This window comes from Oribacterium asaccharolyticum ACB7, assembly GCF_000238075.1.
In the GTDB taxonomy this organism is placed as follows: Bacteria; Bacillota; Clostridia; order Lachnospirales; family Lachnospiraceae; genus Oribacterium; species Oribacterium asaccharolyticum.
Genome location: NZ_JH414507.1, coordinates 1 through 57,671, shown reverse-complemented (window position 1 = coordinate 57,671; position 57,671 = coordinate 1). Strand labels below are relative to the sequence as shown.

54 protein-coding genes, 1 tRNA gene and 1 rRNA gene (1 of these 56 running past the window's edge) are annotated in these 57,671 nt (G+C 43.4%); 43 read left to right on the top strand and 13 right to left on the bottom strand.

The genetic code is table 11. The annotated features are described in order from the left end of the window. Together HMPREF9624_RS11165 and HMPREF9624_RS11160 are read left to right on the top strand one after the other, a co-directional pair. Positions 1–170, top strand: partial view of a GGDEF domain-containing protein gene (locus HMPREF9624_RS11165; RefSeq protein WP_009537839.1) — the end only. 1,567 nt of this gene lie to the left of the window's left edge; only the last 170 of its 1,737 coding nucleotides appear in the window; the start codon falls outside the window, past its left edge; the stop codon is at positions 168–170. 97 nt (positions 171–267) lie between these two features. Next, the gene (locus HMPREF9624_RS11160) at positions 268–2,019 is read left to right on the top strand and encodes a GGDEF domain-containing protein (protein ID WP_009537838.1); all 1,752 of its coding nucleotides are present in this window, start codon (positions 268–270) and stop codon (positions 2,017–2,019) included. Positions 2,020–2,028: 9 nt separating this feature from the next. Here the strand turns inward: HMPREF9624_RS11160 and HMPREF9624_RS11155 are convergent, their stop codons facing one another. After that, complete coding sequence (locus HMPREF9624_RS11155; RefSeq protein ID WP_009537837.1) at positions 2,029–3,630, bottom strand: sulfatase-like hydrolase/transferase; 1,602 nt, start codon at positions 3,628–3,630, stop codon at positions 2,029–2,031. Between the two features lie 215 nt (positions 3,631–3,845). On the opposite strand from HMPREF9624_RS11155, the gene HMPREF9624_RS11150 reads away from it, so the two are divergent. Continuing rightward, positions 3,846–4,391, top strand: coding sequence for an HD domain-containing protein (locus HMPREF9624_RS11150; RefSeq protein ID WP_009537836.1), 546 nt, complete (start codon positions 3,846–3,848; stop codon positions 4,389–4,391). Here HMPREF9624_RS11150 and HMPREF9624_RS11145 read toward each other — a convergent pair. The 4 genes from HMPREF9624_RS11145 to HMPREF9624_RS11130 all read right to left on the bottom strand — a co-directional run bounded on the left by HMPREF9624_RS11145 (position 4,388) and on the right by HMPREF9624_RS11130 (position 7,499). Further along, positions 4,388–5,092 carry a YggS family pyridoxal phosphate-dependent enzyme gene (locus HMPREF9624_RS11145; RefSeq protein ID WP_009537835.1) on the bottom strand — a complete coding sequence of 235 codons (705 nt, stop codon included), beginning with the start codon at positions 5,090–5,092 and terminating at the stop codon, positions 4,388–4,390. The genes HMPREF9624_RS11150 and HMPREF9624_RS11145 overlap by 4 nt on opposite strands. 88 nt (positions 5,093–5,180) lie before the next feature. After that, positions 5,181–6,101 carry an HAD hydrolase family protein gene (locus HMPREF9624_RS11140; RefSeq protein ID WP_009537834.1) on the bottom strand — a complete coding sequence of 307 codons (921 nt, stop codon included), beginning with the start codon at positions 6,099–6,101 and terminating at the stop codon, positions 5,181–5,183. Next, a complete protein-coding gene (locus tag HMPREF9624_RS11135; RefSeq protein ID WP_009427659.1) occupies positions 6,098–7,051 on the bottom strand; it encodes an SPFH domain-containing protein in 954 nt (317 codons plus the stop codon). Before HMPREF9624_RS11135 ends, HMPREF9624_RS11140 begins: the two co-directional genes overlap by 4 nt. 76 nt (positions 7,052–7,127) lie before the next feature. Then, on the bottom strand, positions 7,128–7,499 hold the full coding sequence (locus HMPREF9624_RS11130; protein WP_009537833.1) for a hypothetical protein: 372 nt from the start codon (positions 7,497–7,499) through the stop codon (positions 7,128–7,130). Positions 7,500–7,799: 300 nt separating this feature from the next. Between HMPREF9624_RS11130 and HMPREF9624_RS11125 the strand changes: the two genes are divergently transcribed. The 16 genes from HMPREF9624_RS11125 (at position 7,800) to HMPREF9624_RS11045 (ending at position 26,016) form a co-directional block, all read left to right on the top strand. Then, positions 7,800–8,717 (top strand): alpha/beta fold hydrolase, encoded by a 918-nt coding sequence (locus HMPREF9624_RS11125; protein ID WP_009537832.1) that lies wholly within the window; start codon positions 7,800–7,802, stop codon positions 8,715–8,717. Positions 8,718–8,720: 3 nt separating this feature from the next. Next, positions 8,721–9,062 carry a DUF3783 domain-containing protein gene (locus tag HMPREF9624_RS11120; RefSeq protein WP_009429241.1) on the top strand — a complete coding sequence of 114 codons (342 nt, stop codon included), beginning with the start codon at positions 8,721–8,723 and terminating at the stop codon, positions 9,060–9,062. Between the two features lie 12 nt (positions 9,063–9,074). Beyond that, positions 9,075–9,803 (top strand): signal peptidase I, encoded by a 729-nt coding sequence (gene lepB / locus HMPREF9624_RS11115; protein WP_009428708.1) that lies wholly within the window; start codon positions 9,075–9,077, stop codon positions 9,801–9,803. Positions 9,804–9,989: 186 nt separating this feature from the next. Next, on the top strand, positions 9,990–11,381 hold the full coding sequence (locus HMPREF9624_RS11110; protein WP_009537831.1) for an aminopeptidase: 1,392 nt from the start codon (positions 9,990–9,992) through the stop codon (positions 11,379–11,381). A 96-nt stretch (positions 11,382–11,477) separates the two neighbouring features. Further along, on the top strand, positions 11,478–12,743 hold the full coding sequence (gene tig / locus HMPREF9624_RS11105) for a trigger factor (RefSeq protein WP_009537830.1): 1,266 nt from the start codon (positions 11,478–11,480) through the stop codon (positions 12,741–12,743). 230 nt (positions 12,744–12,973) lie between these two features. Then, entirely contained in the window at positions 12,974–14,524 is a 1,551-nt protein-coding gene (locus HMPREF9624_RS11100; protein ID WP_009537829.1) for a hypothetical protein, read from the top strand. A 185-nt stretch (positions 14,525–14,709) separates the two neighbouring features. After that, positions 14,710–15,474 (top strand): NPCBM/NEW2 domain-containing protein, encoded by a 765-nt coding sequence (locus HMPREF9624_RS11095; protein WP_009537828.1) that lies wholly within the window; start codon positions 14,710–14,712, stop codon positions 15,472–15,474. Positions 15,475–15,553: 79 nt separating this feature from the next. Beyond that, on the top strand, positions 15,554–15,946 hold the full coding sequence (locus tag HMPREF9624_RS12125) for a cell wall-binding protein (RefSeq protein ID WP_009537827.1): 393 nt from the start codon (positions 15,554–15,556) through the stop codon (positions 15,944–15,946). 17 nt (positions 15,947–15,963) lie between these two features. Further along, complete coding sequence (locus HMPREF9624_RS11085) at positions 15,964–16,860, top strand: transglutaminase domain-containing protein (RefSeq protein ID WP_009537826.1); 897 nt, start codon at positions 15,964–15,966, stop codon at positions 16,858–16,860. 33 nt (positions 16,861–16,893) lie between these two features. Continuing rightward, a complete protein-coding gene (locus HMPREF9624_RS11080) occupies positions 16,894–18,228 on the top strand; it encodes a WG repeat-containing protein (RefSeq protein ID WP_009537825.1) in 1,335 nt (444 codons plus the stop codon). A 90-nt stretch (positions 18,229–18,318) separates the two neighbouring features. Continuing rightward, positions 18,319–18,732, top strand: coding sequence for a zinc-ribbon domain-containing protein (locus HMPREF9624_RS11075; protein WP_009537824.1), 414 nt, complete (start codon positions 18,319–18,321; stop codon positions 18,730–18,732). 32 nt (positions 18,733–18,764) lie between these two features. Further along, complete coding sequence (locus tag HMPREF9624_RS11070) at positions 18,765–21,587, top strand: hypothetical protein (RefSeq protein WP_009537823.1); 2,823 nt, start codon at positions 18,765–18,767, stop codon at positions 21,585–21,587. A gap of 48 nt (positions 21,588–21,635) precedes the next feature. Next, positions 21,636–23,006 carry a YARHG domain-containing protein gene (locus HMPREF9624_RS11065; RefSeq protein ID WP_009537822.1) on the top strand — a complete coding sequence of 457 codons (1,371 nt, stop codon included), beginning with the start codon at positions 21,636–21,638 and terminating at the stop codon, positions 23,004–23,006. A gap of 242 nt (positions 23,007–23,248) precedes the next feature. Next, a complete protein-coding gene (locus HMPREF9624_RS11055; protein ID WP_009537821.1) occupies positions 23,249–25,411 on the top strand; it encodes a methyl-accepting chemotaxis protein in 2,163 nt (720 codons plus the stop codon). Positions 25,412–25,463: 52 nt separating this feature from the next. Then, positions 25,464–25,826: an arsenate reductase family protein gene (locus HMPREF9624_RS11050; protein ID WP_009429577.1), complete on the top strand. Its 363-nt coding sequence runs from the start codon at positions 25,464–25,466 to the stop codon at positions 25,824–25,826. 119 nt (positions 25,827–25,945) lie between these two features. Further along, positions 25,946–26,016: transfer RNA gene (locus tag HMPREF9624_RS11045), tRNA-Gly, on the top strand. A gap of 151 nt (positions 26,017–26,167) precedes the next feature. Here the strand turns inward: HMPREF9624_RS11045 and HMPREF9624_RS11040 are convergent. Further along, the gene (locus HMPREF9624_RS11040) at positions 26,168–27,850 is read right to left on the bottom strand and encodes a methyl-accepting chemotaxis protein (RefSeq protein ID WP_009537820.1); all 1,683 of its coding nucleotides are present in this window, start codon (positions 27,848–27,850) and stop codon (positions 26,168–26,170) included. Positions 27,851–28,093: 243 nt separating this feature from the next. Here HMPREF9624_RS11040 and HMPREF9624_RS11035 point away from each other — a divergent pair, with 243 nt between their 5' ends. Then, positions 28,094–29,608, top strand: coding sequence for a C69 family dipeptidase (locus HMPREF9624_RS11035; protein WP_009537819.1), 1,515 nt, complete (start codon positions 28,094–28,096; stop codon positions 29,606–29,608). A gap of 78 nt (positions 29,609–29,686) precedes the next feature. Here HMPREF9624_RS11035 and HMPREF9624_RS11030 read toward each other — a convergent pair whose 3' ends face one another. Further along, positions 29,687–29,983, bottom strand: coding sequence for a YerC/YecD family TrpR-related protein (locus HMPREF9624_RS11030; protein WP_009537818.1), 297 nt, complete (start codon positions 29,981–29,983; stop codon positions 29,687–29,689). A 211-nt stretch (positions 29,984–30,194) separates the two neighbouring features. Between HMPREF9624_RS11030 and HMPREF9624_RS11025 the strand changes: the two genes are divergently transcribed. Together HMPREF9624_RS11025 and HMPREF9624_RS11020 are read left to right on the top strand one after the other, a co-directional pair. Next, complete coding sequence (locus HMPREF9624_RS11025; RefSeq protein WP_009537817.1) at positions 30,195–30,698, top strand: hypothetical protein; 504 nt, start codon at positions 30,195–30,197, stop codon at positions 30,696–30,698. 26 nt (positions 30,699–30,724) lie between these two features. Beyond that, positions 30,725–31,321, top strand: coding sequence for a hypothetical protein (locus HMPREF9624_RS11020; protein WP_009537816.1), 597 nt, complete (start codon positions 30,725–30,727; stop codon positions 31,319–31,321). 150 nt (positions 31,322–31,471) lie between these two features. On the opposite strand, the gene HMPREF9624_RS11015 is transcribed toward HMPREF9624_RS11020, so the two are convergent. Beyond that, positions 31,472–32,467 (bottom strand): helix-turn-helix domain-containing protein, encoded by a 996-nt coding sequence (locus HMPREF9624_RS11015; protein ID WP_009537815.1) that lies wholly within the window; start codon positions 32,465–32,467, stop codon positions 31,472–31,474. Between the two features lie 428 nt (positions 32,468–32,895). Here HMPREF9624_RS11015 and HMPREF9624_RS11010 point away from each other — a divergent pair, with 428 nt between their 5' ends. Both HMPREF9624_RS11010 and HMPREF9624_RS11005 read left to right on the top strand, forming a co-directional pair. Beyond that, a complete protein-coding gene (locus HMPREF9624_RS11010; RefSeq protein WP_009537814.1) occupies positions 32,896–33,189 on the top strand; it encodes a type II toxin-antitoxin system RelB/DinJ family antitoxin in 294 nt (97 codons plus the stop codon). Between the two features lie 3 nt (positions 33,190–33,192). After that, positions 33,193–33,378, top strand: coding sequence for a PIN domain-containing protein (locus HMPREF9624_RS11005; protein WP_009537813.1), 186 nt, complete (start codon positions 33,193–33,195; stop codon positions 33,376–33,378). Positions 33,379–33,525: 147 nt separating this feature from the next. Here HMPREF9624_RS11005 and HMPREF9624_RS11000 read toward each other — a convergent pair whose 3' ends face one another. Further along, the gene (locus tag HMPREF9624_RS11000; RefSeq protein ID WP_009537812.1) at positions 33,526–34,416 is read right to left on the bottom strand and encodes a hypothetical protein; all 891 of its coding nucleotides are present in this window, start codon (positions 34,414–34,416) and stop codon (positions 33,526–33,528) included. A gap of 214 nt (positions 34,417–34,630) precedes the next feature. Between HMPREF9624_RS11000 and HMPREF9624_RS10995 the strand changes: the two genes are divergently transcribed. The 17 genes from HMPREF9624_RS10995 (at position 34,631) to HMPREF9624_RS10920 (ending at position 51,304) form a co-directional block, all read left to right on the top strand. Further along, positions 34,631–35,557 (top strand): helix-turn-helix domain-containing protein, encoded by a 927-nt coding sequence (locus tag HMPREF9624_RS10995; protein WP_009537811.1) that lies wholly within the window; start codon positions 34,631–34,633, stop codon positions 35,555–35,557. Positions 35,558–35,725: 168 nt separating this feature from the next. Next, positions 35,726–36,022 carry a type II toxin-antitoxin system RelE/ParE family toxin gene (locus HMPREF9624_RS10990; RefSeq protein WP_009537810.1) on the top strand — a complete coding sequence of 99 codons (297 nt, stop codon included), beginning with the start codon at positions 35,726–35,728 and terminating at the stop codon, positions 36,020–36,022. A gap of 29 nt (positions 36,023–36,051) precedes the next feature. Beyond that, positions 36,052–37,104: a HigA family addiction module antitoxin gene (locus tag HMPREF9624_RS10985; RefSeq protein WP_009537809.1), complete on the top strand. Its 1,053-nt coding sequence runs from the start codon at positions 36,052–36,054 to the stop codon at positions 37,102–37,104. Positions 37,105–37,197: 93 nt separating this feature from the next. After that, a complete protein-coding gene (locus HMPREF9624_RS10980) occupies positions 37,198–38,442 on the top strand; it encodes an MFS transporter (protein ID WP_009537808.1) in 1,245 nt (414 codons plus the stop codon). A gap of 218 nt (positions 38,443–38,660) precedes the next feature. After that, entirely contained in the window at positions 38,661–39,794 is a 1,134-nt protein-coding gene (locus tag HMPREF9624_RS10975) for a transglutaminase-like domain-containing protein (RefSeq protein ID WP_009537807.1), read from the top strand. A 327-nt stretch (positions 39,795–40,121) separates the two neighbouring features. Next, a complete protein-coding gene (locus HMPREF9624_RS10970; protein ID WP_009537806.1) occupies positions 40,122–41,480 on the top strand; it encodes an ATP-binding protein in 1,359 nt (452 codons plus the stop codon). 268 nt (positions 41,481–41,748) lie between these two features. Continuing rightward, positions 41,749–42,216, top strand: a complete 468-nt coding sequence (locus tag HMPREF9624_RS10965) for a low molecular weight protein-tyrosine-phosphatase (protein WP_009537805.1) — start codon at positions 41,749–41,751, stop codon at positions 42,214–42,216. A 98-nt stretch (positions 42,217–42,314) separates the two neighbouring features. Continuing rightward, positions 42,315–42,887 (top strand): cysteine hydrolase family protein, encoded by a 573-nt coding sequence (locus HMPREF9624_RS10960; protein WP_009537804.1) that lies wholly within the window; start codon positions 42,315–42,317, stop codon positions 42,885–42,887. Between the two features lie 178 nt (positions 42,888–43,065). Then, a complete protein-coding gene (locus HMPREF9624_RS10955) occupies positions 43,066–44,190 on the top strand; it encodes an acyl-CoA dehydrogenase family protein (RefSeq protein ID WP_009537803.1) in 1,125 nt (374 codons plus the stop codon). 199 nt (positions 44,191–44,389) lie between these two features. Further along, entirely contained in the window at positions 44,390–45,211 is an 822-nt protein-coding gene (locus HMPREF9624_RS10950) for a phosphate/phosphite/phosphonate ABC transporter substrate-binding protein (RefSeq protein WP_009537802.1), read from the top strand. Beyond that, positions 45,208–45,618, top strand: a complete 411-nt coding sequence (locus HMPREF9624_RS12120) for a uroporphyrinogen decarboxylase/cobalamine-independent methonine synthase family protein (protein ID WP_009537801.1) — start codon at positions 45,208–45,210, stop codon at positions 45,616–45,618. The genes HMPREF9624_RS10950 and HMPREF9624_RS12120 overlap by 4 nt, the downstream gene beginning before the upstream one ends. Further along, positions 45,557–46,387: a hypothetical protein gene (locus HMPREF9624_RS10945; RefSeq protein ID WP_009537800.1), complete on the top strand. Its 831-nt coding sequence runs from the start codon at positions 45,557–45,559 to the stop codon at positions 46,385–46,387. Before HMPREF9624_RS12120 ends, HMPREF9624_RS10945 begins: the two co-directional genes overlap by 62 nt. 10 nt (positions 46,388–46,397) lie before the next feature. Continuing rightward, positions 46,398–46,868 carry a hypothetical protein gene (locus tag HMPREF9624_RS10940; protein WP_009537799.1) on the top strand — a complete coding sequence of 157 codons (471 nt, stop codon included), beginning with the start codon at positions 46,398–46,400 and terminating at the stop codon, positions 46,866–46,868. Positions 46,869–47,090: 222 nt separating this feature from the next. Then, on the top strand, positions 47,091–47,921 hold the full coding sequence (locus tag HMPREF9624_RS10935) for an amino acid ABC transporter substrate-binding protein (protein WP_009537798.1): 831 nt from the start codon (positions 47,091–47,093) through the stop codon (positions 47,919–47,921). A 154-nt stretch (positions 47,922–48,075) separates the two neighbouring features. Continuing rightward, positions 48,076–48,726, top strand: a complete 651-nt coding sequence (locus HMPREF9624_RS10930; protein ID WP_009537797.1) for an amino acid ABC transporter permease — start codon at positions 48,076–48,078, stop codon at positions 48,724–48,726. 95 nt (positions 48,727–48,821) lie between these two features. Beyond that, complete coding sequence (locus tag HMPREF9624_RS10925) at positions 48,822–49,604, top strand: amino acid ABC transporter ATP-binding protein (protein WP_009537796.1); 783 nt, start codon at positions 48,822–48,824, stop codon at positions 49,602–49,604. A 509-nt stretch (positions 49,605–50,113) separates the two neighbouring features. After that, positions 50,114–51,304: an AI-2E family transporter gene (locus HMPREF9624_RS10920; RefSeq protein WP_009537795.1), complete on the top strand. Its 1,191-nt coding sequence runs from the start codon at positions 50,114–50,116 to the stop codon at positions 51,302–51,304. Here the strand turns inward: HMPREF9624_RS10920 and HMPREF9624_RS10915 are convergent. From HMPREF9624_RS10915 to HMPREF9624_RS10900, 4 genes are all read right to left on the bottom strand, one after another. Further along, complete coding sequence (locus tag HMPREF9624_RS10915; protein ID WP_009537794.1) at positions 51,270–51,836, bottom strand: DJ-1 family glyoxalase III; 567 nt, start codon at positions 51,834–51,836, stop codon at positions 51,270–51,272. The two genes, HMPREF9624_RS10920 and HMPREF9624_RS10915, sit on opposite strands and share 35 nt — an antisense overlap. A gap of 140 nt (positions 51,837–51,976) precedes the next feature. Beyond that, positions 51,977–53,296, bottom strand: coding sequence for a Gfo/Idh/MocA family oxidoreductase (locus tag HMPREF9624_RS10910; protein ID WP_009537793.1), 1,320 nt, complete (start codon positions 53,294–53,296; stop codon positions 51,977–51,979). A gap of 31 nt (positions 53,297–53,327) precedes the next feature. Next, a complete protein-coding gene (locus HMPREF9624_RS10905) occupies positions 53,328–54,395 on the bottom strand; it encodes a pyridoxal phosphate-dependent aminotransferase (protein ID WP_009537792.1) in 1,068 nt (355 codons plus the stop codon). Further along, positions 54,383–56,050, bottom strand: coding sequence for a LicD family protein (locus HMPREF9624_RS10900; RefSeq protein WP_009537791.1), 1,668 nt, complete (start codon positions 56,048–56,050; stop codon positions 54,383–54,385). Before HMPREF9624_RS10900 ends, HMPREF9624_RS10905 begins: the two co-directional genes overlap by 13 nt. Positions 56,051–56,402: 352 nt before the next feature. Between HMPREF9624_RS10900 and HMPREF9624_RS10895 the strand changes: the two genes are divergently transcribed. Next, a complete protein-coding gene (locus HMPREF9624_RS10895) occupies positions 56,403–56,954 on the top strand; it encodes an Ada metal-binding domain-containing protein (protein ID WP_009537790.1) in 552 nt (183 codons plus the stop codon). A gap of 408 nt (positions 56,955–57,362) precedes the next feature. Continuing rightward, positions 57,363–57,671 (top strand): 16S ribosomal RNA (locus HMPREF9624_RS10885); the annotation flags it as partial.

The following is a 57,671-nucleotide window of genomic DNA, read 5'->3' as shown; positions in this document are numbered from 1 at the left end:
TATTCCCGGTTAGCCTTTCTCTTGGTATAGCAAATTATAGGGAAGTAGAGGAAGAACGTCGCTTTTCCGGTTTGGAGATGATTAGTAGCAGTGATGTCATTCGGAAGGCGGATGCTCGTATGTATGAAGATAAGTGTGTTCATAAAAAGAAACATCCGCTTGTTTCTTAAGAATAGAGATTATATTACAAAAATATTAGGCGATATTAAGAGTGGTAAAAGCGAAAGGGGAGGTTTTAAAAAAAATCTGAAAAAGCAAGGAGTAGCAATGAGGGGGATACGTTCGCTATATAATGAAAATAAAACATTTTTCCTCTTATTTTTCTCTGTTTTGGCAGGGATACTTATCTTGCGCCTCTTTTTAAGTGTATGGGGAAAAATTCCCGCGGACGAGTACAGGATTCTCAATAAGATGTGCGTGGAGGTCCAGCATGAGGACGGCACAGTGGACCGCTTTGACAGCCACTTCTTTAACTTTTCTTCCGAAAAGGACCGGATAACGATACGGATTCCTTTGGAAAAAAGCTGGAAAAAAGAACATCAGTCCATTAACTTCTTTTTCTATAATAGTGAGATAAAGGCCTATTATAAGGATCAATTACTGGCTTCTTATGGAACAAACCTGAAACGTCATATGATTGGGCATATCAGGGTTGCTATTCCGGTGCCGGAAGAAGCCTTCGGAGAGGAAATTCGGGTGGAAATCACGCCAAAAATTCGTTTTATGGAAAACAACTTTGATGAACCCGTTTTGATGAGTGAGCGGGATGCTCTGTTTTTCTCCATTATCGGACTGGAGACTTCTTATGCAATCTTTGTGATGACATTGATTGCCACCTTTATCGCCATGGTTGCTTTTGCGGTCTTTTCTCTTAGACATCACTATGCAAGAGAAGGATTTTGGCTGACGACCATGATTTTTGCCATTACCCTCTGGCATCTCGGAAATTCGGGCATGATGTATATGCTTACGGATTGTGAAGACCTGAATGCCGTATCCGAATATATCGGGATGTACTTATTACTTTCGGCGGCTCCGCTATATGCCAGTCACGAAACGGAACGTCCTCGGGTTAGACGATTCTTGAAGATTTCGGGAGGAATTCTCTTTTCCTTTTTTGTACTGACCTTATTTCTCTATTTCCTGCCTACAGGCTATACCTATGTTTGGCATTTACGGATAGCGCAGGGAGTCCAAATCGTGATGTTGCTCTCCACGGTTCTGAGCCTCATGTTCCCCGGCAGAATGGTGAAAAATAATTCCGACCGCATCTTGGGCTTCGGACTTATTTTTGTGGCCTTACTGGGAATCATGGAACAGGTTCGCCTGATTTTGTCTGCAAGAGTAAGTGAGAGATGGCCGCGTTTTATGCAGCTCTTTGTAAAAATACACTATTCGAAGGTCATGATTTTAGTGATGATTTTCGTGTTTATCACGGCCTTTTCTTTCAAGCTTATCATGGTAATGCAGAAAGCTATGGAGGATGAGCACTTAAGAGTATTGGCTTTCACGGACAATTTGAGCGGAATGGGAAATCGTCAGTTCCTGCAGAGAAAAATAGATCTTCTGGACAGTCAACGTGCTACCGGGTATGCCGTGATTTTTATGGACATCAACGATTTAAAATATACCAATGATCATTTCGGACATGACTGTGGAGACCAACTGATTAAAATGGTTTCTAATGCCATAAAGGGTGCGGTGGATAACGCGAACGGCTTCTGCGGCAGAAGCGGTGGAGATGAATTTTTGGCTGTCATTTTTCCGGAACATCTTGTTGTCAATGTGGCAAAACAGATTCGTGAAGATCTGGAAGCGATAAAGGAGAGGGAGAAAGTACCGTTCCCGGTGAGTCTTTCCATCGGCGTAGCAGGCTACAGCGAGCTTGCTGCGGAGGAACACCTGGCGGAAAAGGAATTTATCAGCGCGGATTATGTGATTCGAAAAGCGGATAAAAGGATGTACAAGGATAAGTGCAGATATAGAGAGCAGCGAGACAAGGCGGGAATGAAAGTATAAAAGTCTCGTTTAACTCTTTTTTCGTTCTTCCTTTTTTTGCTCTTTCTTCTTCTGCTCTTTTTCTTCCTTTTGCTTAAAGGCGGAGTTTTTATCTATCCCGCCGAGGCGAATCATAAAGTCGGAGCGCTTTTCGAGCTCTTTTTTTTCGGCCTTTTTTCCGAATTCCTCCGTAAGGGTGGGGAGACCGGAAAAAAGATTTGTCCCGAGGCCAAGGCGATCTCCGGGAATTTCGACGCCGAGAGCAGCCAGCGTTGTGGGGAAGTCGTCAAAGGTACTGTATTCTCTGTGTTTTTTTTCTTTTACGGAGGTAGCGGCATTTAAATAGCAGGTGTAGACTTTTCTCTGATAAGACGAATCTACGTCATTGCAAAAATCCCGGTCCATGGTAGGATGATCGCCTGAAATCACAATGCTCGTATTTTCATAAAAATCCTGTTCCTTAATCCAGCTGACAAAGTCATTGACCTGACGGGACGTACAGTTGAAAACATTTGCATACTGGTTATCAGGATAAGTATTTTTACAGAGCCTGCAAACATAGCCGTCCGGAAAATGGGTGTCTACGGTGAGCAGGGTAAGGTTGAAGGGTCTGTCGTTCTTTGCCAGATTCAGCAATTCTTCCTTTGCATAGGTAAAAAGCTTTTCATCTTCGAAGCCCCAGTTTACCCAATAATCTCTGGGAAATTTATTTTTTCGCTTCCAATAACTGAAATCTTCCACAGCTACATTTCCGTGGTCTTTCATAAAAAGCTCTCGACCGCCAAAATAGCCTACCGAACCTAAAAGAAATTTTTGGGTATAGCCTTCTTCCTCCAGAATATCGCCCAGTGCGGTGACGGAAGGAAAGAAATGCTCCTGACTGTCCATAGAGTTCTGCTCAATGGAAATCTTTAAGGGCAGCCCGGTGCTTTGTGCAAACATGGCACCCATCGTCCAGGTGGCACCCGGCATGGCAATTCCACCATTTCGAATCTCTCCCTCTGCGGAAAAATCTTCCCCTTCCTTTCCGAGCGCACAAAGCTCCGGTAGAAGATTTTCGGGAAAAGCTCCGCCATGGGCTTTGTCCATAAAGGTGAGCTCCGTGGATTCCATATAGATATAAATCAGGTTTCTCTTTTTCTCGGGAAAATGGAGAGAAAGCCCCTTAGGATCCACATAATGGTCTTCGATAAAAGAAGAAGATTGTATCTGGGAAAGGATATAGCTTCCGAGGGAAATGCTGTCCCAGGCATTGCAAATCGTGAGGACAAAAACAAAAAAGCCGATAGAAAAGTATAGGGGGAGAAACCTGCGCTTTGAAAAAAGATAGATAAAAAGCAAGAGTAGAAAGAGGGCTACGGCGGGGAGCAGGACAGACAAAAGGAAGAGCTGAACCAAATGCGGTCCGGCTCCTCCCATCGGGGATTTGATATGGTATAAAATCTCGTCTACCGTAAGCTCATTCCAGTTTCCCAGTAAAAACTGCAAAGAAAAGTACAGCGTAAAAGAAAGCAGTGCAAATAAAAAAACAAGGCCGGTCAGGAAGATTTTCCAAGTTCCGAACTTCTTTGGCTTAGCATTGCCGCCATCCTCTTTTTTTTCTATTTCTTTTTCCGGTTCTTTTTCATCCATTGTATTTTTCCAAATCTATAGTAAAGCGTGTTCCACAAAATAAAGATTAAGGCAGAAAAATGATACAGCTTTTTCAGAAGCATGTAAAGTCGGAAAGAAGTTTAAGATTCTATAAAAAATATTGCATTTTACGTTGAGATGACCTTATTATATACGAGTTAACGTCGATGTTAGATTCGTATAATTTTGTGTAGACTTATGAGGAGAAATACCCGATGCGCGTAAAAAGGGAACAGTTGGAGTTCTTAAGAAAATTCAGATATATTCTTGAAAATGAGGAATATAAAAAGCTGAAGAACGTACCCAGACACGGTAGCACCAATACCTATGCACACAGTGTAAGAGTTGCTTTAATGGCTTACAAATTGGCAAAAAAGTGGCATATGGATGCGGATAGTGCCGGAAAAATCGGATTGCTGCATGATTTTTGTATGATTGATTATCATAAGGATGACGGCACAAGTCATGACGGAAGATGGTACTGCTTCTATCACGGAGAAGATGCCGTAGAGAATTCGGAAAAGCAGAATTTTTATCTGAATCATGTGGAGAAAAGAGCGATTCTCACCCACATGTTTCCACTGTCTACCAGATTGCCGAACAGTAGAATTGCATACCTCTTAACCCTTTCGGATAAGACGGTGGCATTGCAGGAATCCCTGCAAAATATCGTGATTGCCTTTGCCCGTTTGCGGTATCGTATCACAGTGGTGCAAAAAAGAGTTGCACATTATCTGAGAACCAAGCTCAGTTTTTCTTAAAGATAGACTCTTTCCCCAAAGATAAAAGAACCTACTCGAACAATTGTCGCACCTTCTTCTACGGCGACTTCATAATCTCCGCTCATTCCCATGGATAACTCCGTTAAGGGAAGGGCGGGGAATTTTTTTTGTAAAGAAAGCAGAGCCTCACGAAGAGCCCGGAAGACAGGGCGATTTTCTTCAGCATCCTCTGTAAAGGGAGCGACGGTCATCAGACCGCAGACCAGAACGTGAGGAAGCTTTGCAAGCTCGGTAACAACAGCTTCGAGTTCTTCCAAAGAAAAGCCGGATTTGCTTTCTTCCTTTGCAACGTTAACTTCCAAAAGAATTTTCGCGGTAGTTTCCTTTTTCGCGTATTCTTTTTCAATTTCGAGAGAAAGAGGAAGAGAATCTACGGAATGAATCAGGACAACTTTTCCGGGAAGATATTTCACTTTATTTTTTTGAAGGGTACCAATCATATGAAAGCGGGGGGGACAGTCCTTCATTAGACTGTCCTCCAGCATCATTTCATATTTCTGCCGGATTTCCTGCACTTTATTCTCTCCGAAATCGTGAATACCGTAAGAGTAGGCTTCTTGTAGTGCGGAATAAGGCTTGGTCTTGGATACGCCGAGAAGTAAAACCGTCTCCGAATCTCTACCAGCCCGGTCACAGGCAAGACGAATCTTTTCCCTTACCAGTTCAACTTCTTTCTGCATAAAGCGATCCTCTCCTTAAAAGTATCCAGCTCTAATCCTTAACAAATGGGGCAGGCGGAGCCTAAGACCTCTTGTTCATAACGAGTGGCTAAGGCGAAGCCTGAGACATCTCGTTTAAATCCAAAATGTAGTCAACAGCCTTCGGAAGTCCCTCTTCCAAAATATGGTCCGTAATGTGATTCGCAACCGCCTTTGTCTCCGGCTTGGCATTCCCCATGGCAATTCCCAGGCCAACGGAATCCAGCATTTCGACATCGTTCCAGCCGTCACCGATTGCGGCAACCTCTTCCATGGAAATTCCCAAGCGTTCTATGATTTTCTGAATTCCGTGAATCTTGGAAACGCCTTTTTTGGCGATGTCAAAGGACATTCCGTCAGACCAGCGTATCAGATGACAGTCCGGAAGAGTTTTTTCTATCTCCGGCACCTGATTTGCGCGCAAAATGGGAATCAGCATAAGCTGCTCGTTTTTTGTTGCCTCTGAAAGAGGAAGAAGAGGGGGAAGGCCGGTGTGAACATAGGCCAGCGTGCGGAGGAGATCTTCATTTACAAAGTTGGCATATAGGCGTCTCTCCTCTAAAAAGAGAACCGGAAAAGGATCTTTCTCTAAAAACTGCAGAAGCCGGTTCACCATGGAAGAAGGGATGGACTCCTTTAGAAGGACCTCCCCGTACTTGGGGTCAAAATAAGGAAGCTCCTCATCCGGAACATCCATCAGGAATTGATATTCCTTAGGCTTTTTTCCGGGATTTACGGCAAAATGCGCCTTCGCTTTATCTTCCTTTAAAATATAACTGTAGCCGCCGTCAAGAGTGACAAAGGCATCAAAATACATTCCGTCTACCAGGCCTTCATTATGAATTTCCACCCAATGTCTGCCTGTTGCAATCGCACAGTAAATCCCTGCAGCTCTTGCCTTTTCAATGGCCAGTTTGGTGGATTCCGGGACAACGCCGGTTTCAAAGGGACGGAGCGTGCCGTCAATGTCAAAAAAGATAATTTTAATCATGCTTCCTCATTTCCGTTTTCTGTCGGATGCACAGTAGAGGGGGAAACAAGACTTTCTTTTAAACTGTTTAACAAACCTGCCATATTCTGGATGTCGGAAGGAATAATAATCTTGGTAGCCTTTCCTTCCGATACCTTGGCAAAGGTTTCTAAGCTGCGGATGCGAAGTACGGCATCATCTGCACCGGCTTCCTTCAGCAGGCGGATTCCTTCCGCTTCCGCTCTTTGTACATCCAAAATAGCTTGTGCACGACCCTCTGCCTCACGGATTTCTTTTTCCTTCTGCGCTTCCGCGGCAAGAATGGTTTTCTGCTTATCGGCTTCCGCATTCAAGATAGCAGCTTGTTTATTACCCTCTGCAGTAAGGACAGCGGACTGCTTCTTTGCTTCTGCAAGCGTAATGGATTCTCTCTTTTCGCGCTCCGCCTTCATCTGCTTCTCCATGGCTTCGCGAATCGCATCGGGAGGAAGAATGTTCTTCAACTCCACACGGTTTACCTTAATTCCCCAAGGATCGGTAGCTACGTCCAAAAGCGAACGCATCTGGGTATTGATTTCGTCACGGGAAGTCAAAGTGGTATCCAAGTCCATGGAACCGATGATGTTACGAAGGGTAGTAGCGGTTAAGTTCTCGATAGCCGCAATAGGGTTCTCCACACCGTAGGCATAGAGTTTCGGATCGGTAATCACAAAGAAAACGACGGAGTCGATTCGCATGGTTACATTATCCTTTGTGATAACGGGTTGGGGCGGGAAGTCAGCTACCTGCTCTTTTAAATTGATGCGCTTGGCAATTCTGTCCATGAAGGGGATGAGAATATGTACGCCCGGTCTCCACACGGAATGAAAGCTTCCGAGACGCTCAACGACCATGGCACAGGCTTCAGGCACGATGCGAATGGTAGAAAGAAAAATAAGAAATAAAACAATCAAAAAAATAACAATAGGCATGTTCGTAATCCTTTCTGTGTGCTTCGGTAAAAATCAATGGAATCATTTGCCCCTTAAGAGGGGAAAGAAGATCTTTTTACTTTTTTCGTGGTACATTGTTCTGCCCGGGCTTTGAGAAAGCGGCATGGAAAGCATCCGTTCCGCCGGAAAAGCCGGAAACCCTTGCCTTTTGAGACAGGCTGTTTGTCGTAGGCTTAGCGGAGTAGGACGAGGGTTTGGGCATGGCATTGACCTTCCCGGAAATGAGCGGAGATTTTTTATCCGCAGTCCTGTTCAGGTAGGTTACCTTTCGCCCGTTTCCGTGAAACTCACAAAAGTCATCCGGTAACGAATGAGAGCGATTGATATACACATGATCATCCAGTACCCAGGGCTCTTTTACGAATTTCCGGCATAGAGGGCAGAACCGATTGATCAATGTAGAATCACATATGGGACAAATGAGCATAAAACCTCCTCTCTTTAAAAAATAAATATAAAAGATGAATTCAAAATTCAATATTTTTTATCATAACATGATTTCAAGCAGAATAAAATAAACAGTAATACCTCGTTTTTTAAAATCTTATGAAAATCGGAAGGAAAAGCTTAAGGGCAGAAGGCCTGTCGTTTCTTGAAAGACGCATGGCAATCTGCTACTATGAAAAGATAAAAAATGAAGAGAATAAACGAAAAACATAGGGGTAGAGTAGCGGAGTTTATCCATACAAGCAAAGCTTGAAAAAAGGGAAAAACGGAAAGGACAGCTGTGGAAAAAAGAGAATGGTACAGGAAGGCCAGCAACGGACTCGGAAGAATTTATGCACAGGTTTGGCAGGAGGAAAAGATAAAAGAGAAAAAAGGGATTGTTTGCATCATACACGGGATGCAAGGGCATTCCACGAGCTATACATATCTTTTCAAAGCACTGGCTAAGGCCGGCTACATTGCCTGCGCGCAGGATTTGCAGGGGCACGGAAAAAGTGCGGAAATTCCCGGATACTTCGGAGAAAGTGACGGCTTCAGCTCAATTTTACATGACTTACACAGAATGTTGATTCAAATCAAAAGATGGTTTCCGGGACTTCCGGTTTTTCTTTTAGGACATTCCATGGGTTCCTTTATCGCAAGAGATTATGCGGCGCAGTATAGCGGAGAGGTCTCCGGCCTCATTCTTTCGGGAACGGCGGGACCGAATTTTTCTTTACGGGGCACTTTAGGGTATTTAAATGTGCAAATGCTCCTCAGAGGAGGGCAGGCTGACGGCAATCCGGAGGGGCGTTTGCTTGCCAAGTATTTCTGTCGCGGAATTCAGAAGCCGGAGACTTTGCTGGACTGGATTTGCACGGACCGCGAAGTGATTCGGAAAAAGGTGGAAGACCCTTTGACCGTCGGTTTTACTTTGGGAGCATACAGGGACTTGGTAGAAGAACTGATTAAGGTGAATCGGAATACGGAAATTCTGAAATTAAAAGAGCTTCCCGTACTTCTGGTCTCGGGTGGAGCGGACCCGGTCGGGGAATATGGAAAGGGTCCTGCCACGATTTACGGTATTTTAAGAGCGGCAGGAAATCAAAAGGCGGAACTGAGGATTTATCCGGGGCTTCGTCATGAAGTTTTGAATGAGGCGGTTCGAGAGGAATTGATAGAGCGCATTTTGCAGTTTTTGAAAAAGAACGGGAGATAGGAGATGGAGAAAAAAATACTCTATATAAATAAAAAAGATGCCGATAAAGTAAGAGGCGTGCACGGTATTGCGCTTCTTCGTAAAGTGAAGATTTTAAAGATTACGGAAGAGGAAAGAGACACGCTTCCGGAGGAAGCGGAGCTGCTCAAATTTATCGGGTTCAGCAGTCAGGAAGTAGGGAACTTTCTGCAGGATATGAAGAAACTCGGGATTCGAGTGAACTTAAAGTGCATGGAAACGGAAAACAATAAGAACTGGAGCCTTCTCGAGCTTTATAGGGAATTAGAGGAAGAACATGCCTATATGACGCAGCAGAGAAAGCCTGAAGAGGGGAAAACGGAATAGAGAGGTGGAACAATGACGGAAATACAGCAGAAAAACCGGAATAGCAGAAAAAAGCCCCAAAGCTTTTTGGGGGAGCTTTTTGAGTGGATCAAAATCTTTCTGGTTGCGGGAATTGCCGCATTTTTACTGAATAACTTTGTAATCGCAAACTCAACCATCCCGACAGGATCCATGGAGAATACGATTATGGCGGGAAGTCGGGTTTTCGGTTCCCGTCTGGTGTATCGCTTCGGAGAGGTAAAGCGAGACGATATTGCCATTTTCCTCTACGGATATAAATGCAGAAATGACGGGACAACTTACAGGGAAAGCGATCAGGGAGTCTGCCCGACCTGCGGCAGAGAAGACAAGCGAAACCAGCCCATTTACTATGTTAAAAGAGTCATCGGCATGCCGGGAGATCATATTGAAATCAAGAAGACCGGAGAAGTGGAAGCAAGCTATATCACGAAATTGAATGTGCGTTCCGCAAGCGGTAAAATTCCGGTAGGAACCGTCTATGTTAACGGGGAAGCCATTCAGGAAAATTACCTCCCGGAACCTATGATTGTTGACGGAAATCAATTTCCGGAAGTGGATGTGACCGTTCCGGAAGACTGCTATTTTATGATGGGAGACAACAGAAACAACTCCGCGGATGCACGTTTCTGGGGAGAAAACCAATTTGTAAAAAGGGAAAAAATGCTGGCGAAGGTCTATATCTGTTACTGGCCTTTAAATCGTATGGGATTGGTAAAATAAGCTTGCAGAAAAAAGAAGTCTATTTTTCACATTTTCAACACAAGAAGAGGCTAGGCTACAAAAAGGTTTTTTTGTTTAGGAAGCGGTGGTACAATAGACTGCGGTTTTGCTGTTTGCAGCAGCATAGCAGAAAAATAAGACACAGAAGCTTACAAAGCAGGCCATAGATAAAGGAGGTAGGAATTCGTGGGAAAGACAGAAGGACAGAAGCTGGAAGAGAAATTATGTTTCAAACCCAAGCATATTGCAAAGGATCATCCGAAGGAGATTGAGAAGGCGATAGAGTTTGCGGAAGGGTATAAGACTTTTCTCGATCATTCCAAGATTGAAAGAGAATGTGTACAGTATAGTGTCGCCATGGCGGAAAAAGCGGGATACAAGCCGTTTGGACGCGGGATAAAGGGAAAGAGCGGAGATAAGTTCTACTACGTAAACAGGGGCAAGAATCTCTTTCTGGTTACACTCGGAAAGAAGCCTCTGAATGAGGGAATTCACTTTAACATTGCACATATTGATTCTCCGAGAATTGACTTGAAGCCGAATCCGCTCTATGAGACGGAGGAACTTGCGTATTTTAAGACCCATTATTACGGCGGAATCAAGAAGTATCAGTGGGCAACCATTCCGCTTGCCCTGCACGGCAGAATTATGACTGCCGACGGAAAGGCGATAGACCTTGACTTCGGGGAGAAGGAAGGCGATCCTGTACTCGTGATTACCGACCTGCTTCCGCATTTGGGAAGAAGCCAGGGAGAGAGAAAGCTCAGTGAAGGCATTAAGGGAGAAGAATTGAATGTCCTTTTAGGCTCTCTTCCGGTAGAGGATACGGAGGTGAAGGAAGCCTTTAAGCTGAAGATTTTATCCATTTTACATGATCAATACGGGATTACCGAGAAAGACTTCATGCGTTCCGAACTGACTCTTGTTCCGGCACAAAAGGCTGTCGACGTAGGATTGGACAGCTCCATGGTGGGCGCGTACGGACAGGATGATAAGGTTTGTGCTTATACGGCATTGATGGCTGAACTGGAAAGCAAGAATCCGGAATATACATCCTTAACGGCTCTGGTAGATAAGGAAGAAATCGGTTCCACGGGAAATACGGGAATGGAATCCGATGCCTTACTTCATTTTATAGAGGACCTTGCGGAGTGCGAAGGAGAAAGAGTTAGAGACATCCTTCGAAATTCTCTCTGCCTTTCCTCTGACGTCAATGCAGCTTATGACCCGACCTTTTCCGATGTATATGAGAAGCAGAACTCTTCCTTCTTTAATCACGGACCGGTGCTTACGAAGTATACCGGCGTAAGAGGTAAGGGAGGATCCAATGATGCTTCCGCAGAAACCATGCAAAAGGTCATCGGTTATATGGAAGAGGCCGGTGTCCCTTGGCAGATTGGAGAGCTTGGAAAAGTAGATGAAGGTGGCGGAGGAACGATTGCCATGTTCATGGGCAATATGGATGTGGATACGGTAGATTTAGGGGTAGCGGTTCTTTCCATGCATGCACCGTTTGAGCTTACCGCGAAGTTGGATGTTTACTATACCTATAAAGCCTTTCTGGCCTTTAATAAATAAATGGGGCTTATCCCGAGTAAATTTTTACCCGGAAGAGAGGAGAGGAAAATAAAGGGTTTTCCTCTCTCCTTTTTCAAAAATAAAGTAAGGAGTATTATGAGAAAAAAGAAAATTTTTACCGTAGCGTTGATTCTTGCTATGTGCGTATTTGCAGCGTCTTGCGGAAAGAAGGAAGGCACGAAAAAGGAAAGTACCAAAAAGGAAGCGGTGAAGAAAGACAAGGCATCGGAGTCAGAGGTTTCCGAATCCGATGTGGCCAGCCCTTCCACTCTGACGGAAGACAGTCCCGAGATTAAGGAGTTGGAAAACATGAAGGTTCCGGAAGAGCCGAAGCTCTCCGAAATGGGAAAGATTACACTTCCCGACCTCAAAACGATAACCGTTACCGTTGCACCTGCCGGCAATGTTACACAGGATGAGGTGGATGCAGCCATTCAGCAGGCTTTGTCGCAAGACCTTGTGACAGTACAGGAAGCGGCCAAAGAAGGAGATACCGTAAATATCGACTACAGCGGTTCCATTGACGGCAAAAAGTTTGATGGCGGGACAGCGGAAAAGCAGGATTTGAAGTTGGGATCCGGACAATTTATTCCGGGCTTTGAAGACCAGCTTATCGGAAAGAAAGCCGGAGACAAGGTAACGGTAAAGGTCACTTTTCCGGAGCAGTACCAGAATGCAGAGCTTGCGGGCAAGGCGGCAGAGTTTGCCGTTACGGTAAACGAAGTAAAGCGTGAGCCGGAGCTTACCGACGAATGGGTAAAGAACTACGAGGGCACAAAGGCGGAAACCGTTGCGGCTTATCGCGAAGAAATCAGAAAGAGACTGCAGGCACAGAAAGAATACCGTTATCATTCCGATATTCAGGACCAGGCGATGCAACAGATTTTTGACCAGGCAAAGGTTGAGCCCTCCGAGAAATTAACAGAATATGCCAAGGCTTATTATTTAAACGCAAGATTGAATGAGTATAAGCAGTATGGTATGGGGCCTGCACAAGTGATTAATATGTCCGGCATGACGGTGGAAGAGTTTAAAGAAAATGCCTATGCCAATGCGGATTCCTATGCAAAACAGCTCTTTATCATGAGAAAGCTTGCCGATACACAAAATATTCGTATAACGGATGCACTCATTGATAAGCTTGCCGAGGCGGAGTCTTCTTTGACGGGAGAAGAAACCAACCGCATTAAGTTGATTGAACAGTACGGAAAAGAGCTTGTGGAGGAGGCTTCCCTGCGTTATGCCGTTATGGAATATGTAGAGACGCAGGTTCAAGTCAAGGAAGAGGATCCTACTGCGGAGACGCAGACGAATACGGAAGAAACAAGTAAGAGCAGTACAGAAACAGAAACAAAGAAGTAACGTATAGACCGATTTTTCGGTCGAAAAGAGGATATCGCGTGCTTTAAGCGGTATCCGGTGAAAAAAGAGATACTGCACGCTACCCAAGGGAGCGATGCCCATTCAGAAAGAAAAAATCGTCTTTGCGTAAAAGCAAGGGCGATTTTTTGATGTGAAAGAGCTTCATGTTGACATTTGTTAAGTTTTTCTTAAAATAAAATCAGATAGGCTAGGCATAAAGGAGTTTCAGGATGAGAAATATCTGTCAGCGAGATATTTTTTTCTATATGAATGAGGAACTGAGAATACCGCAGAAAGTGATGTGCTCCATATTCAATAAAGTTCGTCAGGGAAACATGGTAGAAACAAGGATTAGTGAAATAAAGCAGGGAAAGCGTCGAGGATATCGTGGTCTGAAGGAGGCGGCTTTACCCTGCTTTTTAGAGTGCTTTCAGGAAAGTGCGGAGGAAGAGGCCTTCCGGAAGCTGTTGAATTTTGTTCACAGAGAAGAGCTTTATTTTCCGGATGCGGAGAGAAAAGAAGACGATAGTTTCCAAAGCTATGCTCTTCGCTTTTTGGAAAGCGGACTGGCAAACTGCGAGGTCCCCGGAAAGGAAGCCTTACTGCAAGCCGAGGGCGAAACGGACGAAAAGGCAGACGAAACGGGAGAGAGCCGGGGCGTATTCGGCGGAGCGAAAGGCACTCTTCTTTATAGAGAAGTACACAGTGCCGATTTCAGTTCGGCAACATCCCTTTTGGAAAAACTTCGGAGGAATTGGAAATATCTGCTGTTTGTAGCTTTCTGCTTTACGGCGGTCTTTTTGTCTTTCTCCTTCTTTTCGACAAACGGGATAAACTTATTTCTGGATTTACTGCAATTAAGCCCCGAAATATTTATTCCGCTTACGCTTTTCCTTGCCCTTTCACCGTTGCCCTTCGGCATTCTGGATGTGGGAATTACCTTATATTCTTACAAGAAGAGGAATCCCGAGGCGGATATTTCTTTAAAGGAAATTTACTATATAGGAAAATACGGTGATAGGGTGCGAGTTCTTCCCGGAAAAGGGCGTTATGACCTCTGCCCGAGTTTAATAGTGTATTCTATCGGCTGTAACCTTATCGGTTCCCTTTCCGCAATCGCGATTTTTCTTTTTTTGCGTACGATGCCGGATTTTTCGAACTATGCGCTAAGAGGAAAATTTACTTCCATGGCAAATATCGCGCTGGCTTTTAATATGCTGACCACCTTTGCCCATACCTTCTTTCTCTTCACACGAGAACCGATGACGGAATTTCGGGAGAAAGAGGAGAATCCGGATACAAAAAGAGCGGACCGGCTTCATGTCATCAGCAATAACCTTTATATGATTTACAGTATGAGCTTTTCCGCCATAGGGATGATTCTGGCCTTTCTCTACAGCTATGACTTTGCGCAGAGCGAAAAGCTTTCCCTTTCTCCGTCCTTTGCCTTTGCCATATTTGCGGTCCATGCCTATCTCTGGTTTTCCTCCTGTTCCCCCTATGCGGTGGAGTTTAATGCGGAGTGTGCCGGTTCCTTCCTCTTCCTTTCTCCTATAGTGGTGATTATCAGTTCACTCTCCACTTTTTTGTGCTTTCAGACGGGAATAGGGAGTACCATGGTGAATCTCGCGAACTTTCTTGCCGTAGTGACCTGGTTGCAATGCTTTCTTAAAAACGGAGCGGAGAAGAGCATCCTGCCCTTTATCCGAATGCACAGAGCGTATTTCGTGCTTTACATCCTTTTGTTCTTCCTTTTTTATCTCCTTTCCATACATCTCTAAAAAATAAGGTATTTTCTTGCCTTTCCTGACTTACACCGGACTTACACCTGTTCCGGTGTAAGAAAAAGATAGTGAAGATACCTTATTTTTTTATTAAAATAAAAGGAGATTTCTGCAGAAAATTGGGCAGTTGGTACAAAGAAAATAAAATAATTCTGAAGTGCAAAAGGAAGGGGACAGTAATAATGAAGAAATTGAATTGGGCAAAAATCATGAAAGTTTGTGCGGCAACCGCAGTTTGCACAGGAGCCTTCACTTTATCCGCCTTTGCCGGAAACTGGGTAAAGAACGCCACCGGATGGTGGTATGATTATGGGAACGGCACCTGGCCCTCCAGCAGTTGGCAGTGGATTGACGGAAACAACGATGGTGTTGCGGAGTGTTACTATTTTGACCGTTTCGGCTATTGCTTAATGAATACTACAAGCCCGGACGGATACCAGGTAAACGGGAGCGGTGCCTGGGTGGAGAACGGTGCGGTTCAAACGAGAAACGTTGCCGGAACACAGGTGAACAATGCAGGACAGAGCGCAGCACAGAACACAAGTAGCAAAAAAAGCGGATTAACACTATTTAATACCGAGCCTATTTTACAAGGAGGTGCTGGGAAGTGGGATAGCGTAGTGAGTAACCGGGAAAATAAGTCTTATACAAAGGCTATCGTATTTGATGATGATGATTATATTGAATTCGATAACTCTGCCGGCTACACCCATTTTAAGGCAACCGTGTTTCCGAAAAAAGGCGATTGGGGAAGAGGTGATCGAATGCTTTTGCAGGTTCTTTCCGGGGACGAAGAGGAGTTTTATGTAACGGATGATATCTATTATGATACCAGAGCCTTTGATATTGATGTAGACATCTCCGGCTACGACAAAGTAAGACTGAAATCGACGTCGGTTTCCGGCTATGATGCCGATATTGCTATAGCCAATGCCCGTTTTGAATAAGTGGCTTGAAAAGAACTGCAGGGTCTTAGGACTCTGCAGTTTCTGTGAAAAAAGACGGATCATGTACAGGAAAGGGAAAATGATGAAAAAAGAAAGAAAAAGACTCCTTGTGTTCGGTGTCCTCAGCTTATTTTCAGCCTGTCAGCTCTGCATGACATCCTTTGCCGGAAACTGGGTAAAGAACGGTACGGTTTGGGAATACCATGAAAATGGAGTAAAGGTAGTGAACCGCTGGGTACAGGACAACGGAAAATGGTATTATTTCGGGAAATCCGGCGCTATGGCGCACAACCAATGTGTGGACGGATATTACATCAGCTCCGACGGCGTTTGGCGGAAGAACGAAACGGAGAGAGATGTAAAGAAAAGCGGAAGAATCATCCAATCCGATAGGGAAGTAGCGCGGGACTTTGGATTCGCTGTAGACGATTATGATTCCGATGATACGGAGTTTGATGTAGATTGGGAGTAAAGGAGAGGGGAAACAAGATGAAAAAATGTGTAAAAAGAAGAATCTGTGGGGCCCTACTGGTACTGCTTCCGTTTTTGTGCAATATGAAAAGCTATGCGTATTTCCCTGACCGAATTGATAAAGATACCATGGACTATGTTCGTTATGCCGATGAGAATCCGGACCTCTATGCTGCCTATGGCTATGATCGGGACAAGCTCTATGAACATTATGCCAATAGCGGAAAAGAGGAGGGGCGTTTGGCGCACTGCCTCTATAATAGACCGGACAGACAATCCATTTATATGTGGGGCTGGAACGCGGAAAATCTGGATACGGAACGCTATGCGAGAGAGAATCCCGATGTTGCGGCTGCGATAGGCACGGATCCGGAAGCGCTGAGGACGCATTTTCTGGAGCACGGATTGTTGGAAAACAGAAAAGGCTACGGCCTTCCTTATGAGGCTGACAGCACAAAGGCCAAGGGCATGATTTTTGACGTTGCAGCCCAAATCACGAACGATTCCATGACGGACAGAGAAAAAATTAAGGCGGTACATGACTGGATTGTGAATCACACAAAATATGATAAGGAGAATTATGATAGGGGTACGATTCCGGATGAGTCTTATCATATCGAAGGATTGATGTTGAAGGGGAAGGCAGTTTGCCAGGGCTATGCGGAAACCTTTGACTACTTTATGTACGTTTTGGGAATTGAGCATGAGATGGTGGACGGAAGGGTAGAGGGTAGAGATAGTGGACATGCTTGGAACAGGGTGCTCTTGGATGATACCTGGCTGTATGTAGATTGCACATGGGATGATCCGGTCAACGATGCCGGAAAAGATGTTCTTCGCTACAACTACTTTTTATGTACGGAATCGGAGATGGCAGGAGACCACACTGCAAGAGATTCCTATAAAGTATATTAATTTATTGAAAGATAGATAAAAGAGGATGTTTTCATGCGAAAAGAACGTTTAGCACTTGGCTTTTTTCTATGCACTGCGGTTTTCTTCTTCTTATCCGTATGCGATAAAAGATTCCTTACTCCCAAATTCAGTAAAAAAGCCGTAGAAGACTCTCTAACTGCATATGAAAAGCTTTTTGCGGGAGCGCCTCACCGTGCCTATGACAAGGAGGGAAGGGGAGGCTATATTAATAAAGAGGGAGAATGGGTCATCAAGGCGCAATATTTAGCAGTAAAGCCTTTTAGAGAAGGCTATGCAGCCGTGCAGGATGCCGACACGGAATTGTGGGGCTACATTGACGTGCACGGAAAGACAGTCATCAAACCGAAATTTATGGAGGCAGGTAGCTTTATTAACGGAAGCACTGCAGTGAAGGAGCCGGAGGGGGGCTTCGGAATCATCGACAGGAGAGGGAAGTTTATTGTAGAGCCGATTTATAGGACTATTTCTTATTTTAAAGAAGGCTTTGCCTGCGCCGAAGATATGGAGACAGGGGAGTACTGGTTTCTGAATGAGGAGGGGGAAAAAGTCTTCGGGCCATACAAGGGTGCTTTTTTGTTTCATGACGGAAAGGCCTTGGTAAAGGAAACGGAAGAGAATAGGGACTGGTTCTATATTGATAAAAAGGGAAAGAAATACCCATTTAATGAAGAAGTAGAAATCGTGATGGCCAAGTGGTATGGAGATGGAGAAGACGATTTCTGGACGGAAAATGAATATCTTGATTTTTCGGAGGGTTATCCGGAATATATCAACGACAGTTGTGTAGCTGTCAACGAGAAGGGGGAGGCAATTAGTCCGGAATATAAATACTTAGAGCCCTTTGATAGGGATGGATATGCATTAGCCAAAATTCAGAAGGGAGAGGATGAGTTCTACGGTATTGTAGATAAACAGTATAACTGGGTAATAGAACCGGAATACTCCAGTCTTTACAAGTCTGATTATGGATACGTGATAGCGGAAAAAAAGGAATGGGAAGAGAGTGGACGCGTGGACTATGTTGTGATGGATCTAAAGGGAAATGTAGTTTTCACGGATTGGAAAGAGGACGAAATTGTGCTGAACTATGATTCCGATTTATCGAAAGGAAATCCGCTACCTGCCTATACGAAAAAAAATGATGTCTGGAAAATGGGCTATATTGATTGGGATCACTCTATATTGATTCCTTTCAAATATGATGACGCGTATGCTTTTGCTGAGGACGGAAGTTATGCTGTAGTAGAGAAAAACGGACTTTACGGCGTGATAGATAAAAAGGGGAACTGGATTTTAAAACCGAAATTCGGAGGTTTTTCTTTGTATGGCATACACGATATGGATTGAAGATAGAAATCATTTTATTCGAGAACAGCTTAGCAGTTTTTCTTCATAATCTTGAAAAAGCGTATGGAAATCATTTGAAAAGGAGAATGTATGAGATGTCCCAATTGTAATCATGAGGTAAAAGAGGGGATGCTTTTCTGTCAGCAATGTGGCACGAAAATCGAAGCGGTGTGGACTCCGGTAGAAGCAGTACGGACACCGAAAGAAGCCGTTGCGACTCCGCAGGCGATAAACTTGCAGGAAAGCATCATTCCGTCGGAGAAGATGCAGAAAAGTCCCGTAAAAAATGCTCCGGTAGAAGGAGGGACTTTCGGCTGGGCTGTACTCGGCTTTCTTCTTTTCCCGGTCGGCTTGATTTTATTCTTTATCTGGAGAAGGGAATACCCGAAGCGTGCCAAAGCTTCCGGAAAAGGGGCATTCCTTGGATTTGTGCTTCTGATTCTGCTCTACATTGGAAATATCGCGATGCAGTACTTTATCTATCAATCATTTTTCAACTATTAGGGATAGAAAATGACTTGAAAAGGGGTTTAAGTATGAAGAAAAACAGAGTCTTTCCCGTTCTTTCCGTACTTTGTCTTCTAGGACTGTTTTATTGTGCCGTTCGAACCGGAACCACGAAGTCTCTTCCGCTGGAGGAGCACACGGAAGAGGAGCGGGAGCAGGTCGTAAACGAAGAGGCTTATCAAGCTTATTTGCCGATTCTGCTTTCTGAGAAAAAAGCCATCTTACAGTATAATTGGGGAAATGAATCTTCCGATGAAAACGGAGAGTCCGACGCGGTAGAGGAGGGCTCCCCGTCTATTGCATTCAGCGATATTAACGGAGACGGCGTGAAGGATCTGCTCTACTTTAAGGCGGGGACGGCGGAGGATGGTACGGAAGATGCCGTTCTGACCATCTATTCCTATTATGACGGAAGCCTGCATAAGGTTTATCAGAATGCCGGATGGGACAAGAAAGGACAGGGGGATCATTACTGCCTGTACAAGGTAGAGGATAGTAATGCTCTGTTTTATTATTTTCAAGAGGGCGATTCGGAGAGTTATGTGCAGCTCACGGAAGAATTTGCACAGGACAACAAAGAAAGTGCGACGGAAGAGCGGATTCGGAAAAATGAGGACTATGCAGAAATCCTATTTTCGAATCTGCAGGATGAAAGCTTAGCTCTGTTTAGCTATGAGAGAAAGCACCAAGAGACCGCGATGCCTTATGCGAAGACGCTGTCTTATCTAAAGGAAAATGCCTCCGTGGAAATGAAAGAGGAGGCGGAAAAAGAAGTTCCCGAATGGTCTCAGGCCTTTTTTCAATATGTTGTTCAGGAGAGGCAGCAGCTCTCTGTTTTGTACGATACGGCGGATCCGGTTATGGCACTTTGGGATATGGACGGAGATAATGTCCCGGAGCTCATTATCGGCAACAACGAGACGTATGGTACCTATTCTTATGCGAAGGTGATCAAATATACCGGAGACGGATTTCAAGAGCTTGAAGGGGGAATGGACAGTTACGGCATGACATTCGGAGCCAGCCATACTGCAGACCCTGACTATCCCGGTCTTTATTTCCATTACTGGAGAAGAGGAGAGGGAGTTGATACGGATGGAGACGGCTTCGAGGACAAGGATTTATATCGGATTCAATACTGCTACATTGACGGGAATGAGATTAAAGAAACGGATGTCGCAACGTATACGGAGGAAGAGGATTATAACGGGAATTCCGATCAGGTCATAGAATATGATAAGCTCTGTGAGGATGACGGACTTTTTCAGGCAACAACCGTATCGCCTGCAAGAAGACTGCAGTTTGTTACGCTAAGCGAAATCATGGATATGGGGTGGCCTGCATTTGTGCAACTGAATACGATAGATACCAATCTATACAACGTGGAATACAGCGAGGTTGTACATAAGGCAAAGATTGTTACCAAGGCGGAGGACGATGCGCATTTTGATGTAAGAGAATATCTTACGGAAGAAGACAAAGAAAAGCATCTGGGCTCCTACATCATGAAGGCTCCGGTTTCCATCAGTTTTTATTGGAATACAAAGCGCATGTTTTCCGGAAATGGCGGAGAGTATAATGCGGATGAAGCGAAGCTGGCGTCCGTTCTTAGTGAGGCGGTAAAGAACGGAAAGAAAGAAATAGAAGATTGTTACAAGACATTATCCTTCGGGAAAATAGAGACACATGACGGCTATGATTCCATGCATCCGAACACCAGGGCGAGCTTTGCGGCAACTCGATACAGCTACTTGGAAGATGACTACAGTCCTTATGAGGAGAGAATGCTGTTTCTGATTTCTCTCGGAGCTGATAAGACGGAATATCATTTGCCGCTTGACTTCCGGAGCATGCAGGCGGAAATGGAAAGAGACAGCGAGGCAATTTACGAAGAATTTTCAAGCTTATATGATGCTTTTTCCGTGGACAATCCTTACACTATCGCGAAGAAGACTTCCTATCTTGTTTTTATCAGCGGAGAGGGAAGGTGCGGTGCCGTGGCGGATGCGCTTGGAAAAAAATTCCTGGATAACGGCTGGGACAGCTCTTCCGTGCGCGTTTATAGTTTTAATGCACCGAACTTTGTGTCCAAGAAACAGGCGGATGATTCTTTGCCCATCTTTAATATTTTAAATACGGAGGATTTATCGGTACAATATCCCTCGGACTTTTTCCGATATGGAAGCAATTACTTCTTTAAGGGGGGCGGTTCTGCTGAAAATCATAATCTTAGCGAGATGATGAAAAAACTCGATAAGGAAGAGCCGAAGAAGAAAACAAAGCGGGATAAGGAATATCGCCGGGTTTCTCTTTCGGGAGATGCGGAAATAGAAGCTTTGGATGAAAAGGGCAGACCGATGGCAATCAGCGGGAACTTGGGGGTACAATATGGAAAAAACAGTCCCGTCCGATTCTATAAAGAAGGGTCAAAGCGTTACCTGCTTGCTCCGAAAGATCTTCCTTTCTCTTTGTGTATAAAGGGGGTAAAGGAAGAAGAACTTTCCCTGGAAGAGGCCGTGCTTAGTGAGGGGGAGGAAGAGGAAATCCGGCAATTTGAAGATTTTCCGATTCATGAAAAACGAGTTTATTTTATGGAAATAATTCCTGATGCAAAAAAGCCCGGTAAGTTATATATTATTCGTAGAAAATGGCGAAATACTTTAGAGCGGCTTTTTTACGGAAAGGACATGGAAATTGCGGTAGGGCAGGTATTGCCAAATGGCAAGCTCAGCTTGTTCTTTGCCTTTTCAAAACTGTGCATCATCTTTACGACAGCCTTTGTCGTATGCCTCCTCCTCACTCTATGTTACAGGATAAAGAGCGGGAAGAGTTTGAAAAAGGAAAAGCGCTAAAATCGTCCGGAACATATGGCTTACAGGGTGAATGAAAAGGAGTATGGGATGTTTTGTGGATATTGTGGATTTAAAAATGAAGATGGCGCTGTCTTTTGCGGTCGCTGCGGAAAAAGACTGGAGGGAGAGGAGAATGCAGCGCATTCCGCACCGAGTCCCGCTTCCCCGGAGCAAAAGCCGGAAAATGTACAAATGAAGCAAGCGGACTCGCTTCCTCCTAAAATGGCGGCAGTACCGCAGGAGAGAATTGTGGAGCCCCCTCTTCCGAAGATTCCGGAACCGATACCCGTGGAGAAGCCGAAGAAGAAAAAAGGCTGTCTTCTTCCTCTGATTCTTTTCTTTATTTTCCTGCTTCTTCTTGGAGGCGGAGCAGTATGGGGGTATTTAAACTTCTTTAAAAAAGTGAGTATTCCCCTTGACGGCTACCTGAATGTTCGCTTTGAGGGACCGAGCGGTTATGCCAAGGGCGTAACGGAGATTGACTGGAAAGCACTGGAAGGCGATTACGGAGATAAACTGCATTTTACAAATGCCGCAAAAGAAGACGGAATTTCCAGAAAATATGACTCTCCGGTAGATTATCTGGAAGAGGCTGTTTCTCCGCCCGCACTGGAAAAGACGGAAGGAATCTCGGACGGAGAGCAAATCGAATATAAGTGGGATATTAATGAAGAGGAGCTGTCCTCCTACCTGAACTGTAAGTTTAAGTATGCAGACAAGAAAGTAAAAGCGCATATTGATGAAAAAGCGACAGAAGAGGATATTTTCAAGAAAATCGATATACAGACTGTAGGCTATGCGAACGGACAGGGGTATATCAACCTCGAGGATTTTCCGGAAGGAATCGAAGCGGAAGACTTTACGATTGAGCCGAACAGCAATTTAAGTAATGGAGACACGGTAACGATCAGCTTGAAGAAGGATCCGTCTTACTACCTGGAGAAATGCGGAATTCTTCCTTCCAAGACAGAAATGAGCTATACCGTTTCAGGTCTTATCGAAGAAACTACGGCTGCACCGGAAACCGCTGCACCGGAGGAGACCGAAGCGCAAGCTGCAGTTCCCGGTGCGGAAGCGTATGGGGGCGGAACCATGAGCGGAGCTGCAATTGCAAGTTCCGGAGATTATATATGCTCTTTCAGTGCAAGTCGTCTTATCACAAAGCAGGATGTGGATGCCCTGATGACAGTCTATCCAAACACTTACTTCCCCGGTGAAAGAAGTGTTACCCAGATGGTGGTCAATGAAATGTATGCCCGCCACGGATACGTCTTTAAGGACCAGGCGCTAAATGATTACTTTAATCAATATGCCTGGTACAGAAACAATCCCGTACGAAATCCGCAGATGGACAGTATTTATCCGCAAATGTCCGCGATAGAGAAACAGAATGTAGATTATTTGAAGACTTTCCATTAAAAAAGAGCAGTAAAACAAGTGCTGGCAAAAAGGGGCTGTAGAGTCATTTTTGCTAAAAAGACCGATAAACCGGTGTTGACCGGATTTTATCGGTCTTTTTTAATCCGCTTCCTCGAGAATTGGAAGAACAAAAAGAGACAATGGGGATTTATTGAAACAATAATAATATTTTTTCTTATTTTTTGGCAAAATAAGGCGATAGAATTATAGTTTGTTTGGTTCGTGCATTAAGGAGAAGAAATATGGGGAAGATACAAGGAAGCAGAAAAACCATGAAGCTTTCGGTGAGAATGTCCATTTTGCTGGGGATTTTGACCTTCGTCGGCATCAGTATTGTGAATTTCGGAACCCTTCGTTTAACGAGGCTCTCTTTCACGGATGCCATGGATCAAAATATGGAAGATAAGGCGAAAGCTTCCGGTGAAGAGCTGTCCGCAATCATTTCCAAAATGGAAGGCGTTTCTTCTATTATTGACAGCGGAATTCGGGAAATGGGGAACAATGCAGCTCCCGCTTGGACGGTTTTGGACTTAAATCAGGAAAAACAAGCAGTTATTCCGATGAAGGAGTCCAGCTTTCGATCCCGTGTCGTGAATAAATCCATAAGCTCCCTGCAGTACAATGCGGAGTCGGTACTGATTGCCTCTCTTAGCGGTGTTGTGAACGCAAACGAGTATGTGACGGGAGCGGGCGTGTTTTTTGAGCCGAATGCCTTTCTTGACGGGGTGGAGAATTATGCCCCCTATATCGGGAAAGCAAATGTTCAGAATAGAAGCATCATCAATTATCCCTATGAAGAATTTAAAGATAAGCCCTATTATGCGGAAACCAAGGAACGGGAGAAGACCGTGATTACGGATGTGTACGAGTCCACACCCGATAAGATGAAGGTGGTTACGATTTCGAGTCCGGTTATTTCGAAGGGTAAATTCGTGGGTGCCGTTTTACTGGAGGTAGATGTTAATCTGTTCGCTTCCGCAGAACAGACCGACAGTCGCTATCCCGGCATGGAAACCGAGGTTGTGGATGAGAAACAAAATATTGTTTTCAATAAAAATAAGGACTTAATCGGAAAATCTTTTTCCGAAGAAAAAGGAGAAAAGCAGTTTCAGAAGCTTGAGACGGAAATGGCCAAGGGAAAGCCCTTTGTGCTTTTAGAGCAGACCGAACAGGACAAAACCAGAAGAACTTATTACGTTCCGACGGACATTATGGGAAATGTATGGTGGATTGTTCTTTCCGTCCATAATGGGGAATTCAGAGCGCCAATAACGCGAATTATGATGCTATGTTTTGCTCTTGCAGGAGTTGGTATCGCACTGATTGTAACGGGCATTTATCTTATGATTAAGAAGACCTTGAAGCCGCTGGAAGGCATTGCCAGAATCGGACAGAAGGTTTCCAGAGGGGATTTCAGCGAGAGAGTATCTTATGTAAAAGAAGATGAAATCGGACAGATCGGAAAGGGCTTCCAGGAGGTAATGGACCATATCAAGGACATCACTTCCGATTTACAGGAGAAGCTGGCAGAGCTGTCTCAAGGAAACTTCCGGATTGACCTGAATAATGAAGAAAAATATAGGGGAGACTATCGTCCCTTAATGCTATCGATGCAGGATATTCGTACAGCTTTGAATTCGGCTATGCTGGAAATCCAAAAGTCTGCAGGCGAAGTAAGCGAAAGCTCGGAGCAGGTTTCTGCTGCAGCACAGTCGCTGTCTCAGGGAGCTACCGAGCAGGCTTCTTCCGTTGAAGAAATCTCTGCAGGGATGAACGAAATAGCCGAATCCATTAAGAGTACAACGAAGAAGGCGGAGGATGCCAAGAATTTAAGTCAGATGGCGGGACAGGCCGTTATGCTCAGTACGCAAAAGATGGAGGAAATGTCCAAGGCAATGGCGGAGATTACGGAGAAATCCAATGAAATCGGCAAAATCATCAAAACGATTGACGACATTGCTTTCCAGACCAATATTCTTTCTCTCAACGCAGCTATTGAAGCGGCAAGAGCCGGAGCAGCAGGAAAAGGCTTTGCCGTTGTAGCGGACGAGGTAGGAAATCTGGCACAGAAATCGGCTAAAGCTGCACAAAATACCGGAGAACTCATTGAGGAAACCAAGGATGCGGTAGAGCGCGGAGCAAGAATTACAAGAGAAACCGGAGAATCGCTTTCTACCGTGGTAGAGCGCGCAGGAAAGATCAATGATATGATTTTTGAAATCACCAAAGAAACGGAGCGCGAATCACAGAGTGTGGGACAGCTGACGAGAGGGATGGAACAGATTTCTTCCGTAGTACAGACGAATTCCGCTACAGCGGAGGAAAGTGCCGCATCCTCTGAAGAGCTTTCCGCTCAGGCCTCCTTACTAGACAAGCTGGTATCCAAATTTCGCTTGCAGGAATAGAAGAAAATAGCTATAACAGGAAAGAACAATCTATAGAAAAGAGGAACTCGGAATGAATGTTTTAATAGCGTATGATCGTTGTTCTACCTGTAAAAGAGCGGAGGATTTCTTAAAGGCGCAGGGGGTCAGCTTCCAAAAGCGCCCCATTAAAGAAGAGAATCCGACAGCAAAAGAAATTCATGAAATGCGGGAGCGTTCAGGCCTTCCCCTGAAGCGTTTTTTCAATACCAGCGGACTCCTCTATAAGTCTATGAACTTAAAGGATAAGCTGCCCGATATGTCGGAGGAAGAACAGGAACAGCTTCTTTCCACGGATGGAATGTTGGTAAAAAGACCCATCTTCCTTTATGGAGAGAAAGTTCTTGTAGGATTTAAAGAAAAGGAATGGCTTCTTGCCTTGGGCAAGTCCGTTTAAGCTAAAGGCGGAAAATATAGCGGAGAAAGAGGGATGCCGGATGGTTTGCATCGAATGCATCCTCGTTCTTTCTCCGCTATTGCATTTTGAAGAGGAGAAATTTATAATAGAAGAGTCTTGCGGATATAGTACATCGGTAGTACCCTAGCTTCCCAAGCTAGTGAGGCGGGTCCGACTCCCGTTATCCGCTTAAACGCGAGATACCGCAAACTACGCTAGCGATACTCATTATGAATTAAAAGGGGCTGTAAAAAAATCAGAATAATAAAGTGATTTTTTTACAGCCCCTTTTTTTCGTGCTTTACACGGGATACATTTCAACAGTACTAATTTCAACAATATTACAGTGTAAACTGCTTTAAAAGCGTATCCATTGCTTTCGATTGGTCGGAAAGTTTTGCGCTGGTAGCGGCTGACTCTTCGGCAGTTGCGGAATTGTTCTGCACGACGGAGGAGATCTGCTCCAGACCCTGTGCAATTTCGGATACGGAATTGGACTGCTGTCCGGAATACTCCGCAATTTCAAGAATCTTGGCATTCATCTGGCGAGAGCTCTTTACCAACTTTTCAAGAGAAGCGGCAGCCCGATCGGCCATCTCTGTTCCTTCCCGGATGGAGCGAACCGTATTTTCAATCAGGACAGTGGTATCTTTGGCCGCTTCTGCAGATTTCCCTGCAAGATTACGAACCTCATCGGCTACAACGGCAAAGCCTTTTCCGGATTCTCCCGCACGTGCAGCTTCTACCGCCGCATTTAAGGCCAGGATATTGGTCTGGAAGGCAATATCATCGATGGTTTGGATAATATTACTGATTTGCTGAGCCGTTCCGTTGATTTCATTCATGGACTGACTTAAGGCATTCATTTCGGAGCTGCTCTCTTTCAGCTCTTCCTCCGTAATACGGGAAAGATCGCTGGCGCTTTCTGCATTGGCAGCATTACTCTTAATCTGATCGGATACCGTGCTCACGGTGGCGGAGAGTTCTTCCAAGGAACTTGCCTGCTGTGCGGAGCCCTGTGCTAAAATTTCACTTCCATGGGACATCTCCTGTGCGGAAGAGCTGACTTCTGTGGAGGCTACACCGATTCCCTGCAGTGTCTCCTTTAATTTGGAATGAATACGGTCTAACGCGTTGTAGATATTACCGTATTCTCCAACATACATTTCCCTGCATCCGCTCTCTACCCGGAAGTTTCCGTCCGCCATGGCAAAGAGTAAGTTTTGTAAATCCTGAATAATGGTTTTTAAGCGATAGTTCATTCCCTTTATGGCAGCCACTGTACGACCCACCTCGGTCTCATTTACCGGAAGGTCAATCTTCGTTTCACTGAGGTGTCCTTCCGCAAGGCTTGTCATGGTTTCTTTTATGGCGATAATCGGCTTCATGAGCTCTTTCTTTACAAAGAGCATCATCAGAATAACGAAGAAAATGGAAGGAATTAAGAGAACAATACTGAGGATCTGTGTTGCGGATGCAATCTCGATGGCTCCCACCATCTCTTTATCGGTTCTATTCACGATGCTGTCATAGAAAATCTTGTACTGCTTTTGTACCTCCGCTTCTCCGGAGAGATAATCATCACTGTACATCAGGGCGGTGGCGTTCTTGCTGTCTCCTGACGCGGCATAGGCAAAGGCCTGTGTTTCCAGGTCCGCCAGGTGGGCGGAAGTCGCTTCCATCGTTCTCATGGCCGTATCTTCCGTTTCATTAATCCCATACTGATTCATGATTTCTCTTGCTTTTTCACGATTCTTGTACTCTGTGATTTCCCGGTTGTATTTATCCAGGAAGTTTGTGTTTAAAGTGGAAGCATAAGACCTTGCATGTCTTGTTAAGTCCACGCTTGCGGAAGAAAACTGCTTTGCTGCAGTGACAAGAGCGAAACGCTTCTCCGCTGTCTTATCGGCTTCCTTGGAAGACAAGATGCTGGTCACCGTTGCTATTGTGGTTAGAAGCAACATGATAATGACACCGATGGAGAAAAAGTGCAGTCTGCTTGATTGGTTCCATTTTTTAAACATTTTTACCCCTCCTTGGGTGATTTTTCTGCAAGTACGCCTTAATAAACTATTTTTTCAGTATAAAAACAGTTTCGTATATATTTTTATCGGCAAAAATCACTTATAAATTACACATTTATACAAGAATCCTTGTGGAAAAAGGCAAAATGCTAGAGTATACTTATTTATATTGTAATAATAGTTTTCTATTTGCTATAGTTTTAGGATAGTAGTTTCCAATACAGATTAAGGGGGGAAGATAAAATGGCTTGTACAACAATTTTAGTAGGTAGAGAGGCGAGTTACGACGGTTCAACGATGATTGCAAGAAATGAGGATTCCGGATCCGGCGTTTTCTGTGCTAAAAAATTCATTGTGGTTGAACCGAAGGATCAGGGAAAAGAATATGTTTCTATGCTTTCTCATGTAAGGATTCCGCTTCCCAAGAATCCGCTTCGTTATACCTGCATGCCCAATGCGGTTTACGAGGATGAGGGAATCTGGGGTGCAGCAGGGGTAAACAGTGAAAATGTTTCCATGACCGCTACCGAGACCATTGCCTGCAATGAGCGCGTACTTTCCGGAGACCCGCTTGTAGTCTATAAGAAGGCGGAAAACGGAAAGCCGGAGCAGATCGGCGGAATCGGAGAAGAGGATATGGTCAGCCTGGTGCTTCCCTATATCCACTCCGCAAGAGAAGGCGTTCTTCGCCTTGGAGAGCTTCTGGAAAAATACGGCACCTATGAAATGAACGGGATTGCCTTTTCGGATGAGGAAGAAATCTGGTGGCTGGAGACCATAGGCGGTCATCATTTTATTGCCAGAAGAGTGCCGGACAATGCCTATGTAATGATGCCGAATCAGCTCGGAATTGATTATTTTGACTTGGAAGATGCCTTCGGAGAACAGGCTGAGTTTATTTGTTCCAAGGACTTGAAGGAATTTATTGCCAAGAATCACTTGGACTTGCGCTTTGCGGATGAGATTGAAAAAACGGAAGGAGACTGGATTAATCCGAGAGAATGTTTCGGTACTCATTCCGATGCGGACCATGTTTACAACACGCCGAGAGCCTGGTACATGGCAAGATATTTTAATAAAAATACCTTCAGTTTTGACGGAGAGGCTGCCGAGTTAAAGCCGGAGGATGACGATTTACCGTGGTGTCTCTGCCCGGAGATTAAAATTACGCCGGAAGACGTGAAGTATATCCTCTCCTCTCATTTCCAGGGAACGCCTTACGACTGTTACGGAAAGTACGGAGACGAAAAGGATAGAGGGAAATATCGTCCTATCGGAATCAACCGGAACAATTTCCTAAGTCTTGTGCAGATTCGTCCGGATGTTCCGAAAGAATATGCCGCAATCGAGTGGGTTTGCTTCGGTGCCAATACCTTTAACGCCTTTGTTCCTTTCTATGCAAATGTCAACAAGACACCGGAGTACTTTGCCAATACGACGCACCGGGTTACGACGGAGAGCTTCTACTGGGCAAACAGAATTATCGGCGCTCTGGCGGATGCGCAGTTCAGTGAGTGTAAAATGCATATTGAACGGTATCAGGGAAAGGTGCCGACAAAGGGCTATACCCTAATGAAGAATCTGGAAGAGAAGCTTGCGAAGAAGTTACCGAAGAATGCGGCGGTGATTAAGCTTCTTGAAGAATGCAATGAAGAAATTGCAAAGATGGTGCAGGAAGAAACCGACGCTGTACTGGATAAGGTACTGTATGAAGTTAGTTGCAAGATGAAAAACGGCTTCAGCCGTTCGGACGCGTAGAGTTTGTCCAAGAAGTTTGTTTGCTGTATTCGGCGAACAAGCTGCTACATAAAATATAAGTGACTAAAAAAGAAGGGGTTACTGCCCCTTCTTTTCCAATCGCTCAAAGGCTAGACGGTAGCCGTCTTCTCCATAGTTCAACGAACGATTCACTCTGGAAATCGTTGCGGTAGAGGCCCCCGTACATTTTGCAATATCAATGTAGGTTTTTCCTTCCCGTAAGAGCTTTGCAACCTCATAACGCTGCGCAATAGCGAGTAACTCGTTAATGGTGCAGACATCTTCAAAGAAACGGAAATATTCTTCCGTTCCCCTTAACTGTTGCATTCCTTCAAATAAATGCCTTACTTCAGGTGTATCAAGTTTTTTATTCATTCGAATCCGCACCTTTCTTTTCTTTTTAAAATTCGTTCTTAGTTTATCACTTTAGCGTATGAAATTCAATTCCATTTTCCGCTGAGAAGGGAATTGACATTCTCTATAGTAAATTTATAATGATTTTTGAATATTTTAAATTTTAATGACCTTCTTTTTAGTGTGAAGCTTTGCTTTCAAAAAAGAGGGAAAAATTTTGGGAGGAATAGACATGTCAACACAAACCATAATAATCATTGCGGTAGTAGCAGTAGTATGGGCGGTAGCCTTTGTCGTAATGCTTTCCATGGGAAAGAAGAGAGAGAACAGTGAAAAGAAGTTTAATGAGGACAACAGGGATAAGGGAATTCTTCACATTTACGGGAAGCAGATTCAGGTTGATGGAAGCGCGCTTTCTAATATACCGACAACTACAGGAAAGGACTTGGAAACTGTCGTAGCCTTGACTCCCGGTCAGCATACTATCGAAGGGATCTTTGAGTCCACGGAAACGGTAGGCACGAAGACTAGGAATGTCAAAACAGAGAAGCTGAGCTTTGATCTTTCCGTAGAGGCCGGACACAGCTATTCCGCCGGAATGTATTTCTACTCTGCTGAGGAGAAAGCGCAGTATTCTAATGGACAGGCAGGAAAAGCTATTTTGGAAATTCCGCTCACTATCGTGGAAGGCAGCGATTATATCAAGGCATATGTCCTTGTCTATAGAGAAGACTAAAAGAGTCTTCGAAAGAATAGAGTAAGATGAAAAGGAATACCTACCGGGATGAAAATGGAAATTGCCATTGGGAAATCACGCATGATTCTCCCAATCCTATTTCAGCTTTGTTTGTTTTGCTGCTTTTCGCGGGGCTTTTTTTCTTCTTCTACGCACACGTGGGATGGGACAGCAGCATTTGGTTTATCTTTGCACTACTTCTCCTTTGCAGTTTTGTTGCTCTTCGGGAGCTTTATAAGTTTTTCTTCCAATCCTATCTTGTGGAAGCCGTATTTTATGAAGAGGAAATAGTGCTGCACTATCGAAAAGGAGAAAGCCGGAGTATTCCTTATTCGGGAATCGGCTTCGTGGATTTTCAGCTACACGACGGAACCGGGAGTAGAATTCATTTTTATCCTCATTTTACTTTCTATAAGAAAAACAGCACATCCAAGATTCTGGACTCGATCTATAAAGGAGATTATCTACTGTTTATAGGAGAACTGTCTTCTTTCGAGGATTATCTTAGAATCAAACAGTGCTTAGCGGAAAAGGGAAAGCATTTCTTTGAGCCAAGGGAGACCGAGGAGTGCTTTAAGAGGAATAGATTGACCAGAAAAGCGCGGAGGGACGCGGGAGTATAGCTTAGATATAAGCATGCCGAATTCCCATAACGGATAAACGCAAAGATATGAATAAGATTTTATCTAAAGTGAAAAACTAATTCGGACACAAAAAAGTGGCTGTAAAAAATAAAAACGTCCTTTTTATTTTTTACAGCCACTTTTAAGATTTTAAACCCTCGTCCTAAAGGAATTTACAATGCCGCATACTGCACCGTAGCCTACTCCGGCTACCGGCCAAACAATCCAGCTGATGTCCCAGCGCCGGGTAATAAAACTGTAGCCAAGATAGATAGCGGTTACCAAGCACCAGTATATTTGCCCGACGGTTTCATTTTTGTGCTCATCCATCTTTTTCTCCCGTTTATAATCCCCTTGCTCTAAAAGCATGTTCAAGGCATCCCAAATAATATTCGTTTTGACAATCAGAAACACGCCAACGGCCACAAAAAGCAGAAGGAAAGGCACGGCAAGAGCGGTATGGAGATCATCTTCTCCGAAAATAATCATACTGATGAAGATGGGACTTACAGCAATGATGCAAAGAAAAATGCCTAAAATCATCTGGGAAGTGTACGTTCCCTGGAAACGGGATTTTTTCTCCTGTACCATACCGTTTACTCCATAAGCGGTATTCAGAAGCTCTTTTTCCATATAGTGGAAACGTCCCCCTTCTATAGAACTTTTGATAAATAAGGCCACTGCAATGCCAACCAAAAGGAAGAGGAAGAGTACCCCGATCCCGACTGCTTTTCCCTCTGAGAGAGGAAGAAGAGAACTTTCCTGGAGGGTAGTTAAGGTAATCAATAGGGCAGGGGAAAGGATACAAAGCAATACCCCTAAGGCAATTTGAGAAGCGGCCTGATTCTTGTGCGCGAGAAAGGCATTGGCCTCCTCCATGGAAACGGGAACTTCTTTAAAGGAAGAGTCCGTATCAACCTTTGGGGCTTCTTCCGTACTGTCCAGTTCTATCTCGTCCTTTAAGAGATAATCCGTGCTTACAGAAAAGACCTCGGATAACTTCAAAATCTTGTTCATATCCGGAATAGACTGGGCGCCTTCCCATTTGGAAATAGACTGCCTGCTGACATCCAGCTTCTCTGCGAGATCTTCTTGGGACCAGCCGTTTTTCTTTCTTAATTCAATAATCTTGTCTGCAAGTATCATACTCTACTCCTTTTATGATGCTGTATTCGAGCCGATGCACTTTCTTCTTCATAGCGTTATGGAGCCTGCCTTTTTGTGTCGAGCGATTCTATAAGATAGGAAAGAATGTTTCGCTTTGGAAAATGCTTTTGCTCACTCCGTCTTTACGCCTCTCATACTATCGGAAAATCCGGTTGCAGGGAAGAAATCGGGCTTGTCAATTTGACAACCGAGAGTTGCAAAGCCTTGATTTTAGAGCGAAAACGAGATTCAGTATGCGCTTGACGGGGATTATTATATCCCGAACCTGATTTTAGTGGAAGAAGAAAGAAGGATCGGGTGTGCCTATTGAACTCCTGCTTGCATGAGTTTGTAATTCACTTGATTTCCAAAAAAAATGTGGTACGATTGCATTACAAACAAATGCAAATTTGAATGGAGGTGTAATCATGGCAAATGGATTACTTCAGCTTCGTATAGACGACAACCTTCGGAAGGAAGCTTCCGATGTATATTCTCAGCTCGGCCTTGACTTGCCTACGGCAATCCGCATGTTCCTGACTCGCTCTGTGCAGGTGCGCGGCATCCCATTCAGCATGATTTTGCCGGAAGAGAACTATAAGGCGACGGCAGCTGTCGCTGCCATGAAGCGCATGAGTAATGATGCGGAGAATGCCGGTGTAGCCGACATGACACTGGATGAAATCAATGCGGAGATCGAAGCCGTAAGGAATGGGAAATAACGTATGAAGCTATATGCAGTGATAGACACCAATGTATTGGTTTCCGCTCTTCTTCGATGGGATTCCGTGCCCGGAGCGGTTCTGGAACAGGCTCTTGTGGGAAGCATTGTTCCTCTCCTCAGTGATGAAATCATGGCTGAATACGAAGAGGTGCTGCGGCGGAAAGTCACTCCCGGAGGAAGCGAATAGTGATGAACGATGCGCTCATCGAAGGTTTTTCTATCTCTTGGAGTGCAAAAAGTCCAATCCTCCGTTATCAATTTTTTGATAAAGTGATTCTGGGGTGGAGGCAAGAAAGCCTTTTCATTTTTGTCTTGCTGTTCTTGCTCTATCGCATTATTCTATTTGCTTTTCCAAAAAGGAAATGGCCTCACTGTAGCTCAGGGCAGAAGCTTCTTTTTTCTCTTCTCCTCCAAAGTTACTAATCAAACTTTTCGGATTTTTTTCCACAATTCTTTTTTTAAAGGCGTAGTAGTCTGCCTTTTCTACGGGCTTATCATAGAGGATAAATTCTTCATCGGAACGCTGTGGAGAAGTTTCGTCATTTTCCAACCCTTTCTCCGGGTCATAGCTATAGCTTGCCTGCTTATCCCATCCCAAGGGGAAATTGCCGGACATAGGGAGAAGATAAAGCACATCCGTTTCCTTCGCATCGAAGTCAATTTGCTCAAGGTAGAGACGCTTGTCCTTTTCCGTCAGGAAAATGTTGTACACGGCGCCGCCACCTACTTGATAATCCAGATTTTCCTTCTTCGCCACTTCCACAGGCTTTCCGTCTTGAAAGCTGTAAATGTGGAGATTCGCGCGAATGGCAGCCCCCTCTCCGTTATTTTCCTCTGCATCGATAAAAAGCAACTCGGGCGTGCTGTCCCCATAAACATCGGCTACGGCAATCCCCTTCGTTTCTACACTGATAGGCGCTCCGTCTTTATCTTCCTCGTAAGCTTGCCAGGTATAGGCTTCAATGTCTTTTTGCCTTTCTTTTAAGAGGGTTAAATAGGCGGTGTAGACTGCTTTTGGATTAGCTACTTCGGGAGTTGTATTCTCGGAACTTGTTTCCGCTTCGTTTACCCCTTTTTCTTTATCGGATTTTGTCGCCTCAGTCTGTGTTTCAGAGGAGGATTGGCTATTTTTCTCCACAGAGGCAGTATTTCCTCTCCACTGCATAACAAGATAAACGGCGGCTAAAAAAGCGAGACTGATGACGGTGGGCTTATGAATTTTCATGATTTATTCCTTTCATTATTTTCTTTATACAGTATCATAAAGCCGAGAAAAGATATAGAAAGCTCCATTTTCATATTCTTACGATTTTATTTTATCCTTTTTATAGTTTAATCTTGCAAAAACCAATCTTCTCTGCATAATAAAAATGAAACAAAAATGAAACTTTATTGTTAAAATGAAATAAGAATGAAATAAAATAAAAAAGGAGAGAGCGATGTATAGCAGAGAGAAATTAAAAAAATTACGGGAAGCTAGGGGCCTAACACAATATGAATTGGCGAAAATTGCCGGAATCTCGGTAGTTACTCTTAATAAAATTGAATCATCAGACTTAGCCAAGCCTTTTTCAAAAACATTAGATAAAATTGCACAGGCATTGGGAGTAGGCATAGAGGAGCTAAGCGAGTCTGAAAGAAAGAGCAGTCCGGACGTATTTTCCGAAATCAATGCAGCCATATGCAGCAGAGCAAAGGTTATTGCGGATCTTATGGGAATAGATTCTTTTATGTTTGCTTACATCCAAAAGCAACTGGATATTTTTAGAAGAGATTTAGGCCATTTTTTTGGAATTTCGGATTCTATCTTATTGGAAGCGGTACTTTTTTCCGGAGCATCGTGGTCACGCCCCGGAAATACTACCCATGAAAGCCATTTTCCTGAAGTGCTGGGAGACTTACTGGCACTGCAGGGCATTTCCATTCCTGTAGATAGAAAGAATATTATTATAGATACGGAAGACAAAATTGAAGAATATGCCAAAGCAAGATGCGTGTACGGGATTTGTAACAGGGAGGGAGAGCTACTTAGAATAGGGGAAACAATAGATTTACCGCGCCGTTTTCACGAACATATTTCAAAACTAAAAAAGGAAGAATATCCTTCGATGAAGAAATATTTAAAAGGTACAGCGCAGTTCAGAATCGATTATCATTTTAAGTTATTGGCGCTTGAACCCGAAAAGTTAAGTGGATTACAATCAGCTACATGGAGATATTATGCGGAAACAAAACTGATTCTGGAAGAAAAAACATATTTAAAGGGGAATAGTTATAATGGAAAAGCAATTGTTACCGGAGATACTCTAATTCCGGAACATGTGCAGAAAGAAATGATTAAATATTATCACAATATTGAATTATAATTCTTAATGAGTATCGCTCGCGGAGAGGGCGGTATCTTGTTATGAATAAAAACTGTATTTATGTCAATTATGGATTTACCTATAAGGTAAATCCATAATTGACATAAATGTGTACAGATAGTAATATAGATTTACCTATAAGGTAAATTACAAGGAAGAGGTGATGCCTTGGAAGTTACGTACAAAACAAATAAAATAAAGAAAGTTTGTACGGATGCAAAAGTTTCAGACCGAACTTATGGAAATGAAATGTCTGAAAAAATACAGATGCGTATTGCTGAAATAGAAGCTGTAGACACAGTGGAAGAGATGATTAAATTTCATATTGGTAGGTGTCACCCATTGACGAATAACCGTAAAGGGCAATATGCAGTTGATTTAGTTCATCCGTATAGAATGGTATTTGAAAAACATGGTAATAAGATACAGGTAGCTCATATTATGGAGATAGTGGATTACCATTAGAAAAGTGAAATGAAATAGGGGGTAGCACTATGGTGAGAAGTCGTAGCATTATTGCAACACCGCCCGGAGCGACGATAAAAGAGCAGCTTAAGGACAGAGGAATGAGTCAAAAAGAGTTTGCTGCGAGAATGGATATGTCTGAAAAACATATCAGTAAGCTAATAAATGGAGAAGTACAGTTAACTCCGGAGGTAGCTGTTAGATTGGAGATGGTACTTGGAGTACCTGCAAAGTTTTGGAATAATTTAGAGGGGATATATAGGGAAAAATTAATCAAAGCAGAAGCGGAAAATGCTATGGATAAGGATGAAGAGATAGCTAAAAAACTGCCTTATAATGAGATGGCTAAATATGGATGGGTTCCTGAAACGAGAGTATTAAAGGAAAAAGTAGTGCATCTTAGAAAATATTTTGAGCTTGTGGAACTTTCACTACTGGAGAATATTCAGATAACAAGAATTGCATGCAGAAGGTTGGCTGTGACAGAAAAGAGTGATCTAGCCTTACTGGCTTGGGCACAAGAAGCAAGGATAAAGGCCAGAGAAATCGAAACCGCCCCCATCAATGTTAAGGGCTTAATGAATATTATTCCGAAAATTAGATTGATGACAGTCATGAAAGCGAAAGAGTTCAGCCCGAAGCTTAAAAGTATGCTTGCTGAGTGTGGAATTGCACTTGTTTTTTTGCCACATTTGCAAGGCTCATTTTTACAGGGAGCCTCCTTTATAGACGGAAATAAGATTGTTGTAGGATTAACTACACGAGGCAAGGATGCGGATAAGTTCTGGTTCAGTCTATTTCATGAATTAGCACATATCGTATTAGGACACATAGGTCAAATGAATGGAACTTCAGAGGATGATGAGCAAGCCGCAAATTCTTGGTCCGGAGACACATTAATCCCGGGCAATGATTTTGCTGAATTTGTTGACCGTAAGAGCTTTTCCGCATCAAGTATACGTGCGTTCGCTGAGAAGCAAGGCATTGCACCCGGGATTGTGGTTGGAAGATTACAAAAAGAAGGATGCATTAAGCATAGTGCCTTAAATGAATTAAAGGATCATTATGAAATCGTTGTATAGTTTTTAAGAGAAGGCTATAACATTCCTTCTCGGGATTATACTAAAATACTATTGTCGGGTATGGTGGAAGAAAATAGGTATGCTGAGGGAAATATGACAACAACAAAACTCTGGAATCGAAATTTCAGCTTAGTGATTCTTGCGTCTACGATGGGAACGATCGGGGGCATTGCAGGAGGTTTTGCACTGGCGTTCCTGGTTTTCGATGAAACCGGGAGCACTTTGGCATCCGCTCTGATTGTGGCAATTCAGCTTCTTCCCTTCCTGTTTATCCCTATCGTCATTGCGCCTATTATGGATCGACTTCCGAGAAAGACTTTTCTGGTCATGGGAGATGTTGCCAATTCCTTTTTGATTTTCGGCATGGGACTATGGCTCTTGTTTTTTCACTTTTCCTACATCGGGTATCTCGCGCTGTCTTTGCTTCTGGCCTGTCTCGGATCGGTAGACGAGTTGGCGTTTACCAGTATTTATCCGGAATTAATCCCGAAAGGCGCGGAGCAAAAGGGCTACGCGGTATCTTCCATGCTTTATCCGGTTTTAACGGTGATTATGACCCCGTTTGCCGCAGTGCTTTTGGACACATTCGGTGTGGCATGGATTCTGATTGCGCAGGGCGGATTATCGCTTCTTGCCGCCATCACGGAGAGCTTTATTCGTTTGGATGAAACGGAACGACATAATTCTGCGCCCTATTCTCTTAAGGCATGGGCCTCGGACGTACGGGAGGCGGTACAGTATTTAAAGAAAGAACGCGGTCTTTTAGGTCTTTATGAATATATGGCGGTGAGCAATGGTGTTGACACCGGATATTCTCCCCTTCTCATCGCTTTTTTCCGTACTTTTCCGGGATTCACGGCGGCAATGTATGCCGCATTTTCCGTGGTGGAGTTTATAGGAAGGTCAATCGGCAGTGCATTACAATATCGAATTAAAATTCCGGATAAGAAGAAGTTCGGTTTCGTGTTTTTTGTCTATCAAACATATTCCGCGATGGACATGTGTTTGCTCTGGCTTCCTTATCCTTTGATGCTTTTAAACAGAGGAATTTGCGGCTTTCTCGGGAGTAACAGCGCCATCATAAGAAACGCAGCCGTGCAGACTTATATTCCGGAGAGACTCCGGTCTCGAGTCAATGCTTTCCAGGGGGTTCTGGTTACAGCCGGATGCAGTGTGTTTTCTTTAATGATGGGCTTTCTTGGAGAGATACTGGATTATCGATGGTGCGTTACGATTGGCGGAACAATTACCCTGCTATCCGGTTTTATTCTGATTTTGGGAAGGCAGAAAGCGCTTCGCAGGATCTATGAACCGGGGGAGGAAAGAAGTATATCTTAACCATGAAAATTCCTTTTGAACTGCTTAGCGGGATTATCCTGATAGATTTTACAATTTTTGGAGTTTCATCATCATATCCCTTCGAGAAAGATTTTTTTGATTTATGCAGATTTAAAATAAATAGCTGTTTTTATAGAAAGAATCAATTTCTATCCTATCCATCATAGGCGTATACTTTCCCCGTTACAGTTTGAAAAGAGTGGCTTAAGGAGGAAAAAATGAAAAAAAGCTTAAAATTGCTGTTGCTCTTGGGAACAGTAGGAATGCTGATGGCTGCTTGCGGAAATAAGGCTGCAAGCAATGTAGAAACAAGTGCAAAGGGCACAGAGAAGAGCACAGAATCTGTTGCCGCAACGGAGAAGAGCTCTGAGAAGGAGACGGAAAAGGCAGAGGTTTCCGAAAAGAAGGTGGTTGAGGGGGCAGTAAACAATACCATTGACTTATCCAAGTACGAAAAAGGAAAGAAGGTTCGCCTTTGGATTCCTGTTCCGCAAAGCAGTGAGTATCAGACTGTTGAGGACGTAAAGTATGATGCAGGAAAGGCTAAGGCGGAAATGAACACGGACGACTGGGGCAATAAGATGCTCTACGTGGAATGGGATGAAAATGCCGAGCCTGCCGACAGAGTGGTAAAGCTGGATTTACAGGTAAAGAGAGAAGAAATCGTCAGTCCTGAATTAAAGGAGGATGAAAAGGCGGAGATTCCTGCGGATGTAAAGAAGTATTTAGAGCCTTCCAAGAACCTTCCCTTGAATGATCAGGTGAAGAATAAGGCTGCAGAAGTTACCGAAGGAAAGACCACAGATTTAGAGAAGGCCAGAGCAATCTATGACTGGGTTATTGCCAATATGAATCGAGATGAAAGTGTAAAAGGTTGTGGTGAAGGAGATGTTTGTGCTCTTTTAGATACCACCATGACCGGAAAATGTACCGACATTAACTCTATGTTCGTAGCCCTTTGTCGTGCATCCGGAATTCCTGCCAGAGAGCATTTCGGAATCCGTATCAATGCAGAGGATATTACCAAGAATCAGCACTGCTGGGCAGAGTTTTATTTAAAGGGAACCGGTTGGGTTTCCGCAGATCCCGCCGATGTGTTGAAGGCTGTTTTAAAGAATAATTGGACAAAGGATCAGACAGAAACCAAGGAGAAGCAGGAATATTACTTTGGCAACTGCGATGCAGAGCGCATGATTTTGTCCGATGGAAGAGATCTTACCTTGAATCCTGCACAGGATGGAGAGCCTTTAAATGATTTCGGTTATCCATACGCAGAGGTTGACGGAGTAAAGCTCGATAACTACACTCCGGATCAATTCGTTTATACCTACAGCTTTACGAAGAAGGCTTAATCGGAAAAGAAGAATACTTTGCAGTAACTATTCTGCATTACCATTTACATACGAGAAAAGCACCTTGCATGATGCAGGGTGTCTTTTTTCGTGTCTCTTTGTATCTCCTGTAGCATAAAGGGTGAAAGTCCCTAATTTGCCATGATAGTGGCAAGGGTATAGATGAAGATAACTGCGCATAATCATAAAATTATAAAATATTATACTTGCGCATAATCAAAAATTCCAATATAATGCGCGTATAATCAAAGAAATGCCATATATAAACATTGCGCATAATCAAAAAATCCACCCAATGAGGTAGATTGTAACTGCGAGGAGAATCGGATGATTTTAAAAAGAAAAATCTATAGCAAATTATTGGAGTGGAAAAATGGCTGCGGTGGAACAAAAGCGATAATGCTGGAGGGAGCCAGGCGTATTGGCAAATCTACAATTGTTGAGGCATTTGCAAGGAAAGAATATGAGTCATATATTCTTATAGATTTTGCAAAGAAGGATAAGGTTGTAGAAGAATACTTTAGTCAATACCTGAATACGCTTGATGATTTATTTATGCTGCTTAGTACCTACTATGGGGTTAATCTTGTTACAAGAAAATCTGTGCTGATTTTTGATGAAGTACAGATGTTTCCACAAGCAAGAGCCGCAATAAAGTATCTTGTTGCTGATGGCAGATACGATTATATAGAAACCGGTTCACTGATATCCATTAAGGAAAATGTTAAGGATATTGTAATCCCCTCAGAGGAGAGAAGCATTACCATGTATCCGCTTGATTTTGAGGAATTTGCCTGGGCGCTGGGAGAAGAACAGCTTTTAAATTATATAAAAAGATGTTTTGAAAAGCGGGAGCCTTTGGAAAGAGGCATGCATAATAAGGCTATGATGCTTTTTAAGCAGTATATGCTAGTGGGTGGTATGCCAAAACCGCTTATCATTTACATTGAAAATAAAAAAAACTTCAGTTTAGTGGATGCTGAAAAACGGGATATTTTGAAATTGTATCGTAATGATATTATGAAGATTAAGGCACAGTATCGTGGCAAAGTTTTGGCGATTTTTGATCAAATACCCGGATTATTGTCACAGCATGAGAAACGTGTCGTATTCAAAAATATACAGGAAGGCAGTTATGCGGATCGATATAGTGAAACTTTTTTTTGGCTGTCTGATTCTATGATTTCAAACGAGTGTTTTTTGTGTAATGATCCCAATGTTGGCCTCTCAATCAATGAAGAACGAACTTATGTAAAGTGCTATATGGGGGATACAGGACTTTTGCTCAGTCATGCATTTGATGAAAACGAGTTGTTAGAGAGTGAAGTATATGCACAGATTCTAAATGATAAACTATCTATTAATGAGGGAATGTTATATGAGAACGTCATAGCGCAGATGCTTGTGGCAAATGGACATAAATTGTACTTTTATACTCACTATTCACGCGAAAAACACCGTAATGACATAGAAATTGATTTTATTATATCCAATAACAGTAAGCTGAAGTATAAAATGTATCCTATAGAGGTTAAATCAGGGAGAAAATACACCACAGCTTCACTGAATAGATTTAACGAAAAATATAAAGCAAGAATAGGGGAGAGTTATATTATCCATCCTAGAAATCTTGTAGTGAAAGATAGAATAGTGTGTATACCTGCATATATGACCTTCTGTTTATAAAAGTCAGATAAGTTACGTTCCGATAGAAAAGGAGCCTGTCCGCTGAGAATATTTTGAAATCACAGACAATTATATTAAGTGCAGAATTCCCTATAATAAAAATGTATTGGAGATGAGCAGGCAAAGTGTCGGTATAAGTGTCGGTACAAATGTGGTATAAATAAAACAGAAAAAGCTGTACTGGAAATATTGATAAGTAATCCGAAAAAAACGGCTGAGGAGATGGCTATAAAAATAGAATCCACGGTATTTTAGGAGGAAAAACACTATGCTAAAAATCTGTTTCGTCTGCCATGGCAATATCTGCCGAAGCCCCATGGCGGAATTTATCTTTAAAAGAATCGTGGAGGAGAATGGAAGAACAGAAGATTTTCAAGTATCTTCCAAAGCCACTTCTTCGGAAGAAATCTATCGCGGGCAGGGAAATCCGGTCTATCCGCCGGTTCGGGAAATTCTGGAAGGGCTGGGAATAGACTGTAGTAAAAAAAGAGCCTGCCAATTACAGAAAGAGGACTACGAAAAATACGATTTTTTCATCGGAATGGATGAGCGGAATCGGGAGAATATAAAACGCATTTTCGGAGGCGACCCGGAAAAGAAAGTTTCTCTTCTTGGAGATTATACCGGCCATCCTCATCCTATTGCAGACCCATGGTACAGCGGAGAATTCCAAGCCTGCTATGAAGATATTGTAGAGGGCTGTGAGGGACTTTTTGAAAAAATAAAAGTGGAGTAATATGGAAAAAGAAAAGCGCAAGAAAAACGCAAAATAAAAGTGAAAAAGAAAAGCGCAAAAAAGCCTAAAAGAAAAGTGCAACAGAGGAGGGATTTTCAATGGAAAATAATCGGATTCATAATGAGAAGCAGGAGGAAAGTCGGCGCTATCTGATTGTGGTAGATATGCAAAAGGACTTTATTGACGGTTCTCTCGGTACGGAAGAGGCACAGGGGATTGTAGAAAAAGTTAAAGAGAAGATTCTTTCCTATCCGAAGGACAGGGTCTATGCCACCTTGGACACGCATGGAGAGGACTACTTATCCACGCAGGAGGGGAAAATGCTACCTGTGCCTCACTGTATCAAAGGGACAGAAGGCTGGGGACTGCATCCTATGCTTAAAGATCTCATTCTTCCGGATCATTTCTTTGAAAAAGGGAGTTTTGGAAGCCTTCGCTTAGCAGAATCCATGCGGGAACTTTTCAGGCAGCAGGATAATATAGAGGGGGCTTCTATAGAACTTGTCGGCTTATGCACGGATATTTGCGTAGTATCGAATGCTCTTTTATTGAAAGCTTTTCTTCCGGAGCTTCCTATTTCCGTGGACAGCAGCTGTTGTGCGGGCGTGACAAGGGAGAAGCATTTGGCAGCGCTGGAAACGCTGCGTTCTTGTCAGGTAGAGGTTCGTTAAGGAGAAAATACGGATAGTACTTGTACGGCGTATTAAATTAATCATAAGGAAGGATAAATTTTTTTAAAATAGAAAATCCAAATAGATAACTCAATCTATAAGAATAAGCAAATATACAGGGAAAAAGGCCGGAGTTATAATCAATAAAGATAACTAATATCAAAATGGAGGTACAACGATGTCGATTTATTGTGAGGCTAGAAATTTTGCAGAGAAATTCATTGATCCCTGTAGCAAAAAGGTAGATGAAGAAGGAGTATTTCCTGTAGAAGCGTTTGCGGAGATTAAAAAATCGGATTTTTTAACTCTGCTCATTCCTAAGGAGCAGGGAGGCTTAGGCTTGGGAATTCAGGAGCATGTGGAAGTTTGTCGCGCTTTTGCCAAAAGTGATGCGACAACCGGACTATGCTATATGATGCATAATGTGGCTTTGATAGTGGTTTTGTCTCGAGGAAGTGAAGAGATGAAGAAGAGAATTGTCAAAGAAGTGGTAGAAGAGAGAAAGCTTCTGGCTCTGGCATACAGTGAGCTGGGAACAGGAACCCATTTCTATATTTCCGATTTGAAGGCGGAAAATGATGGAGACAAGAAACTCCTAAGCGGTGTAAAGAGCATGGTTACCTCTGCAGGGCAGGCTTCCTATTATCTGGTATTAGCGCCCTCCGATGTGGAAGGAGCTATTGATAACTGGTTAGTTCCGCTCGAGACTCCGGGGCTTAAGTTTGAACAGAACACCTGGCATGGTCTTGGGATGAGAGGAAATGTTTCCTGCCAGATGCATTTGAATAAGGCAGAGGTTTCTGTAAGCAATCGAATCGGTGAAGAGGGTGCAGGACAGGAACATGTATTTAATGTTGTAGCACCTTACTTTATTGCAGGACTTGCAGGAGTCTATTCCGGACTTGGTGAGCACATGTTAGAGGAAACCGTTGCGCATGCAAAAGAAAGAAAATACACTTCCGGAACTTCCCTGGCAGAAATCGAAACCGTTCAGATTCACCTTGCGAAGATGTACAATCTGGTGAATTCCTCCGTTTGCGCGGCAAAGGAAGCGACCCGAAGTGCTGCAGCAGGGGAAGAGGATGCTTTGGCAAAGATTTTGTCCGCTCGTATCATTGCCTGCGAAATGGTTATTGAAGCCGGAAGACTGGGCATGAGAGTTGGAGGCGGAAAGGCTTATAATAAGGCCGGCAGCATGGAAAGACTCTTAAGAGATGCCTATGCCGGACAGATTATGGCTCCCAGTGCAGACGTGCTTACCGTTTGGCTTGGAAAAGCCATTACAGGCTTGCCTCTAGTATAAGCTTTTAAAGCTTTAAGAAAGGGAGAGAGGAACGCCAACTCTTCCTTTCTTTGATTCATAACGAGTATCGCTCGCAAAGCGTGCGGTATCTCGTTATTTCAAGAAGAAACAGGAGGAAAAGACTTTTTGCTTTGGCTTAGTCTCAATACTCTACTGTACTTTGATTATTTGCGGGATGATATAAAGAAAAGAGGATAAAATGGAAAAGATAAAGTTAGGGGCAGTTATTTACGCGCCAAAGGTAACCGTTATTTGGGGAATCATTCAGGAGTTTTTCGAGAAGGAAAATTGCCCGATAGAGCCGGTTTTTTATAAGGATTACAAGAGTCAGGTGGACGGACTGATGAATGGAGAAATCGACATTGCTTGGAATTCCCCTCTGGCTTGGCTGGATAGTTTTATACGGACGAAGGGAGAATGCTTAAACGGCTCCATGCGTGATACGGATCAGGATCGTAAAAGCTACCTGGTGGTAAGAAAGGACAAGGGCTATCAGACTATTTCGGATATCAAGGGAAAGACTATCGGATTTGGCGCCTATGACTCTCCTCAGGCACGTTTGATTCCCATTTATCATCTGCATAAGAATGGATTGGAGTTTGAAAAGGACTATACGGAAAAGCGCTTTGATATCGGTCTTGGCCTCCATGGAGACCATGTGGGAGGAGAGCTGGATGCGGCAAAGGCTATGCTTTCCGGTGAAGTAGACGGAAGCTGGATGCTGGATTTAAACTACAAGGCTTGGATTTTAGACGGAACCTTGGATGAAGCACAGGTGCAGATTTTATCCGAGACAGATTTCTTTGACCATTGCATTTTCACCGGAAGAGCGGATTTTTCTAAGGAAGCCTTTGCCCATTTTACAGAGGTTCTGCATAAAATGGATTACAAGAATCCCGCTCATAAGGAGATGATGGACATGGAAGGTTTGAAGGCTTGGGTACTGGGAAGAACCAAGAATTTTGAGCAGATTAAGAAGGCTAATGAGTACCTGCATTTTTTTGAGAAGGAGAATGCATGAGTAAGCATTTCCTCCCCTTTACCAGCTCCCTAATTGGGAGTATGCCAAGAACTAAGGAATTGCTTTCGGGAAAACGTCGCCTGCAAAACGGACAGCTTTCCCAAGAGGATTATGAGGCCATACTTCTCAGAGAAACGGAAGAAGTGATTCGTTTGCAGGAAAGAAACGGAGTAGACATTCTTACCGGGGGAGAGTTAAGCCGGGACAATTACGTTTCCTTTGTGGCGGAAAAGCTGGAAGGTGCTACCATGATGAGCATGGCGGACATGCTGCCTTACATGGAGGATAAGCAGGGTTTTGAAGAAATTCTGGATACCCTGGATGTACCCGCAGTCAGCATTAAAAATGCCATTTGTACCGGGAAAATACAAAAGGAAAGAAAGTCTTTTAAAAGAAGAAATCCTTAGAATCCGGCAGTTTTCGGATAAGGAGATCAAGGCGACTCTTCCCGGCCCTTACCTAATGACCCGTTCCATGTGGCTTCCGGCCCTTTCTTCCAAGGTCTATGACAGCAAAGAAGAGCTGGGGAAAGATGTAGTGGCTCTTTTAAAAGAAGAAATTGAAGAGCTTAGGCAAATGGGGGTATCGGTGATTCAGCTGGACGAGCCGGTGCTTACAGAGGTGGTCTTTAGCAAGGGGAAAACCAGATCCTTTATGTGTGCCGCCTTGTCAGAGAAGAAAGATCCTACAGAGGAATTGGAATTTGCCGCTTCTTTGTTGAAAGAAGTGGTAGATTTTATGAAGGAAAAGGAACTTTGCAGCGTTCTTCATGTTTGCAGAGGGAACTGGAGTAAGAATGAGGGAATTCTTTTAACAGGTTCCTACACACCTTTGGTTCCTTTATTTGCCAAGGTACTTCCTTCGGTTTTGGCCTTGGAATACTCCACGAAGAGGGCTGGAGACTTATCTTCCCTTTTGGAAAATGCTGCAATTCGTGAAAATTGTATTTTGGGCTTAGGGGTGATCAATCCAAGAATTGATGTAGTAGAATCCGGGGAAAGCATAGTACAACGGGCGGAGGAGGCATTGCAATATTTGCCAAAGGAAAGACTGTGGCTAAATCCGGACTGCGGCTTTGCTACCTTTGCCAATCGCCCTGTAAATGAATTTCCCTGTATTGAGGCCAAATTAAAGGAGTTGCACAGAGCCCAGGAATTTTTACGGAAAAAGTATTAGGAGGAAGCTTGTGGAAAGCCATGAATATGAAATGCACCATCAAGACTTACGCTATAGAGGGATTGTAAGGCAGGATGGTCGTGTTCAGGTCTATATGCAAAACCATTGTATAGATTCTTCTAAAGAAATGGAATTTGACAGCAAAAAAGATACCGATACCTCCGTGAATCTTTTCTGCGCAGGCTTGCTTTCCGGAATTCTTCATGGCATCTGCAGTTTTATGAAGAAGGAAGGGAATCCTCTGGAGGATGTGGAAGCAAAGGCGAGGGTGGTTTTAGACCACCCTCTATCTTACTTAGGGGTAAAGGGGTACGAGGAAACACCCAGAATCTCTAAAATCACCATCGACCTGTATTTCTATAGCTTTTTGGAAGAGGAAGAGGCGATAGAACGGTGTCGGGAGGCCTTAAAGAAGAACATTTTGTATCAAACAATTCTTCCGGCAATGGAGATAGAGCTTCGTTATCATGTTTCACTGTAATAAAATTTGAGGATAAAAATACGAGTAGAAGAGTAGAAAAGAGAACTTTCAGGATTTTCTTTGTGAACGAATTGCAAGCGAAAACCTGAAAGTCTTTTCTTGACAATAATACTTTAGCATGCTAATGTGTTATCACGCTAAACAGGAAAAAACAAAAAATCAAATTTATGTTGAAAGGAAACAAAGCGGCAAAACAACGTTTAAGGGAGGAGTAGAATGGCTATGTGGGGAAAAGTGAGTGGAAAAGGAAGCGGAAGTGGAAAAGGAAAATGGACGAGCGCATTGGCATTGGGAATCTTGGCTTTATCTGCCTTGGTTTTGACCGCCTGTGGTGGCAAAAAGGCGAAACAGGCGAGCAGTTTTACGGTAGGATTTGACCAGGAGTTTCCGCCCATGGGATTTGTGGCGGAGGACGGTAGCTACACCGGCTATGATTTGGAGCTTGCGGAGGAGGTGGCGAAGCGCCTGAACCTAAAGTTTGTGGCGAAACCGATTAACTGGGACGGAAAGGATCTGGAGCTGAACTCCGGAAATATAGACTGCATCTGGAACGGCTTCAGTATGAACGGAAGAGAAGAGAACTATACTTTTGTCGGCCCTTACATGGCAAACAAGCAGGTTTTTGTGGTAAAAGCGGACAGGAATATCAGCACCCTTTCCGACTTGGCCGGAAAAACGGTTGAGGTGCAGAAGGATTCTTCGGGTTTAGAGGCGTTAAGCCGTGAGGAAAATAAGAGCTTGAAGGACAGCTTTTCCTCTTTAGTGGAGGTGGGAGACTACCAAAGCGCCATGATGGATTTGGAAACCGGCGCCTGCGATGCCATTTGCATGGACTCCGTGGTGGCGGAGTATCAGATTAAAACGGCGAATAAGCCTTTTGTCTTGTTAAAGGACACCCTTTCCAAAGAGGAGTACGGAATCGGCTTTAAGAAAGGCAATACGGAGCTTGCGGAAAAAGTAAAGAAGACGCTTTTGGAAATGAAGGCGGACGGAACCGTAGATAAAATCACGGAGAAATGGTTCGGCGCAAAGGACAGTTTTGTTTTGGAGTAAAAAGACGAGGATCCCAATTTGCCCGGTAGACGGATTTGAACGATATATTGTAAGATACTAATTTAAAAAAACGGCCTCCTCGGAAGAGGAGGCATTTTACGGGAAACGGGAGCGGTCGAAATAGGGAGATACAGGGTAAGAGGGAGGAATGCAGATGGAGTGGTATGTGATTTTATCTAAACTTTTAGGAGGACTCGGCGTGAGCCTGAGCATCTTCCTGATTACGCTTCTCTTTTCCCTTCCGCTCGGGCTTCTCCTTTCTTTCGGCAGAATGAGCCGGAATCTGATTTTACAAAATGCCACCAAGGTTTATATTTCCATCATGCGCGGAACACCGCTTATGCTTCAGCTTTTTGTGGTGTACTACGGCCCCTATTACATTTTCAAAATCCAGCTCCACCCGGGCTACCGGATGATGGCGGTCTATATCGGTTTTGTTCTAAACTATGCAGGTTATTTTGCGGAGATTTATCGCTCCGGAATCCAGGCAATGGACAAGGGACAGCTGGAGGCAGCCGAAATCCTCGGCTATAGCAAGACGCAGGCTTTCCTCCGCATTATTTTTCCGCAGGTATGGAAAAATATCTTACCCTCCATTACGAATGAGGTGATTACGCTCGTAAAGGATACTTCACTGGCCTTTTCCATTTCGGTGATGGAAATGTTTACGACGGCGAAGGCGATTTCTTCTTCGCAAAGCTCCATGCTGCCTCTCATTATGGCGGGAATCTTGTACTATATCTTTAACTTTATCGTGGCCTTCCTTATGGAACGCTTCGAAAAGAAACTGGACTATTACAGTTAGTCATAGGAAAAACTGCGAAAGTAAAAAAGTCATTGCGAGCCGGGATTTGGCAAGTGTTTTGGGAAACACTGCCCAGGAAAGAGGATAGGAGAACTATGGCCATTTTGGAAATGAAGGGAATAAAAAAGCGCTTTTCCGGGGAGGAAATCTTAAAAGGCATCGACCTCAGTTGCAAGGAGGGAGAGGTGCTCAGTATTATCGGACCGTCCGGTTCCGGAAAATCCACCCTGCTTCGCATTGCGACTTTTTTGGAAAATGCGGATTCCGGAACAATTATCTATGACGGAAAGACGGTTTTCCAAAGAGAAGCACAGCCTGAGTCGCTTCGGAAAGGGGGAGATTCTATAGGCTGGGATACAGCAAACAGGCAGCAGGCTAAAGCGCTTTTCGGTTTGGTGTTCCAAAACTTTAATCTTTTTCCGCATTGGACGGTTTTGGAAAATATCATCGATCCCCTCATTCATGTGCAAAAGAAGGAGAAGTCCTTTGCAGTAGAGAAGGGGAGAGCTTTACTGGAGAGGATGGGACTTTCCGATAAGGAAGGACAATATCCCTGTTCACTTTCAGGAGGACAGAAGCAGAGGGTAGCGATTGCCAGAGCACTCGCCCTGGAACCGAAGATTCTCTTTTTCGATGAGCCGACCTCGGCACTTGACCCGGAGCTTACCGGAGAGGTTCTCCGCCTGATTCGGTCTTTAAAGGACGAACGCATGGCTATGGTGATTGTGACCCATGAAATGAACTTTGCCAGGGAGATTTCGGATGAAGTGCTATTCATGGCAGAGGGAGAAGTCCTTTGCCGAGGCAGCTCGGAAGCGGTATTCACGGCGGAAAATGAGCGTCTGCAGAGCTTTTTGGGGAAAATTCAAATGAGCTGATTAAGCGCAATGTGGGACAATAATAACTCTTTATGCCAAGGAATGGCTCTTCCGGTGGGAGAAAGTATTAAAAAATAGCGTAAAAAACAAAGAATAAGTTCCAAAAAAATACAAAGTAAGAAAAGCGTAACTTTTTATTTATCTTTCTCGAAAAATCGAGGAAAACAGAAGATAAAAAAGAGCTTGGCAATGTGTAAAAGTGTAATTCTTGTGGATAAGTCAAAGATTTTTTTCTGATTCCGGAAAAATTTTACCGACTTATCCACATTTTTCTTATAAAAAAGAAAAATAGACCCTATTCAGAAAGTTAAAAATTAAGAATTCAACATTGTTTTTCAGACATATACCTATTTGCAGGGGAATCGGCTCCGATATACCATCTTGCAAGCTTGATTTCCAATCTGTTTTATCTTCTTCAAATTCATTTTTGATGCTAGAATGGTAACAGATAATTGGAAGTTTGTCTTTTTGGGGTCGAAGACGGTGAAATCGTAGCAGGGGAAAATGAAATGAACTGGAAAAATCTATGGAATAAAAAGTATGCATTACTTGTTTTTTATATTTTACTTGCAGCATTTTTGTATCATATCGGTATTCAGATTTTAGACCATTTTTCGGGCGTGGGAGAAAATCTGCAAAATATGTTTTCTTGGTTGCCGCAGGTCATGTCGCCTTTGTTTTTCGGATTTGCCCTTGCGTATTTATTGAGTCCTCTCTGTCATTTTTTCGAGAAGATACTGGAGAAAAATAAGTTTTTAGCGAAAAGGCGGACAATTGCCCGCAATCTCTCTATTTTTTTGAGTTTCTCCTTGCTGCTTATCGGTATTGTCATTCTGGCGTCCCTTCTTCTTTCTACTGTAAGCAAAAGCATTCAACTTGTACGCTTTGATGACTTATTTCAGGGCATTATTGACTTTGCGACAACGGTGGAAAAGTTTTATTCCGATCTGTACAGCAGACTGGATAACCTTCCGATAGGGGAAGAAGATGCCAAGGAAGCCATACAACTTTTTCTGCAGAAGGTCGTATCTTTTTTCCAAAATATGGGAAATGGCGCACTTTCCTCTTTGGGAAATTTGGGAGGAGTCTTGAGCACTTTGCTGTTTGGAATTATTTTCTCGCTCTATTTTCTTGCGGACGGAAGGAAGATTTTAAGTTATTGGGGAAGAGTATTTTCTTTGCTTTTCGGAAAGGAAAAAGTGGAGAAGTTGAGTCTCTTTTTCAAGGATGCCGACCGGGTTTTTGCCGGCTATCTCCGCGGACAAATTATTGACGGATTTATCATGGCTGTACTGGTCAGCATTACCTTAAGTCTTTTAGGAGTTCGTTACGCCTTAGTCATCGGGGTGCTCACGGGATTTGGCAATCTGATTCCGTATATGGGTCCGTTTATTGCCTACGGTCTGACAATTTTGGTCTGTGTCCTCTATGGAGAATTTGCGAAGCTTCCGCCTGCGGTGATTGCCCTCTTTATCATTCAGACACTGGATGGAAATTTCATCAATCCGAGGCTTCTTTCCCATAACATTGATGTTCATCCGCTTGTCGTGATGATTTCCTTAATCATAGGAGGCAGCCTCGGAGGATTCCTGGGAATCTTCCTGGCTGCCCCTGTGGCCAGTCTTATTAAGCTGGAACTCGACAAATATATGGAAAAGAAAGCGGCTATAAAGTCTCCGGATGCTGAATGCCGGCCTTGATTTTCGCTGCAACTTCCTTTCCCTTAAGATGGGCAAGCAGTGCAAGAGAAAAATCGACGGCAACACCCATTCCGCGTCCGGTAATGAACTGCTCCGTATTTTCTACGGCAGCACCGGTCCATTTTGCACCGTCTACGCCGTCTATGCCCTCCTGGAATCCGGGAAAGCAGGTGAAGGGAAGACCGTTCAAGAAGCCCAAATGACCGAAGATACTCGGAGCCGCGCAGATTGCGGCAAGAAGCTTTCCTTTTTCTTTATGCACTTTTATTGCGGAAAGCAATTTTTGATTTTGCTCCAAATGCGTAACACCCGGCATTCCTCCGGGAAGAAAGAGGAGATCGGCTGTTTCAAAATCCGCTTCCTCTATCGTTTTATCGCAGACAACCGTGATTTTATGAGAACCGACAAGCGTTTTATTTTCCGTGATAGAGATAAGCTCCACATCGACAGATCCTCTTCGTAAAATATCTACGACGGTGAGACACTCAATTTCTTCCGTACCTTCCGCAAAAAATGCCAAAACCTTTGCCATAAAAAGCCTCCTTTTTTCAGTTCGTATAGCTTGTACTATACAACTTTTCGGGAGGCTTTAGAAGATTTCTGTAGAGGTGTTTCATTAAAAGCAAGATATTAAAAGCAAAGGAGCGTTGCAAAAAGGAGATAGCTCTTTCTTTAAAAGGAAAGCTTTCTTAAATTTTGTCCGCTGTAGAAACTCTCTATTACGGAACTTATTTTTTCGGATACTTCCGTACGGATATAGGGAGATTTTATACCTTCCATAATCGCCTTAGAGAAGGCCAGTAATTGAAGGCGAATTCCCTCTCCTTCCAAGGGATAGAAGTATCTCCGGTTTTCATTGGGGTCTTCAAAACGAAGCTCAAAATAATCGGTCTTCCACCACGGAGCGGGCACGTAGATATAGCCTTCCGTACCGGAGATGATGAGTTCCCCTTCGGACTTTACACCGCGCCCCACCTTGATAGAGGCGGTTGCATTTTGAAAGAAAAAGTCAATTTTTGTGAAGCTGTCGTATTTCAGCGTCTCATTTTCAAATAAAGAGTACATCTGCGTTTCATAAGGGCCCTGTAACAACTGAAAAATGGGAAGCATGGCTGTCGGACCCCAGGCACAGATACTGTTCCAGGAGGTTTCCAAATTCTTATTATTGAAATTCTGCAAGCTGGTACAGGTCGCGTCAACGGATACCACTTTGCCGATTTTCCCTGTTTTTACCAGAAGAATCAGGCGATTATAGGCATTGGAATAAGCGGTTTTGATGGCTTCCATCAGAATCAGGTTTTTCTTCTCTGCCAGAGCAAAAAGTTCTTTGGTTTCTTCGAGCGTTAAGGCGATCGGAGATTCACAGAGCACATGTTTTCCTCTTTCCAGGGCATGCTTAATCTCCCGATAATGCTTTGTGGGATGGGAGAGAATATAGACACAGTCACAATCCTCTAAGAAATCCTCATAATCCTGCAGGTTGACATCCGTACTCTTACTGGAATTAAAAAGAGTGGTGACGGTAATGCCGTTTACAAAACTGCTTTCCTGAAAATATTTATTCAGAACATTTTCCTCGAAACCTCCCAGGAGTCCTAAATTCAGCTTTCTGTCTTCTGCACGAAGCTCACTGCTGGAGATGCCGGTGGTTCGCGGCAAATAAATCACGGTACAATATTCTTTCAGGTAGTCAAAATAGCCTTCCCAATCGGAACCGACGGTAAAAATAGACACGCCGTATTTCTGAATATCGTCAATCTTTTGCCCCTCGTATTCTTCTACGATGATTTCATCCGCTAAGCCCGTTTTTTTAATTCCCTCAATTCGTTCAGTAAGGGATTGCTTTACGTTGATTTTTCCTCTGCTGCGATCAAAGTCATCGGAGGTCACCCCTACAATGAGGTAATCTCCCAAAGCCTTTGCCCTTTCCAGTAAACGTATATGACCTTCGTGCAGTAAATCATAGGTGCCATAGGTAATCACTTTGATCATGAAAGTTTCTTCTCCTTTTCAAGACAGCGGTTTAAAGTGTCTTGCTATCCAATTCCAACAGAGCCTTCATAAAGCGCTCCATATATTTCTTTTCGCCGATTGTTACACGAAGGCAAGTCCCGAGTTTTCCGATAGCGGGATAGCTTTTGATCAGGATGCCGTAGTTTTCTTTCATTTTCTTGACTATTTCTTCTGCGTCTCTCCTCGGTTTGATAAATAGGAAGTTTCCGGCTTCTCCTTTATAAGGATAATGTTGCTCCTCCAAAGCTTGCAAAAGATAAGCTCGCCCTTCCTCAAAATGAGAAATCAAATCGGAAAGAATCTTGGGATTTTCCAGAATTTCTTCCGCAAATTTCATGGCAAAGGCATTGGTGTTATGAGGGGTACAGAATTTTTGCACATACTGAATATCCTCGGGGTGTCCGGCTACATAACCGAGTCTGCAACCCGCGAGAGAAAACAACTTGGAGAAAGTTCGAGTGACAAAGACTCTCCGCTCTGTTAAGGCATAGTGTATAAAAGTGTTCGGATAGAAGTAGTGATAGGCCTCATCAATCAATACCGTAATCTCTTTCTCCTTGCAGGCTTTGAGAATCGCTTGAAACTCCTCTTCCGTGTAAACATTTCCCATGGGGTTATTCGGGTTTAGAAGAATTAAAAGTTCGGTTTCCGCGGTAAGATGCTCCAAAATGTGAGAAACGGGCATTTCCAGGTCCTCGGTATAAGGGACAGGAACAAAATTTCTGCCATACATTTCCGCATAAACCTGGAACATGAAATAAGAAGGCACAACGCCGACAATCCTTCCGCCTTTCGAAGTGAAGGCTTGGATAATATAACGGATTCCTTCCGAGGAACCGTTTACCAGACAAAGATGGTGAATATCCGTTTTCAGATACTTGGCCAGGACTTCCGTAAAATGCAGGGTTTCCGGATATTGGGCAACAAACTGCGGCGTAATATCATCCAGAACTTTCCGGATAAATTCTTCCGGAAGACCGCCCGGATTTTCGTTTAAATCCAGTCTGAGGTAGTCCTTTCTTTCATTTTGATCAAAAATACGATGTAAGTTTTGAATATTCGGATCTAAGTGGTACATATTTTTCTCCTTTTTAAATGTTCCCATATTGCGTGAGAACCATAATGTTCTTCCTTCTCCGTCTTGTCAAACAAAGCACTTCCCAAAGGAAGAAGCTTTTCTTCCCAGTACCCTGCGTATTCTTTTCCGCATTCTTTTTCTAAGAGGCTTTGATAAAGCTTCATAATGGCATGAGACTGCAGGATTGCATAATCACAATGAACCAGGGCAGGCATCACCACGTAATTTTCCGCATTCACGATGGCTTTTCCGTCAGCTGGATCTTCCAAATCAATTTCAGAACTGACAAACCAGGGCAGGTAAATAAGTTGCCTTGTGTACTGCTTCAGATTTTTACTGAAAAATGCCGGGTCCACCATAAAACTTAAGTTATATTCATCGTAAGGTTCATCCATGAAAATGACATCCGGGGAAATGTCCTTTAGATTTAAACCTCTAAAATCCAGCAGGAAGGGACTGTCCGCACCCAGCTCATTTTCAAAAAGAGAATAATCCCATTGTGCGGGAGAGCAATTGCCGAGTCCATCTTTATAGAAGTAAGGGACAGGTAAGACAAAGCAGTCCACCGTCTTATCTTTACTTGCTTCTATAAATATTCCCCTCATAGCGTCCCAACGGGAATGCAGGCTCGGTAGGAAAAAAATACGCGGTTTTCGGAAGCCCGACCTGTCCTGCCGTTCCGGAGCGGACGATGGATGTTCTCTCTTTTTTAAATCCTCTTCCTTTATAGCATACTGGTAAAAAAGCTTTCCGCCAATCCCCTTCCTGTACTCTGCTTCCATCTTGCGATAGACGGGATAATCATGATCTCCGCCGCCTTTTTTTACGGTTTGATAGTTGTCATATTTTTCCGAAATGATTTTTTTATATTCTTTAGGCGCGGGAAGGGAGAGAAATTCAAAATCCAAATAGCACTCGTCCTGAAACCACTGTTCTTCAAAAATTCCCTTCCCCTGGCTTTGAAAGAGAATAAAATCCAGTAAGGAGGCGATTCTTTTCCCCTTATCCCGGTTAAATCTTTGGAAACACTCCTCTAAGAGCGAAAGAAGTGTTTCTCTATAATGGGGAGATTGCAAAAGCTTTACATGGCATGTTTTTTCCACCTTTCTTGCTTCCCGCTCCAAGACAGCTCTGTTTTCTCCTTCGAGAGAAGGGAAGGATGCCAAGATACATAAGGATTTCAGAAGTTCCATTCTCTTTCTTTCTTTTTCTTCATCGTCGGACAAATAATCATAAGGGAAAATATCCACCCCTGCGCCATAAAGATAATTATGGTATTTTCCAAGCGCATCGGAGGAAATCAGCATCCTATTGTGCTGTACGGAACTGATTAATTCACAATTGTTGTTCTCTTTTTGTATAGAACGGAAGCTCAGTTCTTCCGGAAGTTCTGCTTCTGCCACTTCTGCAAAAATTTCATAATCTTTTCGCATCATCATGATGTCGATGTCATCATCCCAGGGGATAAATCCCTTATGGCGGATAGCCCCCAAGAGATTTCCGTAGTCAATAAAATAGCGAAGCTTGTGCTTTTCACAAATCTTATCTATTTCCACTAAAATTTCCAGCTCCGCCGCCCATGCCCTCTTCATCATGGCGGGAATATAGAAACCCTCTCTGACTTCATCCCAAAAAAACTCTTTTGGAAATTCCATGTCAAATACTCCTTTTTTCTTCCCTAAGTTATATACCTCGCACGAAATGCATTGCATATATAATTACATGTAATGTATTGCATATATATTAGATGTAATGCATTGCATATTTCCTATTATATATAAATATATATTTCGGTAAAAAGAATTCCTTCATAATTTATTCAGTATAAACCGTAGAAGACATATTTTGCGAGTGAAAAGTATTTTTAATAAAATAGTAGTATTTTTAATAAAATAGTAGTTCAAAGCAAAAATTAAAAATTAATATTTGTTGCAATGCACAGGACTATTGCGATAAAATCAAAATAGTTAATCTTGAACGTGAATCAGTTGAAATGGAGGAAGAAAAATGAAAAAAATACTTTCTGTCTTATTATCCTGTTTTGTGCTTTTATTTCCTATTTGCAGTCAGGCTTCCGGTTGGCAAGGCAATGCGGAACAAGGTTGGTGGTACGGAACCAATGAAGAGAACAGTACATGGTATCAAGGCGGATGGTACTGGATAGACGGAAATAACGACGGCATCGCAGAATGCTATTATTTTACGGACAGCGGCTATCTGGTAGTTGGCGGAAAAACACCGGACGGATCTCTTGTTAACTCTTCCGGGGCTTGGATTGTAAATGATGTTGTGCAGACAAAGTCGGTGGGGCTTGAAAACAAGACAACAGCCCGGAATAATACGCAAGCGCAAAAAAATACCGAAAGCAATACGAACGGAGAACCCAAAGTAACGAATCCTACAGAGTACAGTTATATTGGAAATAAAAATACACACAAGTTTCATAAGCCCTCTTGCAGGAGCGTAAAACAAATGAAGGAATCCAATAAGGTGGCTATTGTCAGCAGGGAAGATGCTGTACGAAAAGGCTATCAGCCCTGTGCAATTTGCAACCCCTGAATGAGCTGAAGGAAAAACCGTATTTTGCTTCATTCCGGATTAAAACTCTAAATATAGATAAGGCAGAATCAATATCTTGTAGCTATCAAAATAAGCAAGATTTTTTTCAAAAATAATCCCTTTTTCTTGTTGACAAGGAAGAATACGGGTGCTAAGATACACAAGCTGTCGCTCCAAATGAGAGGCAACAAGTACCTTGAAAATCAAAGATCGAATAATACACAGACCCTGAAGATTCTTGAAAAAAGTTCTTCTTAAGAAGAACAAAAAGCCGGAGTTCCGGCAGAGAAAATTCAGAAGCACAGAAATGTGCAGCGAAAATAAACTTTAACAGTAATTAAGGAAAAACAAGCTAAGCGCGTTTTGACTTGGACTGAACTTTAACTGTCAGTGATGACAGTTCACATTTATTATGAGAGTTCGATCCTGGCTCAGGATGAACGCTGGCGGCGTGCCTAACACATGCAAGTCGAACGAGATGCGTATTGGAAAGCTTCGGCCGGAAGATGCGTTATCTAGTGGCGGACGGGTGAGTAACACGTGGGTAACCTGCCTTATGGAGGGGGATAACAGAGAGAAATCACTGCTAATACCGCATAAGCACACAGTACCGCATGGTAGAGTGTGAAAAGATTTATCGCCATAAGATGGACCCGCGTCTGATTAGCCAGTTGGCAGGGTAAAAGCCTACCAAAGCAACGATCAGTAGCCGATCTG

Coding starts and splice junctions, on each gene's coding strand:
- HMPREF9624_RS11160 (WP_009537838.1), top strand. CDS start 268: ATGAGGGGGATACGTTCGCTATATAATGAAAATAAAACATTTTTCCTC.
- HMPREF9624_RS11155 (WP_009537837.1), bottom strand. CDS start 3,630: ATGGATGAAAAAGAACCGGAAAAAGAAATAGAAAAAAAAGAGGATGGC.
- HMPREF9624_RS11150 (WP_009537836.1), top strand. CDS start 3,846: ATGCGCGTAAAAAGGGAACAGTTGGAGTTCTTAAGAAAATTCAGATAT.
- HMPREF9624_RS11145 (WP_009537835.1), bottom strand. CDS start 5,092: ATGCAGAAAGAAGTTGAACTGGTAAGGGAAAAGATTCGTCTTGCCTGT.
- HMPREF9624_RS11140 (WP_009537834.1), bottom strand. CDS start 6,101: ATGATTAAAATTATCTTTTTTGACATTGACGGCACGCTCCGTCCCTTT.
- HMPREF9624_RS11135 (WP_009427659.1), bottom strand. CDS start 7,051: ATGCCTATTGTTATTTTTTTGATTGTTTTATTTCTTATTTTTCTTTCT.
- HMPREF9624_RS11130 (WP_009537833.1), bottom strand. CDS start 7,499: ATGCTCATTTGTCCCATATGTGATTCTACATTGATCAATCGGTTCTGC.
- HMPREF9624_RS11120 (WP_009429241.1), top strand. CDS start 8,721: ATGGAGAAAAAAATACTCTATATAAATAAAAAAGATGCCGATAAAGTA.
- lepB (WP_009428708.1), top strand. CDS start 9,075: ATGACGGAAATACAGCAGAAAAACCGGAATAGCAGAAAAAAGCCCCAA.
- tig (WP_009537830.1), top strand. CDS start 11,478: ATGAGAAAAAAGAAAATTTTTACCGTAGCGTTGATTCTTGCTATGTGC.
- HMPREF9624_RS11100 (WP_009537829.1), top strand. CDS start 12,974: ATGAGAAATATCTGTCAGCGAGATATTTTTTTCTATATGAATGAGGAA.
- HMPREF9624_RS11095 (WP_009537828.1), top strand. CDS start 14,710: ATGAAGAAATTGAATTGGGCAAAAATCATGAAAGTTTGTGCGGCAACC.
- HMPREF9624_RS12125 (WP_009537827.1), top strand. CDS start 15,554: ATGATGAAAAAAGAAAGAAAAAGACTCCTTGTGTTCGGTGTCCTCAGC.
- HMPREF9624_RS11085 (WP_009537826.1), top strand. CDS start 15,964: ATGAAAAAATGTGTAAAAAGAAGAATCTGTGGGGCCCTACTGGTACTG.
- HMPREF9624_RS11080 (WP_009537825.1), top strand. CDS start 16,894: ATGCGAAAAGAACGTTTAGCACTTGGCTTTTTTCTATGCACTGCGGTT.
- HMPREF9624_RS11075 (WP_009537824.1), top strand. CDS start 18,319: ATGAGATGTCCCAATTGTAATCATGAGGTAAAAGAGGGGATGCTTTTC.
- HMPREF9624_RS11070 (WP_009537823.1), top strand. CDS start 18,765: ATGAAGAAAAACAGAGTCTTTCCCGTTCTTTCCGTACTTTGTCTTCTA.
- HMPREF9624_RS11065 (WP_009537822.1), top strand. CDS start 21,636: ATGTTTTGTGGATATTGTGGATTTAAAAATGAAGATGGCGCTGTCTTT.
- HMPREF9624_RS11055 (WP_009537821.1), top strand. CDS start 23,249: ATGGGGAAGATACAAGGAAGCAGAAAAACCATGAAGCTTTCGGTGAGA.
- HMPREF9624_RS11050 (WP_009429577.1), top strand. CDS start 25,464: ATGAATGTTTTAATAGCGTATGATCGTTGTTCTACCTGTAAAAGAGCG.
- HMPREF9624_RS11040 (WP_009537820.1), bottom strand. CDS start 27,850: ATGTTTAAAAAATGGAACCAATCAAGCAGACTGCACTTTTTCTCCATC.
- HMPREF9624_RS11035 (WP_009537819.1), top strand. CDS start 28,094: ATGGCTTGTACAACAATTTTAGTAGGTAGAGAGGCGAGTTACGACGGT.
- HMPREF9624_RS11030 (WP_009537818.1), bottom strand. CDS start 29,983: ATGAATAAAAAACTTGATACACCTGAAGTAAGGCATTTATTTGAAGGA.
- HMPREF9624_RS11025 (WP_009537817.1), top strand. CDS start 30,195: ATGTCAACACAAACCATAATAATCATTGCGGTAGTAGCAGTAGTATGG.
- HMPREF9624_RS11020 (WP_009537816.1), top strand. CDS start 30,725: ATGAAAAGGAATACCTACCGGGATGAAAATGGAAATTGCCATTGGGAA.
- HMPREF9624_RS11015 (WP_009537815.1), bottom strand. CDS start 32,467: ATGATACTTGCAGACAAGATTATTGAATTAAGAAAGAAAAACGGCTGG.
- HMPREF9624_RS11010 (WP_009537814.1), top strand. CDS start 32,896: ATGGCAAATGGATTACTTCAGCTTCGTATAGACGACAACCTTCGGAAG.
- HMPREF9624_RS11005 (WP_009537813.1), top strand. CDS start 33,193: ATGAAGCTATATGCAGTGATAGACACCAATGTATTGGTTTCCGCTCTT.
- HMPREF9624_RS11000 (WP_009537812.1), bottom strand. CDS start 34,416: ATGAAAATTCATAAGCCCACCGTCATCAGTCTCGCTTTTTTAGCCGCC.
- HMPREF9624_RS10995 (WP_009537811.1), top strand. CDS start 34,631: ATGTATAGCAGAGAGAAATTAAAAAAATTACGGGAAGCTAGGGGCCTA.
- HMPREF9624_RS10985 (WP_009537809.1), top strand. CDS start 36,052: ATGGTGAGAAGTCGTAGCATTATTGCAACACCGCCCGGAGCGACGATA.
- HMPREF9624_RS10980 (WP_009537808.1), top strand. CDS start 37,198: ATGACAACAACAAAACTCTGGAATCGAAATTTCAGCTTAGTGATTCTT.
- HMPREF9624_RS10975 (WP_009537807.1), top strand. CDS start 38,661: ATGAAAAAAAGCTTAAAATTGCTGTTGCTCTTGGGAACAGTAGGAATG.
- HMPREF9624_RS10970 (WP_009537806.1), top strand. CDS start 40,122: ATGATTTTAAAAAGAAAAATCTATAGCAAATTATTGGAGTGGAAAAAT.
- HMPREF9624_RS10965 (WP_009537805.1), top strand. CDS start 41,749: ATGCTAAAAATCTGTTTCGTCTGCCATGGCAATATCTGCCGAAGCCCC.
- HMPREF9624_RS10960 (WP_009537804.1), top strand. CDS start 42,315: ATGGAAAATAATCGGATTCATAATGAGAAGCAGGAGGAAAGTCGGCGC.
- HMPREF9624_RS10955 (WP_009537803.1), top strand. CDS start 43,066: ATGTCGATTTATTGTGAGGCTAGAAATTTTGCAGAGAAATTCATTGAT.
- HMPREF9624_RS10950 (WP_009537802.1), top strand. CDS start 44,390: ATGGAAAAGATAAAGTTAGGGGCAGTTATTTACGCGCCAAAGGTAACC.
- HMPREF9624_RS12120 (WP_009537801.1), top strand. CDS start 45,208: ATGAGTAAGCATTTCCTCCCCTTTACCAGCTCCCTAATTGGGAGTATG.
- HMPREF9624_RS10945 (WP_009537800.1), top strand. CDS start 45,557: ATGCCATTTGTACCGGGAAAATACAAAAGGAAAGAAAGTCTTTTAAAA.
- HMPREF9624_RS10935 (WP_009537798.1), top strand. CDS start 47,091: ATGTGGGGAAAAGTGAGTGGAAAAGGAAGCGGAAGTGGAAAAGGAAAA.
- HMPREF9624_RS10930 (WP_009537797.1), top strand. CDS start 48,076: ATGGAGTGGTATGTGATTTTATCTAAACTTTTAGGAGGACTCGGCGTG.
- HMPREF9624_RS10925 (WP_009537796.1), top strand. CDS start 48,822: ATGGCCATTTTGGAAATGAAGGGAATAAAAAAGCGCTTTTCCGGGGAG.
- HMPREF9624_RS10920 (WP_009537795.1), top strand. CDS start 50,114: ATGAACTGGAAAAATCTATGGAATAAAAAGTATGCATTACTTGTTTTT.
- HMPREF9624_RS10915 (WP_009537794.1), bottom strand. CDS start 51,836: ATGGCAAAGGTTTTGGCATTTTTTGCGGAAGGTACGGAAGAAATTGAG.
- HMPREF9624_RS10910 (WP_009537793.1), bottom strand. CDS start 53,296: ATGATCAAAGTGATTACCTATGGCACCTATGATTTACTGCACGAAGGT.
- HMPREF9624_RS10905 (WP_009537792.1), bottom strand. CDS start 54,395: ATGTACCACTTAGATCCGAATATTCAAAACTTACATCGTATTTTTGAT.
- HMPREF9624_RS10900 (WP_009537791.1), bottom strand. CDS start 56,050: ATGGAATTTCCAAAAGAGTTTTTTTGGGATGAAGTCAGAGAGGGTTTC.
- HMPREF9624_RS10895 (WP_009537790.1), top strand. CDS start 56,403: ATGAAAAAAATACTTTCTGTCTTATTATCCTGTTTTGTGCTTTTATTT.